General features: G+C 64.3%; 55 protein-coding genes and 1 tRNA gene (1 of these 56 cut by a window edge). 26 read left to right on the top strand and 30 right to left on the bottom strand.

Annotation, left to right across the window (positions count from 1 at the left end):
• Positions 1–692, top strand: partial view of an AAA family ATPase gene (locus Q0C17_RS10630; protein ID WP_291205623.1) — the 3' portion only. It extends 619 nt beyond the left edge of the window; the window shows 692 of its 1,311 coding nt (coding positions 620–1,311); its start codon lies off the left edge, out of view; the stop codon is at positions 690–692.
• Positions 693–739: 47 nt separating this feature from the next.
• Here the strand turns inward: Q0C17_RS10630 and Q0C17_RS10625 are convergent, their stop codons facing one another.
• From Q0C17_RS10625 to glmU, 4 genes are read right to left on the bottom strand one after another with little or no spacing between them, the layout of a single operon-like run.
• Positions 740–1,183, bottom strand: a complete 444-nt coding sequence (locus Q0C17_RS10625; RefSeq protein ID WP_291205620.1) for a DinB family protein — start codon at positions 1,181–1,183, stop codon at positions 740–742.
• A gap of 31 nt (positions 1,184–1,214) precedes the next feature.
• Positions 1,215–2,600, bottom strand: a complete 1,386-nt coding sequence (gene gor, locus Q0C17_RS10620) for a glutathione-disulfide reductase (protein ID WP_291205617.1) — start codon at positions 2,598–2,600, stop codon at positions 1,215–1,217.
• Between the two features lie 56 nt (positions 2,601–2,656).
• The gene (gene rpiA / locus Q0C17_RS10615) at positions 2,657–3,358 is read right to left on the bottom strand and encodes a ribose-5-phosphate isomerase RpiA (RefSeq protein ID WP_291205614.1); all 702 of its coding nucleotides are present in this window, start codon (positions 3,356–3,358) and stop codon (positions 2,657–2,659) included.
• 9 nt (positions 3,359–3,367) lie between these two features.
• A complete protein-coding gene (gene glmU / locus Q0C17_RS10610) occupies positions 3,368–4,753 on the bottom strand; it encodes a bifunctional UDP-N-acetylglucosamine diphosphorylase/glucosamine-1-phosphate N-acetyltransferase GlmU (RefSeq protein ID WP_291205611.1) in 1,386 nt (461 codons plus the stop codon).
• A gap of 75 nt (positions 4,754–4,828) precedes the next feature.
• Between glmU and Q0C17_RS10605 the strand changes: the two genes are divergently transcribed.
• From Q0C17_RS10605 to Q0C17_RS10580, 6 genes are all read left to right on the top strand, one after another.
• On the top strand, positions 4,829–5,548 hold the full coding sequence (locus tag Q0C17_RS10605; RefSeq protein WP_291205608.1) for an HAD hydrolase-like protein: 720 nt from the start codon (positions 4,829–4,831) through the stop codon (positions 5,546–5,548).
• Positions 5,549–6,255: 707 nt separating this feature from the next.
• Positions 6,256–6,330 (top strand) — tRNA-Val (locus tag Q0C17_RS10600).
• A 96-nt stretch (positions 6,331–6,426) separates the two neighbouring features.
• Positions 6,427–7,167, top strand: coding sequence for a lysophospholipid acyltransferase family protein (locus Q0C17_RS10595; RefSeq protein ID WP_291205605.1), 741 nt, complete (start codon positions 6,427–6,429; stop codon positions 7,165–7,167).
• Entirely contained in the window at positions 7,168–8,442 is a 1,275-nt protein-coding gene (locus Q0C17_RS10590; protein ID WP_291205602.1) for a 3-deoxy-D-manno-octulosonic acid transferase, read from the top strand.
• Entirely contained in the window at positions 8,439–9,434 is a 996-nt protein-coding gene (lpxK, locus tag Q0C17_RS10585) for a tetraacyldisaccharide 4'-kinase (RefSeq protein ID WP_291205600.1), read from the top strand. The genes Q0C17_RS10590 and lpxK overlap by 4 nt, the downstream gene beginning before the upstream one ends.
• Positions 9,431–10,393, top strand: coding sequence for a lysophospholipid acyltransferase family protein (locus Q0C17_RS10580; RefSeq protein WP_291205597.1), 963 nt, complete (start codon positions 9,431–9,433; stop codon positions 10,391–10,393). The genes lpxK and Q0C17_RS10580 overlap by 4 nt, the downstream gene beginning before the upstream one ends.
• A 63-nt stretch (positions 10,394–10,456) precedes the next feature.
• On the opposite strand, the gene Q0C17_RS10575 is transcribed toward Q0C17_RS10580, so the two are convergent.
• The 4 genes from Q0C17_RS10575 to Q0C17_RS10560 all read right to left on the bottom strand — a co-directional run bounded on the left by Q0C17_RS10575 (position 10,457) and on the right by Q0C17_RS10560 (position 13,886).
• Complete coding sequence (locus Q0C17_RS10575) at positions 10,457–10,618, bottom strand: hypothetical protein (RefSeq protein WP_291205594.1); 162 nt, start codon at positions 10,616–10,618, stop codon at positions 10,457–10,459.
• A 332-nt stretch (positions 10,619–10,950) separates the two neighbouring features.
• The gene (locus tag Q0C17_RS10570) at positions 10,951–11,841 is read right to left on the bottom strand and encodes a DUF1499 domain-containing protein (RefSeq protein ID WP_291205591.1); all 891 of its coding nucleotides are present in this window, start codon (positions 11,839–11,841) and stop codon (positions 10,951–10,953) included.
• A 63-nt stretch (positions 11,842–11,904) separates the two neighbouring features.
• Complete coding sequence (locus Q0C17_RS10565; protein ID WP_291205589.1) at positions 11,905–12,252, bottom strand: DUF3088 domain-containing protein; 348 nt, start codon at positions 12,250–12,252, stop codon at positions 11,905–11,907.
• Positions 12,253–12,260: 8 nt separating this feature from the next.
• A complete protein-coding gene (locus Q0C17_RS10560; RefSeq protein ID WP_291205586.1) occupies positions 12,261–13,886 on the bottom strand; it encodes a long-chain-fatty-acid--CoA ligase in 1,626 nt (541 codons plus the stop codon).
• Between the two features lie 108 nt (positions 13,887–13,994).
• Here Q0C17_RS10560 and Q0C17_RS10555 point away from each other — a divergent pair, with 108 nt between their 5' ends.
• Complete coding sequence (locus Q0C17_RS10555; RefSeq protein ID WP_291205583.1) at positions 13,995–14,960, top strand: glycerophosphodiester phosphodiesterase family protein; 966 nt, start codon at positions 13,995–13,997, stop codon at positions 14,958–14,960.
• On the opposite strand, the gene Q0C17_RS10550 is transcribed toward Q0C17_RS10555, so the two are convergent.
• Complete coding sequence (locus tag Q0C17_RS10550) at positions 14,957–15,340, bottom strand: DUF4345 domain-containing protein (RefSeq protein ID WP_291205580.1); 384 nt, start codon at positions 15,338–15,340, stop codon at positions 14,957–14,959. The genes Q0C17_RS10555 and Q0C17_RS10550 overlap by 4 nt on opposite strands.
• Positions 15,341–15,426: 86 nt before the next feature.
• Between Q0C17_RS10550 and Q0C17_RS10545 the strand changes: the two genes are divergently transcribed.
• Both Q0C17_RS10545 and Q0C17_RS10540 read left to right on the top strand, forming a co-directional pair.
• Positions 15,427–15,621: a hypothetical protein gene (locus Q0C17_RS10545; RefSeq protein WP_291205577.1), complete on the top strand. Its 195-nt coding sequence runs from the start codon at positions 15,427–15,429 to the stop codon at positions 15,619–15,621.
• Positions 15,618–16,484, top strand: coding sequence for a fatty acid desaturase (locus Q0C17_RS10540; protein WP_291205574.1), 867 nt, complete (start codon positions 15,618–15,620; stop codon positions 16,482–16,484). The genes Q0C17_RS10545 and Q0C17_RS10540 overlap by 4 nt, the downstream gene beginning before the upstream one ends.
• A 5-nt stretch (positions 16,485–16,489) precedes the next feature.
• Here Q0C17_RS10540 and pdxH read toward each other — a convergent pair whose 3' ends face one another.
• Complete coding sequence (pdxH, locus tag Q0C17_RS10535; protein WP_291205570.1) at positions 16,490–17,146, bottom strand: pyridoxamine 5'-phosphate oxidase; 657 nt, start codon at positions 17,144–17,146, stop codon at positions 16,490–16,492.
• Positions 17,147–17,228: 82 nt separating this feature from the next.
• Between pdxH and aroC the strand changes: the two genes are divergently transcribed.
• Positions 17,229–18,320 (top strand): chorismate synthase, encoded by a 1,092-nt coding sequence (gene aroC, locus Q0C17_RS10530; protein WP_291205567.1) that lies wholly within the window; start codon positions 17,229–17,231, stop codon positions 18,318–18,320.
• 62 nt (positions 18,321–18,382) lie between these two features.
• On the opposite strand, the gene Q0C17_RS10525 is transcribed toward aroC, so the two are convergent.
• Both Q0C17_RS10525 and Q0C17_RS10520 read right to left on the bottom strand, forming a co-directional pair.
• A complete protein-coding gene (locus Q0C17_RS10525; protein WP_291205564.1) occupies positions 18,383–18,880 on the bottom strand; it encodes a porin family protein in 498 nt (165 codons plus the stop codon).
• A 163-nt stretch (positions 18,881–19,043) separates the two neighbouring features.
• The gene (locus Q0C17_RS10520; RefSeq protein ID WP_291205561.1) at positions 19,044–20,120 is read right to left on the bottom strand and encodes a class I SAM-dependent methyltransferase; all 1,077 of its coding nucleotides are present in this window, start codon (positions 20,118–20,120) and stop codon (positions 19,044–19,046) included.
• A 119-nt stretch (positions 20,121–20,239) separates the two neighbouring features.
• Between Q0C17_RS10520 and Q0C17_RS10515 the strand changes: the two genes are divergently transcribed.
• Positions 20,240–20,956, top strand: coding sequence for a glycine zipper domain-containing protein (locus Q0C17_RS10515; RefSeq protein WP_291205558.1), 717 nt, complete (start codon positions 20,240–20,242; stop codon positions 20,954–20,956).
• Here the strand turns inward: Q0C17_RS10515 and Q0C17_RS10510 are convergent.
• Positions 20,953–21,702 carry a TlyA family RNA methyltransferase gene (locus Q0C17_RS10510; protein ID WP_291205555.1) on the bottom strand — a complete coding sequence of 250 codons (750 nt, stop codon included), beginning with the start codon at positions 21,700–21,702 and terminating at the stop codon, positions 20,953–20,955. The genes Q0C17_RS10515 and Q0C17_RS10510 overlap by 4 nt on opposite strands.
• Positions 21,703–22,075: 373 nt before the next feature.
• Between Q0C17_RS10510 and Q0C17_RS10505 the strand changes: the two genes are divergently transcribed.
• From Q0C17_RS10505 to Q0C17_RS10495, 3 genes are all read left to right on the top strand, one after another.
• Positions 22,076–23,566 carry an amidase gene (locus Q0C17_RS10505; protein ID WP_291205553.1) on the top strand — a complete coding sequence of 497 codons (1,491 nt, stop codon included), beginning with the start codon at positions 22,076–22,078 and terminating at the stop codon, positions 23,564–23,566.
• Between the two features lie 172 nt (positions 23,567–23,738).
• Positions 23,739–24,815, top strand: coding sequence for an efflux RND transporter periplasmic adaptor subunit (locus tag Q0C17_RS10500; RefSeq protein ID WP_291205549.1), 1,077 nt, complete (start codon positions 23,739–23,741; stop codon positions 24,813–24,815).
• Complete coding sequence (locus tag Q0C17_RS10495) at positions 24,812–28,144, top strand: efflux RND transporter permease subunit (protein WP_291205546.1); 3,333 nt, start codon at positions 24,812–24,814, stop codon at positions 28,142–28,144. The genes Q0C17_RS10500 and Q0C17_RS10495 overlap by 4 nt, the downstream gene beginning before the upstream one ends.
• A 3-nt stretch (positions 28,145–28,147) precedes the next feature.
• Here Q0C17_RS10495 and Q0C17_RS10490 read toward each other — a convergent pair whose 3' ends face one another.
• The 3 genes from Q0C17_RS10490 to Q0C17_RS10480 all read right to left on the bottom strand — a co-directional run bounded on the left by Q0C17_RS10490 (position 28,148) and on the right by Q0C17_RS10480 (position 29,711).
• Positions 28,148–28,819: an SDR family oxidoreductase gene (locus tag Q0C17_RS10490; RefSeq protein WP_291205543.1), complete on the bottom strand. Its 672-nt coding sequence runs from the start codon at positions 28,817–28,819 to the stop codon at positions 28,148–28,150.
• Between the two features lie 30 nt (positions 28,820–28,849).
• Positions 28,850–29,131, bottom strand: coding sequence for a hypothetical protein (locus Q0C17_RS10485; RefSeq protein ID WP_291205540.1), 282 nt, complete (start codon positions 29,129–29,131; stop codon positions 28,850–28,852).
• A 154-nt stretch (positions 29,132–29,285) separates the two neighbouring features.
• Entirely contained in the window at positions 29,286–29,711 is a 426-nt protein-coding gene (locus tag Q0C17_RS10480) for a hypothetical protein (RefSeq protein ID WP_291205537.1), read from the bottom strand.
• A gap of 206 nt (positions 29,712–29,917) precedes the next feature.
• Between Q0C17_RS10480 and Q0C17_RS10475 the strand changes: the two genes are divergently transcribed.
• Entirely contained in the window at positions 29,918–30,895 is a 978-nt protein-coding gene (locus Q0C17_RS10475) for a Gfo/Idh/MocA family oxidoreductase (protein ID WP_291205534.1), read from the top strand.
• 1 nt (position 30,896) lies between these two features.
• On the opposite strand, the gene Q0C17_RS10470 is transcribed toward Q0C17_RS10475, so the two are convergent.
• Positions 30,897–32,576 (bottom strand): DUF4332 domain-containing protein, encoded by a 1,680-nt coding sequence (locus Q0C17_RS10470; protein WP_291205531.1) that lies wholly within the window; start codon positions 32,574–32,576, stop codon positions 30,897–30,899.
• 249 nt (positions 32,577–32,825) lie between these two features.
• Here Q0C17_RS10470 and Q0C17_RS10465 point away from each other — a divergent pair, with 249 nt between their 5' ends.
• Both Q0C17_RS10465 and Q0C17_RS10460 read left to right on the top strand, forming a co-directional pair.
• The gene (locus Q0C17_RS10465) at positions 32,826–34,190 is read left to right on the top strand and encodes a tryptophanase (protein WP_291205528.1); all 1,365 of its coding nucleotides are present in this window, start codon (positions 32,826–32,828) and stop codon (positions 34,188–34,190) included.
• Between the two features lie 83 nt (positions 34,191–34,273).
• Complete coding sequence (locus Q0C17_RS10460) at positions 34,274–35,587, top strand: cytochrome P450 (RefSeq protein WP_291205525.1); 1,314 nt, start codon at positions 34,274–34,276, stop codon at positions 35,585–35,587.
• A gap of 58 nt (positions 35,588–35,645) precedes the next feature.
• On the opposite strand, the gene Q0C17_RS10455 is transcribed toward Q0C17_RS10460, so the two are convergent.
• Positions 35,646–36,986, bottom strand: coding sequence for an acyl-CoA dehydrogenase family protein (locus Q0C17_RS10455; protein ID WP_291205522.1), 1,341 nt, complete (start codon positions 36,984–36,986; stop codon positions 35,646–35,648).
• Between the two features lie 242 nt (positions 36,987–37,228).
• Here Q0C17_RS10455 and Q0C17_RS10450 point away from each other — a divergent pair, with 242 nt between their 5' ends.
• From Q0C17_RS10450 to Q0C17_RS10420, 7 genes are all read left to right on the top strand, one after another.
• Positions 37,229–37,528 (top strand): hypothetical protein, encoded by a 300-nt coding sequence (locus tag Q0C17_RS10450; RefSeq protein ID WP_291205519.1) that lies wholly within the window; start codon positions 37,229–37,231, stop codon positions 37,526–37,528.
• A gap of 99 nt (positions 37,529–37,627) precedes the next feature.
• Positions 37,628–38,050 carry an NUDIX domain-containing protein gene (locus Q0C17_RS10445; RefSeq protein ID WP_291205516.1) on the top strand — a complete coding sequence of 141 codons (423 nt, stop codon included), beginning with the start codon at positions 37,628–37,630 and terminating at the stop codon, positions 38,048–38,050.
• Between the two features lie 182 nt (positions 38,051–38,232).
• Complete coding sequence (locus Q0C17_RS10440; RefSeq protein WP_291205513.1) at positions 38,233–39,825, top strand: phosphoenolpyruvate carboxykinase; 1,593 nt, start codon at positions 38,233–38,235, stop codon at positions 39,823–39,825.
• Between the two features lie 157 nt (positions 39,826–39,982).
• Positions 39,983–41,191 carry an acetyl-CoA C-acyltransferase gene (locus Q0C17_RS10435; RefSeq protein ID WP_291205510.1) on the top strand — a complete coding sequence of 403 codons (1,209 nt, stop codon included), beginning with the start codon at positions 39,983–39,985 and terminating at the stop codon, positions 41,189–41,191.
• 134 nt (positions 41,192–41,325) lie between these two features.
• Positions 41,326–41,997, top strand: coding sequence for a TlpA disulfide reductase family protein (locus Q0C17_RS10430; protein ID WP_291205507.1), 672 nt, complete (start codon positions 41,326–41,328; stop codon positions 41,995–41,997).
• A 4-nt stretch (positions 41,998–42,001) separates the two neighbouring features.
• Positions 42,002–42,511, top strand: coding sequence for a hypothetical protein (locus Q0C17_RS10425; protein WP_291205504.1), 510 nt, complete (start codon positions 42,002–42,004; stop codon positions 42,509–42,511).
• Between the two features lie 126 nt (positions 42,512–42,637).
• Positions 42,638–43,858: a hypothetical protein gene (locus Q0C17_RS10420; RefSeq protein WP_291205500.1), complete on the top strand. Its 1,221-nt coding sequence runs from the start codon at positions 42,638–42,640 to the stop codon at positions 43,856–43,858.
• A 49-nt stretch (positions 43,859–43,907) separates the two neighbouring features.
• Here Q0C17_RS10420 and Q0C17_RS10415 read toward each other — a convergent pair whose 3' ends face one another.
• The 3 genes from Q0C17_RS10415 to Q0C17_RS10405 form a co-directional block, all read right to left on the bottom strand.
• Positions 43,908–44,276, bottom strand: coding sequence for a hypothetical protein (locus tag Q0C17_RS10415; RefSeq protein WP_291205497.1), 369 nt, complete (start codon positions 44,274–44,276; stop codon positions 43,908–43,910).
• Positions 44,277–44,294: 18 nt separating this feature from the next.
• Complete coding sequence (locus tag Q0C17_RS10410) at positions 44,295–45,128, bottom strand: universal stress protein (protein ID WP_291205494.1); 834 nt, start codon at positions 45,126–45,128, stop codon at positions 44,295–44,297.
• A gap of 76 nt (positions 45,129–45,204) precedes the next feature.
• Positions 45,205–46,254 (bottom strand): Glu/Leu/Phe/Val dehydrogenase dimerization domain-containing protein, encoded by a 1,050-nt coding sequence (locus Q0C17_RS10405; protein ID WP_291205491.1) that lies wholly within the window; start codon positions 46,252–46,254, stop codon positions 45,205–45,207.
• A 147-nt stretch (positions 46,255–46,401) separates the two neighbouring features.
• Between Q0C17_RS10405 and Q0C17_RS10400 the strand changes: the two genes are divergently transcribed.
• Positions 46,402–47,856: a TrkH family potassium uptake protein gene (locus Q0C17_RS10400; protein ID WP_291205488.1), complete on the top strand. Its 1,455-nt coding sequence runs from the start codon at positions 46,402–46,404 to the stop codon at positions 47,854–47,856.
• 3 nt (positions 47,857–47,859) lie between these two features.
• On the opposite strand, the gene Q0C17_RS10395 is transcribed toward Q0C17_RS10400, so the two are convergent.
• From Q0C17_RS10395 to Q0C17_RS10355, 9 genes are all read right to left on the bottom strand, one after another.
• Entirely contained in the window at positions 47,860–48,684 is an 825-nt protein-coding gene (locus Q0C17_RS10395; RefSeq protein ID WP_291205485.1) for a sulfite exporter TauE/SafE family protein, read from the bottom strand.
• Positions 48,685–48,743: 59 nt separating this feature from the next.
• A complete protein-coding gene (locus Q0C17_RS10390) occupies positions 48,744–48,977 on the bottom strand; it encodes a hypothetical protein (RefSeq protein ID WP_291205482.1) in 234 nt (77 codons plus the stop codon).
• 82 nt (positions 48,978–49,059) lie between these two features.
• Entirely contained in the window at positions 49,060–50,178 is a 1,119-nt protein-coding gene (locus Q0C17_RS10385; RefSeq protein WP_291205479.1) for a hypothetical protein, read from the bottom strand.
• An 84-nt stretch (positions 50,179–50,262) separates the two neighbouring features.
• Positions 50,263–50,679: a DUF1489 domain-containing protein gene (locus tag Q0C17_RS10380; protein ID WP_291205476.1), complete on the bottom strand. Its 417-nt coding sequence runs from the start codon at positions 50,677–50,679 to the stop codon at positions 50,263–50,265.
• Positions 50,680–50,695: 16 nt separating this feature from the next.
• Positions 50,696–51,427 carry a hypothetical protein gene (locus Q0C17_RS10375; RefSeq protein ID WP_291205473.1) on the bottom strand — a complete coding sequence of 244 codons (732 nt, stop codon included), beginning with the start codon at positions 51,425–51,427 and terminating at the stop codon, positions 50,696–50,698.
• A gap of 216 nt (positions 51,428–51,643) precedes the next feature.
• Complete coding sequence (locus tag Q0C17_RS10370) at positions 51,644–52,405, bottom strand: CPBP family intramembrane glutamic endopeptidase (RefSeq protein ID WP_291205470.1); 762 nt, start codon at positions 52,403–52,405, stop codon at positions 51,644–51,646.
• Between the two features lie 6 nt (positions 52,406–52,411).
• Positions 52,412–53,677, bottom strand: coding sequence for an amidohydrolase family protein (locus tag Q0C17_RS10365; RefSeq protein WP_291205467.1), 1,266 nt, complete (start codon positions 53,675–53,677; stop codon positions 52,412–52,414).
• On the bottom strand, positions 53,674–55,080 hold the full coding sequence (locus Q0C17_RS10360) for an amidohydrolase (protein WP_291205464.1): 1,407 nt from the start codon (positions 55,078–55,080) through the stop codon (positions 53,674–53,676). The genes Q0C17_RS10365 and Q0C17_RS10360 overlap by 4 nt, the downstream gene beginning before the upstream one ends.
• A gap of 103 nt (positions 55,081–55,183) precedes the next feature.
• Positions 55,184–55,528, bottom strand: coding sequence for a hypothetical protein (locus tag Q0C17_RS10355; RefSeq protein ID WP_291205461.1), 345 nt, complete (start codon positions 55,526–55,528; stop codon positions 55,184–55,186).
• Between the last annotated feature and the right edge of the window lie 180 nt (positions 55,529–55,708).

The raw sequence follows: 55,708 nt of genomic DNA, 5'->3' as shown, positions 1-55,708 counted from the left end.
CGCCGGCCGAGAACTGGCTCAGCCTCACCATCGCGCCCTTCACGCCCGCCGCGCGCGACAGTTATGTCCATTCCATTCTGGGCACGGACGGCCCGCCGGGACGCCTCGACCTGATCAGCGGCCAGTTCGAGATTTCGAAATACGCCTTCGCGAATGACCGCGACGACCTCGCGGCGATCAAGCAGCACTTCCTGCGCTCTATCGATCATTATCGCAGCGAATACGATCTCATCGTCTTCGACACAAACCCAAACGCCACCTTCCTCACGCGCTGCGCCCTCGAAGCCGCCGACCGCGTCATCGCGCCGATGCACGCCGACATCTACTCCCTGCGCGGCGTGCGCCTCCTGAACCTCGTCATCAAGGACCAGATAGAGGAATCCAAACGCCCAGCCCTTTCGGTCCTCTTCAACGCAGTCAACCGCAACGAACAGTCCACCTTTGAAGGCGACGCGCGTAACGGCGTCTATGACGCGATAGCAGGCTTTCCGCTCTCGAAATCCCTTATGACTGCAGCGCTCCCGCGCTCCGCCCACTTCGCCGTGAAAGCGCCGGAGGACGACCAACCCGCGTGGCGCCAGCTCCTCGCCCATGCCGGCCGCGGCGGCGGCCTAAAGGCCATCCGCGACAGTCTGAAGCAGGTCGCACTGGAACTGAAGGTGCGTAGCGAAGGCGGAAGCTCAGGACACTGACCAAATCCGTCAGGCTTCCCGCATCCGCGGAAGGTGCAATCCGGCCGTCACAGATCCAGATACGCCTTCGGTAACTTGTGGATATCCGTATCCTCGGTAGCGGCGCCCGCTGCTGTGAGCATGGCGTGAATCTGCCCGCGGTGATGGGTCTGGTGATTGAAAAACTGGATCACGAAAGCGGGATTGAGCGCGCGCTCGGTACCGGCGCCCGCGCTGTCCGCCCATGCCAGGATGCGCCGGTCCAGCGCAGACCGCGCGGCGCAAAAGTCCGCCCAGTCATCGATCAGGTCCAGCGAGTCCCCGATCCCGCCGCCGGGCGCCGGCGTACCAGCGAAATGCGCAAGCCAGGCCTGGTCGGCCCAGAAGAGATGCGAAAACGTCCGCTGGATCGAGCCGAAGAATACGCCCCGGTCCGCCTGCCGCTCCGCCCCGGTCAACGTGCCCGACGCAGCGGTCATAGCGGCGTTTTGCCAGAGATTATACCTGGCCATCAATGGAAGATAGGCTTCGCCCGGCACCTGCCTAAGCGACCTCCGGTACCCATTTCGTCCGTAGCGTGACGAGCTCCTCGGCCGCCGACGGATGTACGGCGCAAGTCCGGTCGAAGTCATCCTTCGTTGCGCCCATCTTCACGGCGATGCCCGCCATCTGGATCATCTCGGCGGCGTCCGTGCCCACGATATGCACGCCCAGCACGCGTTGGTCCGAGGCGCGCACGACCAGTTTCATGAACGTGCGTGTCTGGTCGCCGTTCAGCATGTTCTTCATCGGGCGGAACTTCGTCTTGTAAATGTCGATGGCGCCGTGCGCTTTCCGCGCTTCAGCTTCCGAGATGCCCACGGTGCCCACCTCCGGCTGCGAGAACACAGCGGTGGCAATATCCGCATGGTCGAAGTGCCAGGGCTTGCCGCCGAACTCGGTGTCCGCAAACGCATGCCCTTCGCGGATCGCCACCGGCGTCAGGTTCACCCGGTCGGTCACGTCGCCTACCGCCCAGATATTCTGCGCGCTCGTGCGCGACCATTCATCGACGATCACTTCGCCATTCTTGCCGAGCTTCACGCCTGCCGCCTCGCAGCCTAGCCCGTCCGTATTGGCACGCCGGCCCACGGCCATCATCACCACATCGGTTTCCAGTTCGTGCTCGTTGGTCATTTTCACGTGCAGGCCGCCCGACGTCTTCTCAATCCGCTCAAAGACGGTTTTCGTGATGACGCGCACGCCCGCTTCCTTCAGGCCTTCATGCACGGCGAGGCGTACGTCCTCGTCAAACCCGCGCAGCACGGTCTCGCCGCGATAGACGAGGCACACTTCCACGCCGAGCCCGGCGAAGATGTGCGCAAACTCCACGGCGATATAGCCGCCGCCCACGATCAGCATCCGCTTCGGCAACGTCGCCATCTGGAACATCTCGTTGGAGGTAACCACGTGCTCCACGCCCGGCAGCTCCTCGGCCGAAGGTAGCCAGGGCCGCCCGCCGGCCGCGATCAGAATCTTCTTCGCGGTGACCGTCTTGCCGCTCTTCTTCAGGCGCAGCGTATGCGCGTCCACGAACTCAGCGCGGTCATCGAAAATTTCGGCACCGGCCGATTTGAGGTTGCGGTCATAGATCGCTGACAGCCGGTCCACCTCTGCATGCATGCCCGCCAGGAATTTCGCGTGGTCATAGGACACATCGCCCACAGACCATCCGTACCCGGCAGAATGCTCTATCTCCTGGCCGTAGTGGCTGGCATACACCATGAACTTCTTCGGCACGCAGCCGCGGACGACGCAGGTGCCGCCCATCCGGTACTCTTCGGCTACTCCCACCTTCGCGCCCGTCTGCGCCGCAATCCGCCCTGCGCGTACACCGCCGGAGCCGCCCCCGATCACGAACAGGTCAAAATCGTAGGCGGTATCAGTCATGCGTCTTGTCCTTGAAAGGAAATGCGTCTTGGCGCCCTGATGTGTGGCGCGCCGGCCTAGTATTCAATGATGCGGGCGCCGGATTCCGTCCCGAAAATCACGGTGCGCGCGATGCCGATGAACAGGCCATGCTCCACCACACCCGGCGTGCCAGACAGGAACGCCGCCGCCTTCGGCGGGTCCGGGATAAGTCCGCAATGGCAATCGAGAATGTAGTTGCCGCCATCGGTGACCAGCAGGTCCGTACTGCGCGGCGCCTTGCGCAGCTCCACGCGCGGGCGCTCGACGCCGGCGGCCACCAGCGCGTCGTGCACCTTCTTCGCCGTGATCGTGTAGCCGAACGGCGTCACCTCCACGGGCAGCGGAAACGCGCCGATGGCCTGCACGTCCTTCGTCGGATCTGCGATCACAACCATGTGGTCGGACGCGTTGGCGATGATCTTTTCGCGCAGCAGCGCCGCGCCGCCGCCCTTGATCAGCACGCCGCCCGGCCCCGCCTCGTCCGCACCGTCCACGGTCAGGTGGATTCTGTCTACCTGCTCGAAAGGGATCAGCGGCACGCCGAGACTACGCGCGAGATCCCGCGTCTGGTTGCTCGTCTCGATGCAGCGCACGATCAGCCCGTCGGCAATCTCGTCGGCCAGCAGTTCCACGAAATACTTCGCTGTCGAGCCCGTGCCGAGGCCGATGGTCATGCCGTCTTCGACATACTCCATCGCGGCGGCGGCGGCATTCTGCTTTTCGGTTTCATGTGCCATGTGCCGGCCTCAACCCTTCTGGTTCTTTGGCTTGCCCTTGGCTGCCTTTTCGGCCGCTTTCCGTGTACGGAAGTTTTTCGCCCAGCCTTCGCGCGTCATCTGCGGCGCGCGCGCCACCGCCAACGCATCCGCCGGCACGTCCTTGGTGATGACGCTGCCGGAGCCGACATAGGCCCCGTCGCCGATGCTGACCGGAGCCACCAGCGCCGAGTTCGAGCCGACAAACGCGCCCGCGCCCACATCCGTCTGGTGTTTCAGGAAGCCGTCATAGTTGCAGAAGATGGTGCCCGCGCCGATGTTGGCGCCCGCGCCGATCGTGCCATCACCCAGATAGGCGAGGTGGTTCGCCTTTGCGCCCTCGCCCATCGCGGTGTTCTTTGTCTCCACGAAATTGCCAATCTTCACGCCCGCTGCCAGCACGGTGCCGGGCCGCAGCCGCGCATAAGGGCCGATCTCGCAATCGGCGCCGACCACCGCGCCCTCCAGATGGCTGAACGCCCGGATGCGCGCACCTGCCGCCACCGTCACGCCGGGGGCAAACACCACATGCGGCTCGACGACCACGTCGGCGGCAATCGCTGTGTCATGCGCGAAGAAGACGGTTTCGGGCGCAACCAGGGTGACACCGCTTTCCATAAGCGCTATGCGCCGCCTTGCCTGAAAAATGCCTTCTGCTTCGGCTAGATCATTCTTCGAGTCGCAGCCTATGAGGTCATCCTCAGTGGCGGCGACCAGCGCGCAACGGCCTCCTTCGGCCCGGGCCAGCCCGACCAGGTCGGTGAGGTAATACTCCCCCTTGGCGTTCGCGTTTGTAATTTTTTGCAAGAGCCGGAACATATCCTTGGCGCGTCCGGCCATCACCCCTGAGTTGCATAGCCGGACCCTGAGCTGTTCCGGCGTCGCCTCGCGCGCCTCGACAATTGCCTCCAGATCGCCCGCCGCATTGGTAAGCAGCCGGCCATAGAGGCCGGGGTCCGCCGCCTCGAAGCCGAGCACGCCCAGCGCCGCCCCGCCGGCCACGCCCGCGAACAGGGCCTCGATGACCGAAGCCGGCACCAGCGGGCTGTCGCCGTACAGCACGGCCAGTTCGCCCTCGAATCCCGACAGCGCCTCTTCCGCACACCGCACCGCATGTCCCGTTCCCTGCGGCGGGTCCTGGAAGGCGATTCCCACATCCGGATGGCGCGCCTTCAGGTACGCGATCAGCACGTCCTGCGAGGGATGCACCACCGCCACGATCCGCGCGCAGCCCGCCTCCCGGGCCAGGGCTAATGACCAGTCCATCATCGGGCGGCCGCCCACTTCGTGCATCACTTTCGGCAGGGCAGACTTCATCCGCGTGCCCTTTCCGGCCGCGAGGATGACAGCGGCGCGCTGTTTCGGCGCTTGGGTCAAAGGCAGGCTCCCTCTCGCTTTATTGAGCCCCTTCGCCTAGACGAAACCCCGCAGCTTGGCGAGGGCGAACGCGGGATGGACGAGGGGCAAACAGGTAGCTTCGAAGGCTGGACGATCCTCTTCGATCTCGATGGTACGCTGGTAGATACCGCGCCGGACCTTCTCGGCGCTCTCAACCACGTCCTCACCAGAATGGGCCTTGCACCGGTCAGCCTGTCGGCGGTCGCGGAAATGATCGGCCACGGTGCCCGCGCCATGATCGAGACCGGCCTCAGAACGCAGGGCGCTGTATTGTCTGCTACAGAAATGGACGCGGCGTTCGAACGGTTCATCGCCTATTATGTTGCCAACATCGCGGTCGGCTCACGGCCCTTCGAAGGCGCTGTTGCGGCCCTGGAAACCCTGCGCGCCGAAGGCGCCGCGCTGGCCGTATGCACCAACAAGCGCCAGGATCTGAGTGTCCGGCTCATCGCCGAACTCGGCCTCTCCGGCCATTTCGACGTCATCTTCGGCGCCGACCGCGCATCCAACCGCAAACCCCATGCCGACCACGTCTTCGAAACCCTCATCGAAGCCGGCGGCGATCCGGCCCGCGCGCTGTTTGTGGGCGACAGCCGCACAGACGAAAGGGCAGCCCGGAATGCCGGACTGCCCTTCGTGTTTGTGACCTTCGGTTACGAGGCCGAAACACCTGAAGCCATCGCCGCTGATGTCACCATCAGCCACTATGCCCAGCTTGTTTCAGCTTTGGCAGGCCTGAAGGATCAGGCCGTTGCTTCGCCTCGGGGGCGATAGGTCGGACGGGAGGATCCGCCTTCGCCAAGGGCACGCCGACGGGGCATGCCATTGACCATATTGGACCGCACGTCTGTACGTGCGCTCCGCATTGCGGGCACAAAGCCTGCCTCTACAAGGTTGACATCGACTTCGTAGCCACGCTCTGCCCAGTACGCATTGATTTTCTCGCGAAGGCGCCGAGCGCCATCTTCGTCACACCAGTCTTTCACTCTGCTCTCTCCAGGCTTGTTATCACTATGGCGGCCGGGGCCGCCGTGCCTGTCCTTCTTAGGGTTCATACTGCGGACCTTGCTTGGCCCGTCTTGTATGTCGGGTAGATGACAATGTTTGCAGGTTTTCTCAAGGGTAATTTAGGGTGACACTTTGTTAAGTTTGCAAGATGAACAAACATTCAGCATGAACATCTGTTCATAAACACCTGACTTTGCGGACATCTGCGTAAAAACTGCCGCCCCCACAGGACCAAAGGGCAAAGCCGATATTGCGACGCTCTGTCACAAGTTTGACAGGCCGTGTCGCCCATTCTCGGGACAGCGTCTTCGCCTCATGCGTTCCTGCATGGCTCGTAGCTCAAGCTATAACCCGTTCAGGCGCGTTGAGCGCGTCGCGCTAAGGCACATAACCTCCGAATCTGACGTTTCAAGCGCCGCTTACATACGCGCTTGACCTCTTTCGCCTTGCCGACTACGCCACCGGCTCGCGGCGGGCGATTAGCTCAGTGGTAGAGCACTGCCTTCACACGGCAGGGGTCGCAGGTTCGAACCCTGCATCGCCCACCATCCGCCGCCGCCCGCCATTTGCGCCGCTGTATCCCTCTCCAAACCGTCATCCAAGCCCCTGTAGCGGGAACGGCGAAGCAAAGTATAACCCCGCCGATGAAATCGCTGCTTCGCTCGCCCCTGATTGCAAGTCTCCTCGGCTACATTATCTGGGCCTGGATGGCGCTTGTCGGGCGTACGACGCGCTGGCGCATCGAGGGGGCCGAGGACGCGCGCGCTTTCCTGCGTCAACATCCCGGCGGCCTCGTCATCACTTGCTGGCACGAGACAATACTCCTCATGCCCTCCGGCTGGACGCAGTGCGTGCGCTCCTGGCCGGAACGCCGCGCCCGCGCGGCCATGATGATTTCCCTTTCGCCGGATGGCGCGGCGGTAGCCGAAGCGATCCGCCATCTCGATCTCGATGTCGTGCGCGGCTCGAAGTCCAACAAGAAGAAAGTCAACAAGGACAAGGGCGGCGCGCGCGCCATCGCAGAGGCCAGCACGCGCCTGCGCGAAGGCGGCTTTATCTGCATGACACCTGATGGTCCCCGCGGCCCGCGCCGCCGCGCCAGCCCCGGCGCCGCGACCCTCGCCCAGCGCGCCGGCGCCGCGATCCTGCCCTATGCCATCGCCTCAAAACCTGCCCCGCGGCTCGATACCTGGGACCGGTTCATCATTCCCCTCCCCTTCGCCCGCGGCGCCATCGTTTTCGGGCCGCCGATCCTCTGCGGCCGCGAGGTCAGCCTCGACGCGCTGACCGAAGCGTTGCAAACCGGCATGGATATCGCTACGCGGCGGGCCGAAGATCTGGCCGGATACAAGCCCCTGCCGGACCTCGCTGGAGCTGCGACCTGAATGACGCCCGCGCTGTTCACCTACCAGCTGGCCACCCGCCTCGCCGCGCCGCTGCTCGGTTTTGCGCTGAATGCGCGCGCCAACAACGGCAAGGAAGACATCCTCCGCCTCAACGAACGCTACGCCAAACGCCTTCCCCCGCGCCGGCCGGGCCCGCTCGTCTGGCTGCACGGCGCCAGTGTCGGCGAGAGCCGCGTCCTGCTGGAACTCGGGCGCCGGCTAATCGCCGCGCGCCCGGGAATCATGCTGGTCTTCACCAGCCAGACGCAGACCTCCGCGCGCCTGATGGGCAAGGAACTGCCGGAGAACGCCATCCACGCCATGGCGCCGCTCGATACGCCGATGGCGGCGCGCCGCTTCATCCAGCACTGGAAGCCGGACCTCTGTGTCTTTGCGGAAGGCGAGATCTGGCCAAACCTCATCCTCGAGGCCGGCAAGGCCGGCGCCCGCCGGGCGCTCGTCAATGCAAGGATGACCGATTCCTCCGCCGACGGATGGGGCCGTTTCACAGGCCTCTTCCGTACACTGATCGGTAGCTTCGACGTCATTCTCGCCGCCGACCCGGACACCGGCGCCCGGCTTGAACGCCTTCTTGGCCGCGCCGTGCGCGTGCCCGGCAACCTGAAATCCGCCCAGTCTCCGCCGGAGGCTAACCCCGCCGACCTGACACGCCTGTCCACCACCTTTGTCAATGGCCGCCGCTGCTTCGTCGCCGCCTCCACCCATCCAGGCGAGGAAGAACTCTTTCTCGACGCCATCGAGCGCTTTACCGATACCGCCCTGATCATCGTGCCTCGCCATCCGGAGCGCGGCGACGAGATTGCGGACCTCTTGAAATCCCGCCGGCTGCCTTTCGCCCGCCGCTCAAAAGGCGACGTGCCCTCGCCGCGCGATCGCGTGCTGCTGGCCGACACGATGGGCGAGATGGGCGTCTGGCTGCGCCTCGCTGATGTCGTCTATCTTGGCGGCGGTCATGCAGCCGATGTCGGCGGGCATAATCCGCTGGAGCCCGTACGCCTGCGCAAACCCGTTCTGACCGGCCCCCTGGTGTTCAACTTCGCCGCCATGATGGCCGATCTCGAAGCGCGCGGGCTCGTCCGTACCGTGAACGATTCCGGAGACCTCGCCGCCGGCCTCGCTAGCCCACCTCCCATCTCCGAAGCGGCCGTCGCCGCGCTGGAAGCGGATGCCGATGCGCCGATGATCGCCACGCTCGACGCCCTTCTGCCGCTGATCCCCAAGCCTCTGCTCGACACGGCAGGACCCGGCCGGTGAAAGGTCCGCACTTCTGGTCGGCGGGCCTTGATCCCTCCTCCCGGGAGGCCGCCCCGCTCACCCGCGCCCTGCTGACCCCGCTGACCTGGCTCTACCTCTGGGGCTTCAACCGCAAGCTCGCGAAAGCTGTGCCGGCGCGTGTATCCGCGCGCGTCATCTGCATCGGCAACCTCACGGCCGGCGGCGCGGGCAAAACCCCGGTTGCCGAAGCGATCCTTGAACGGATCACCGCGCGCGGCCTGCGCGCCGCGACCCTCTCGCGCGGCCACGGCGGGCGCGAGCCCGGCCCGCTGAAGGTTGACCCTTCCCGCCACACCTTCCGCGATGTTGGCGACGAGCCCCTGCTCCTGGCCGCTGCCGGCGAGGCCTGGATCGGCCGCGACCGCGCCGCCGCCGCGCAGGCCTTGACCGAAGCCGGCACCGAAATCATTCTGATGGATGACGGCCACCAGAACCCGGCGCTCGCCAAGGATTTCACCTTCATCGTGATTGATGCCGGCGCGCCCTTCGGCAACGGCCATGTCCTGCCGAAAGGTCCGTTGCGCGAGCCGGTCGCTTCCGGCATTGCCCGCGCGGACGCCGTGATCCTGATGGGCGAAGGCCCGGTGCCGGCGAAAGTCACCGCCAGCGGCAAGCCCGTCCTGCGCGCGCATCTGAAAGCCACCGAGGCCGCCCCATCCGGCCCGCTCGTCGCCTTTGCCGGCATCGGGCGGCCACAGAAATTCTTTGACAGCCTCAAGGCCGCGGGCGCCGATGTGCAGGATGAAGTGCCCTTTGCGGACCATCATCCGTACACGTCAGGCGATCTCTCCCTCCTCAAAGACCTCGCCGTCCGTGACGGCGCGCGCCTCATCACCACATCGAAAGATTATATCCGTCTTCCCTCCGAGATGCGCGCCGCGACGCTTGTTTTTCCGGTCAAGGCCGTGTTCGAGGACGAGGCGGCGCTTGACGCGCTGCTCGCACCCCTTTTCAACGGGCGACACAGATGAGCGACCCTGGTCCCGCCGAGTATGTCCGCCCGAAGGACATCGACAACCGCGCCACTTTCTGGCAGCGGGTGCAATGGCGATTGGAGACCATTGCCTGGGACGTCATCTATTGGGCGCCAATGAAGGCCCTTGGTCCGGACAAGGCGTCTGATTTCGGCGGCTGGCTCGTCAAGAAGATCGGCCCGCACCTGTCGCAGCAGAAAACGATGCGCCGCAACCTGCGACTTGCCTTTCCGGACTGGACCGACGCGCAGATCGAGGAAACCGCCCTCGCCGCCTGGGAAAGCGTCGGCCGCACCGCCGGCGAGATGCCGCACCTTCCGGCGATTGATCCGTATACAGGCGGACGCGTCGAGATCGTCGGCCTCGATGTGCTGGACCGTATCCGCGACAGCGGCAAGGGCGCCGTTTTCGTCTCCGGGCATTTTGCCAACTGGGAAATCATGCCGGCGGCGATTACTAAACGCATCCCGAGCGCCGTGATGACCTACCGCGCGCTGAACAATCCGCACATCGACAAGCGCATTGCCGACCTGCGCGCTGCCTATGGCACGCAGGTCAATGCCCCGAAAGGCATCGGCACGCGCGAGCTGATGCGCGCCCTTTCGCGCGGCGCGCCGGTGGCACTGATGAATGACCAGAAGTTCAACGAGGGCATTCCCGTCTCCTTCTTCGGCCATGAGGCGATGACCGCGCCCGGGCCAACGCGGATGGCGCTGAAGTACAAGGTGCCGATCGTGCCGGTCGCGACCGTTCGCACCGGGCCGGCCCGCTTCCGGATCGAGTTCCACGAGCCTTTCATTCCGGAGGATACGGGTCATCCGGAGGCAGACATTCGCCGCTCGGTCGAGCGGATCAGCGCCTTCATCGAGGCGCAGGTGCGCGCCTATCCCGGCCAGTGGTTCTGGCAGCACCGCCGCTGGCCGAAAGAAGCTTGGAAAGCGGCGGGCATTGCCTGAGAAAAAACGGAGGGGCAGCCCCTGGCTGCCCCCTGAAGTGTTCGCGAGAGAGCGAAACGTGGATCAGCGTGCGTCGCGGCGGCGCTGGCGTTCGCGGCGGCGGACGATCAGCGAAGCGCGGGCAGCTTCGGTGTCGTTTGCGGGCACCGGCGCGGCGAAGATGCGCTCGAGCACCGGCGAAGGCGCAGGCTGGACAGCAGGGCGGAGAAGGGATTGCGTGGTCATGTCAGTGTCTTCCGGGTTGCGGCAGCCGGAATGTTCCGGCCTTTGCATCTGAGATGCGCGGCGACGCGCGGATGGATGCAGGGGCGGGTGAAGTTTTTCTCCGGACTGCGCGAGCGGCCGGTCCCGGGGGATTCCCTGGCAGCTCTTTCCGGTGCGCTCTGGATTGCCGCTGACCCCGGCGAAAGCCGGGGTCAAGTGAGGCGGCTTTGCAGCTTGCCTCACGTCTGCCCCCGGACTTCGCCTGCGGCGATTGCGGGATGACGGCACACTGAACCCGTGACTGGGCGCTGGACGCAGGCACAAGCGATTGCTTGTGCCTGCGTTCGCGCGGGTTACGCGCCCTTGCCGAGGCGGGTTTCGATTTCGTCGAGGAGGTTGCGGACGCGTTTGGCGTTGGCGCCGAGGTCGGACAGGCCGACCCGGCTGGTGGAGCGCACGTCGATGCGGGCGCCCATCTCGTCGCTCCGGACCCGGATCATCACGTCATCCTTGAAGCCAAACCAGAAGCTTTCCTCGGTGGCTTCGATGGTGCCTGCCTCGGGATCAGCGAGAACCACGGTCCAGCCGCGCGATTCCACGGCGGCGAGGGCCGCGGTGTAGGCGGCGTCCGGCGCCGCTGCTGTGACCAGCGGGGCGAGCATCGGATAGGGCGTTTCCTTCGGCGACTCGTGGGTCGCGGTGTCGAACTCCGCCTCTTCCTGTACTTCTGAAACGAGGCGGCCGCCCATGCCGGGCCAGCGGCCATTCGCGCCGTCAGCGATAACGGGCGCGTCTTCGATGGGGTTGAGGGCGCCAGTCGCTTCGCGCTCGGTAAAGAGCGCGTCGCTCGGCTGGATGGGGTCGGCCCAGTCGGTCTGGATGTCGTGCAGAGGCGGCAAGCGCGCGGCGCCGGCCCCAAAGGCAGCGACACGGCCAAAGGCAAGGCCGGAGACAAGCAATGCGGCAACGGCAAGCATCAGGGCATGTTTGCGGGGGGCCTTAATGAGGGCGATGATCACTGCAAGGACAGAGATACCGGCGGCGGCCATCAGTAGCATAGGCCCCCAGGTGATGGTCATCACACCCAGGCCGAACTGCCAGTTCCAAAGGCCAAGCTTGGTGCCGACGGCGGCGGCGGCGAACCAGAGGACGGCGAAGATCGAAAGCCCGAGCGCGAAGCCCGCGAATTTTCCGCGCCAGCCGGCCGATTGCGGCGCGCCTGCAGTGTCTGTGTCCGTTGTCATGGTGGTGCCTCCCGTTGCGGGGCAACCTATTCCTTTCTGCGAAACCGGCAATGGGCTGGCGGTTTACGGATGCGGCGGCGGAAAGCCGTGGCGGCGGTGCAACACGTCGAGGATGGCCATCGGCTCGTTGACGTAGCGGCGCCCCTGATGGCTGGCGCCCGGCAGGCCGTCCGGCGTGTCATCGGCGAGGACCAGGACCGGGAGCGACTGGTTGGCCTCTCCGATCAAGGCGATCACCTCCTCGCGCGGGCGGGGAAAGGCAATGCGGTGCACGTCCAGATTCTTGCCGAGCGCCGGAAAGGAAGCGAGGACGCCTTCGATGAGCGCGCAATGCCAGCAGTAGAAATCCTGTCCCGGCAGGGCGGGATCGGCGAAACCCGGCTTCAGCAGGAACAGGATATCTCTGTGCACGGAGGATCTCAGGCGGTCGGCAGCTTGTAATCCTTGAACGTCTCGCGCAGAGCCAGCTTGTTGATCTTGCCGGTGGCGCCGAGGGGGATGTTGTCAACGAACTGGACATCATCCGGCGTCCACCACTTGGCGATCTTACCTTCGAGAGACTTCAGGATTTCGTCCTTGGTCGGATTTTCACCCGGCTTGGGCTGGACGATCAGAAGCGGGCGCTCGTCCCATTTCGGGTGGTAGATGCCGATGGCGGCAGCGTTGGCGACCTTGGGATGGCCGACGGCGATGTTCTCGATGTCAATGGAAGAGATCCACTCGCCGCCGGACTTTATCACGTCCTTGGCGCGGTCGGTGATTGTCATTGTGCCGATCTCGTCGATGGTGGCGACGTCGCCGGTGTCGAAATAACCTTCAGCGTCCAGCACATGACCGCCGGCGCCCTTGAAATAGCCGCCGGCGATGGCAGCGCCGCGTACGAGGAGGCGCCCGGAGGTCTTACCGTCGCGCGGCAGGACATTGCCATCATCATCAACGAGGCGCAGCTCGACGCCGAAGGGCGGGCGACCCTGCTTCAGTTTCTGTTTCATGCGCTCGTCGACCGGGGCATCGATCAGGTGCGGCGGAAGGGCGCCGAGTGTGCCGAGCGGCGAGGTTTCAGTCATGCCCCAAGCGTGGACGACATCGACTTCATAATCCTGCTCAAAAGCGCGCAGGATGCGTTCCGGGATGGCGGAGCCGCCGATGATAACCTTCTTGAGGTGAGGCAGTTTCAGGTTGTTGGCCTGCAGGTGGGTGAGTAGCATCAGCCAGACGGTAGGCACCGCTGCGGTGATCGATACCTTCTCGGTGTCGAGGAGTTCGTAGATCGAGGCGCCGTCCATCTGGGCGCCGGGCATCACCATGTTGGCGCCGGTGGCCGGGCACGACATGGCGAGGCCCCAGGCGTTGGCATGGAACATCGGCACGACCGGGAGGACTGAGTCGGCGGCGCCCATACCCATCGCGTCCTTGCCCATGGTGACCAGCGTGTGAAGCACGTTGGAGCGGTGGGAATAGAGGACCCCCTTCGGGTTGCCGGTGGTGCCGGAGGTATAGCAGAGGCCGCAGGCCGTATCTTCCGGGAAGTCGCCCCAGCGGACATTTGTGGAGCGCCCGTCGATCCAGATGTCGAACGGGATGGCGCCGAGCTTGTTCTCGGGCATCGTATCGGCGCCGGCATAGATGACGAAGGTCTTCACCGTTTCCAGCTGGCCGCGGATCGCCTCGACGATCGGCAGGAAGGTCTTGTCGAAGACGAGGACCTTGTCTTCGGCATGGTTGGCGATCCAGGCAATCTGCTCGGGATGGAGGCGCGGGTTGATCGTATGCAGGACTGCCCCGATGCCCATGGCGCCGTACCAGGTGGCCATGTGGCGCTCAGAGTTCCACCCCAATGTGGCCACCCGGTCGCCGAGGCCGATGCCGGTGTCTTTCAGGGCGGTGGAGACCTGCTTGGCCATGTCATAGAGCTGGGCATAGGTGGTGCGGCTGATTTGGCCTTCGACACGGCGGGTGACAATCTCGCGGTTGCCGTGCTGCAGGCGCGCGTGCTCTAGGATCTTGTCCACGGTCAGTGGCCAGTCCTGCATAATACCCTTCATATGATCATCCTCCAGAAGTGGCGCGGCGCCTTTTCCAGACGCGCTTGTGATTTTGCGATGCCCTGTCTATGCGGGCAAATGCGCTGACGCAAGGAAAGGACAAGGAGCATGAAGCGAGTTCCGGGATTGTGGGTGGCAATAGCGGTTGTCGCGGCATGCGGGGGACCGGAGACTGCGCCGGTGGAAGCTGCGGCGGATGCTGCTGTGCCGCCAGCCGTCGGTTTCGAACGGGCAGAGCCGCTCCCGCCTTTGCCCGAACTGTTCGACTGCCTGCGCGAGACGGGCGGCACGCTGGTGGCCGCGCACCGCGGCGGCGGGGCGGCGGGATTTCCCGAAAACGCGCTGGAAACACTCCAGTTCGGCCTGGCGCAAGGCGTACGCGTGTTCGAGATCGACGTGGCGACCAGCCGGGACGGCGTGCTTTACCTGCACCATGACGACCGGTTTGGCCGGACGGCTGACGCGAGCGGGTATGTCGCTGATACGGACTGGGCGGACACCGCAAAGATCCGGCTGAAGGACATTGACGGCGAGGTGACCGGATTTCATCCGCCAAAGCTGACGGATGTGCTGCTCTGGGCCAAGCAGCACGGCGTGATTGTGGAACTGGACCGCAAGCAGATGACCGGGTTCCGCAATATCGTGGAGGCGGTGCGGGCGGCGGAGGCCGAGCACAATGCGATCATGATTTCCTATACGGATGACGAGGCGGCCGAGATTGCGAAGCTCGCGCCTGAACTGATGATGACCGCGTCGGCGCGCGGGGACCGCGACCTGGCGCGGCTGGAAGGCCTCGGCGTGGACCGCACGCGCGTGATCGGCTGGACCGGCACGCGCGAGCCGGACCCGCCTGCATTTGAACGCCTGCTACAGGAAGGCGTGGAGCCCGCCTTCGGCACGCTGGGGCGCCAGGGCGAGCGGCTTGATGACCAGTACTGGAAGGACGGCGATGGCAGCGAGTACCAGCGGCTGGTGGATGACGGCGTGGTGATAATCGCGACGGATGAGCCCTACCGCGTGGCGGACTTCCTGCTGGCCGACGATGAAGGCTGGGAGGCCTGCGCGCGGCGTTAGGCTTTCTTCTGGCGTGTCACTAGCCAGAGCCAGAGCAGCAGGATGGGCGATCCGAGCTCGATTATCGCGCCGATCTGCTGCTGCTCCGTACCCGGACCAACGGCGCCCTGAGACAGTAGGCGGCCGATGCCGCCGACGACGAGCGCGGCGCAGATGAGCGCCATCAGCGTGAAATGCCGCTCGATGCGCGGGATCGCGTACCAGAGCAGGAACGTGACGAGGATGTAGACGCCGGACATGTAGCGGTACTGGTTGTCGACGGCGGCCGAGACGGTTGCGGCGGGGTCGGCCCCCGCCATGCCGCCGGTGAGGCCCATCACGGCGAAGGCGAGCGGGATGAGCGAGAAGAGACCGAGGACGATCTGCAGGCCGAGTTTCATGGTGGTTTCCCCCTATTGCGATGTTTCCAGAATAGCCCTTGCCAAAAAATGACACATGCGTCATCTTTTTTCTTGGGAGGCCATCCATGCTCAAGCTTGTCGGACTGATCCTGCAGCACATGCCGCTGATTTTTGGGGTCGGATTTCTTGCGCCGCTCATTGCGCAGGTGATTCAGCGGGCGGGTTGGGACCTGCCCTTTGGCGCGGCGCCGCTGGCCGTGGGGCTGCTGATCGGCGGGCTGTGGGGGGCGCACGCGCAGTTCAGGGGGCGCTGGATATGAACGCGCTGGCGGGGACATCCGAGGCGGAGCTGATCCGGCTGGAGCGCGAGATCGCGCGCCAGCATATTGACAAGTTTCCGTATTTTGCCGTGGCCTGGGCGTTTACGAATCTTGCGGTGTGGCTGTCACTGTGGCCGCTGGTGTTTACCGGTGTGTTGCCACTTTGGGCGGGGTTCCTGATTGCGACGTTCAATGTGGCGGCGTGCTATCTGCCCAGTCACGAGGCGCAGCATGACATCATCGCGAAGCCGGGCACGAATCTGCGCTGGCTGAATCAGATGGTGGGTCATCTCTCGACGATTCCGCTGGTGCTGCCCTACCGCGTGGCGCGGCTGACACATCTGGAACATCATACGCATGCGAACGATCCGGCGCTCGACCCGGACCACTCGACGCAGGCCGGCGGACCGCTGCACGCGATCTGGAAGAGCATCCAGAATCGCCAGCCGGGCGCACGGGGCGGCAATAACAGCTATGTCGAAACGCTGAAACGGATCGGGCGGCCGGACGTGCTGCTGGATGCGGCAATCTACAACCTCGTGTTCTACGGCGTCCTTATTGCGCTAGCCTGGAGCGGTTATGCGATCGAGGCGGCGCTGCTCTGGTGGCTGCCCCGGCATATCGGGCTGACCTATATCCAGTACTATCTCAGCTGGGCGCCGCATCATCCGGCTACAGACAAAGGCCGGTACCGCGACACGCGCAGCTTCCGGGCAATCTTAGGCAATCTCGGCTCGATGGGGATGCAGTATCATATCGTGCACCACCTGCATCCGCGCATTCCGCTGTACCGGACGCCGAAGGCTTACTGGCAGATGCGGGATATCCTTGAAGCGCGGGGCTGCCGGATTGACGCGCTTTAGCCGCACTACGGATAAAGCCGGACGCTGACCCAGCCGTCGCCCTTGCGGTAGAGCTTCAGGCGATCGTGCATGCGGAAGGCCTGGTCCTGCCAGAACTCGATCTCCGTCGGCGCGAGTCGGAAGCCGCCCCAGAACTCCGGACGCGGAATATCCGGGCCATCGCCATAGATGGTGGAGACTTCGGCGATGCGCTGCTCGAAGACGGCGCGGTCGGCCATCGGGCGGGACTGGTCGGAGGCAATCGCGCTGATGCGGCTCTGCGCCGCGCGCGAGGCGAAGTAGGAATCGGCCTCGGCATCGGACACTCGGGTAACGTTGCCCCGGATGCGGACCTGGCGGCGCAGGCTTTTCCAGTGAAAGCCGAGGGCGGCCTGCGGCTGGGCTGCAAGCTGGACACCCTTGGCGCTTTCCAGGTTGGTGAAGAAGGTGAAGCCGGCCGCGTCGACGCCTTTTAGGAGCACAATGCGGACATCGGGGGTTCCGTCCGCGTCCACCGTGGCGAGAGACATGGCGTTCGAATCGTTCAGCTCGGCGGCGCGGGCATCGGCCATCCATTGCCGGAACAGTCCGATGGGATCGGCGGTCTCCGGGATCAGTGCCCGGTCGCCGCTGTCGGCATAGTCGGCGGCGCTCGGCGTCGGGGGGATCACGGAGGAAGACATGGGGGCCACCATTTTCGCGGTTTGTCAGGCTGGCGATTTCATATAGGAGGCGGAGCAGAACCGCGAGGGCGCAGGCTGTCACATGTCGCATAACACGTTTGGCCATCTTTTTCGTGTCACAACCTGGGGCGAGAGCCATGGCCCGGCCCTGGGCTGTGTGGTGGACGGGTGCCCGCCGGGACTGACGCTGGACGAAGGCTGGATACAGGGCTTCCTCGACAAGCGCCGGCCCGGCACGTCCCGCTTTGTGACGCAGCGCCAGGAAGCAGATCTCGTGAAGATCCTCTCCGGCGTGTTCGAGGATGAGCGCACGGGTGGGCCGGTAACGACCGGCACACCGATCAGTCTGATGATCGAGAATACCGACCAGCGCAGCAAGGATTACCGTGAGATCCGCGACCGCTATCGCCCCGGCCATGCAGATTATGCCTATGACGCAAAGTATGGCGTGCGAGACTATCGCGGCGGCGGGCGTAGCTCGGCGCGCGAGACGGCAGCGCGCGTGGCGGCCGGCGCGGTGGCGCGGCGGGTGCTCGGCGAGGCGGTCGTGATCCGCGGGGCGGTGGTGCAGATCGGGCCGCACATGATTGATCCGGAAAGCTGGGACTGGAACGAGACGCAGAACAATCCTTTCTGGTGCCCGGACGCCAACATGGCGGCGCAGTGGGAAGCCTTTCTGGATCAGACGCGCAAGGCCGGCTCGTCGGCGGGCGCGATTGTCGAAGTCCATGCGTCCGGCATACCGGCCGGTTGGGGCGCGCCAGTGTATGGCAAACTCGACGCGGAACTCGCCGGCGCGATGATGAGCATCAATGCGGTGAAGGGCATTGAGATCGGCGCGGGCTTTGCAGCCGCCTCGATGAGCGGCGAGGAAAATGCCGACGAGATGCGCGCCGGCAATGACGGCCCGACCTTCCTGAAGAACAACAATGGCGGCGTGGCCGGCGGCATCTCGACCGGGCAGGACGTGGTCGTCCGTATCGCGATCAAGCCGACCTCGTCGATCCTCAACGAAGTGCGCTCGGTCACGCGGGACGGCGCTGAAGTCGACGTACGGACCGTCGGGCGGCATGATCCCTGCGTGGGTATCCGCGCGGTGCCAGTCGCCGAAGCGATGATGGCGTGTGTGCTGGCGGACGCGAAGCTGCGCCACAGGGGCCAGACGGGGCGCTGAAATAAAAGAGCCCCCGTGCATTCTGCACAGGGGCCCTCAGGTTCAAATCCGCGAACGGATTATCAGAAGCGGAACACGCCGCCGATGGAGAGGACGTCGGCTTCTTCGTCGTCACCTTCGAAGCGTGCAACATCCGCACGGATGCCGAAACGTTCGGTCAGGTAGAATTTGCCGCCGACGCCGTATGCAACGCCGTCAACGTCAGTCGAGGCGCCGCCGAGTCCGGGGACATCAGCGCTGATTTCCGAAGTCTGGTAGCCGAGGCGACCGAAGAGCTCCAGACGCTCAGCGACCGGGGCGCGCACGACGCCGAAAGCGCCGAGCGAGTGGTCGAGTTCGACGGTTGCCGGGCCGACCTGTGCATCGTCGATGCCGATCGAGCCTTCACCCTCGACGCCGAGGTAGCGGTTGAAGAAATAGGTGCCGCGACCGGTCAGTGCGCCGACTTCAGCGCCGTCCGTGTCGAACTGCGTGTAGCCACCGCTGAGTTCGACATTGCCCTGGGCAACAGCGATCGGGGCAGCGAGGATGGCGGCGAGGGAAACGAGTGCAAGTTTCATATGCTTTTTTTCTCCGTACTCTGCGCATTGAGCGCGCTGCTCAAGTAGCAATCCCGCTGCCGTCTGCCACATGTACAAGCAGCAATGCACAGTTTTCGTGCGCTGCCTGTGACCATCAGAGCACAGAATATGAAGCAACTTTAATCTTGAAACCGGAGCGCCCTCACCCCAACGGGCGGCGCCAGACTGTGACTTTTGTGAGAAAGGCCAGACGTTCGCCTTCCTTAACAAAGCCTTGTGACTCAAGGGCTTCTGTCAGGTTCCAGCCGAGATAGCCTTTATAGTAAGGCTCGTGGAACCCATGGGGGAAGTATTCGAGGAGGCCGTCCATCGAAGGATAGTCGCCGAACTGCACACTATCGGCGAGTATGAAGGCGCCGCCGGGCTTCAGTACACGGAATATCTCTGCAAGGACCTTGGGGCGCACCTTCGGCGGCAGCTCATGGAACAGGAAGATCGAGACGGCGATATCCTGCGAGGCAGCCTCCAGCGGCATCGCCTCAGCCGCATCATGGATGATCTCGGCATTGCGCCAGGGCGCAAGGCGCGCGCGGGCAGCGTCTGTGTAGGTCGGCGAGAGGTCGAGACCGGTGGCGCGCAGTTTCGGATAGACGCCCAGAACCTTCTCGAGGAAGCGGCCATTTCCGCAGGCGACATCCAGCAGCCGCTGGGTACGCTGATCCTTGCCTTTCAGCTCGCGGCTGATTTCGGCGAGGGCGGCGCGGCGCATCGTATCGGCCGTGCCGGAGAAGAGGGCCTCGACCTGCGTGTCGTAGAGTTCGGCGCTGTCTTCGGTGAACCAGCCGCCGGATTGGTAGTGGAAGTTCTGCAGGTAGTAGGCCGGGTAGCGGTTTGTGCCATCGGGCACCTGCGCGCGCACTTCGGTGCCGTCTCGCGCGAGGCGGCGGCGGTTCACGTCGGCGGAATCGCGTTGGAAAGCCTGCGCGGATTTCAGAGCCTTTGGCAGGGCTGCGACGTTCAGGTCATCCGGCGGGGGGTAGAGGCCGGCTTCGACATTGGCGCGGTCCTGCACAAAGAGGCGCAGGTAAGCCTTGCGCAGTTCGGCAAGGTCCGGGCGGCCGCGGGTGGGGCGAAATTCGGGCTCGCCGGGGCGGTCAAACCCGCCGGAGCGGCTGCGCGCGGCCTGCATTTGCGCGGCATACCAGGCCGAGCGCAGGCCCTGCCCGGCCGCATAGCGGGCGCGGCTTGCGGTGCGGGCGGCGCGGTCGATCAATCCCATGAAAGGAATATGTAGGCCGTATCCGGGCGCGTCCAGTCTTCAGGCTCCGTTCAGGTTGGCAGACGCAGATTGCCGGGCAACAAAGGCGAATCCCGTTTGGCGCCGAAGGAGATGTGGTGATGTTGAAGCTTACGATTGCTGCGGGCAGCCTTGGTCTGATGGCGCTGGCTCTGCCGATGCAGGCGCATGCCCAGTACGGGTATCCCTACAGCGACCCGGGCGTACGCAATGTGCAGTGCGAGCGGCAGAAGTCGGACGATTCAGCAGCGGGCACCGTGGTAGGCGCGCTGGCCGGCGCCCTGATCGGCGGCGCGATCGGCAACAATATCGAGAACGACCGCACCTACACGAAGTACAACCGCCGGGGCTATCCCGTGGGCAGCTACCGCGAGGGGCGCAGCGAATCCGGCAACGTGGCCGTGGGCGCTGTACTAGGCGCTCTGGTTGGCGGCGTGGCCGGCAACTCGATCGGCAAGGACAGCGGGCCGGAATGTCAGGTGGCCTATGCGCCATACAGTTATTCCTCGGCAGGACAGGGCTCGATCCCCCGCACGACGGACGGCCTCTATGGCGGACCGGAAGTTATGGGCCGGGGCGGATACCCGGCGCAGCAATACCCGTCGGGCTATGCCTCGCAGCCGTCCTATCCTTCGTACCCGGACTATCGCGACGAGCCTGTCTACCAGGAACCGGCGCGCGACTGCCGCGTGATCCATCGCGAGACGCGGCTGCCGGATGGCGACATCCAGCGTGATCCCGTGACGGCCTGCTATGATGAGCGCACTCGCGAGTGGCGCGTGCAGGACGGGTATACGGACGAGCCTTACAGCTACTAGACCCGCCTTGCGCAGACCAGCCATTCCCGGTTGCCATCGCCGCCGGGAATGGGGCTCGGCTGGGGCGCCTCGATGCGCCAGTCTTTGGACATGAGATAGTTCAGGAAGCCGCCCAGCGCGACTTCTGTTGCTTCATCACTGGTGACCAGGCCGCCCTTGCCGACGTTTTCCGGGCCGACTTCGAATTGCGGCTTGAAGAGCGCGATGAGCGTCGCCTGAGGCGCGGCGAGCGCGAGCGGCGTGTCCAGAACTTTTGCCAGCGAGACGAAGCTCAGATCACCGACGATCAGCTGGGGCGGCGCGGCGAGATGCGCCTGTGTCAGGGCCTTGGCGTTCAGACGCTCGTGCGAGATCACGCGCGGATCGGCGGCGATTTTCTCGTGCAGCTGGCCATGGCCGACATCGACGCAGGTGACGTGCGCCGCGCCGCGCCGCAACAGCACATCAGTGAAGCCGCCGGTGGAGGCGCCGAGATCGAGGCAGGTCAGGCCTGCCGGATTGACGCTGAACACGTCCAGCGCGCGGGCGAGCTTCAGGCCGCCGCGCGAGACATAAGGGTGAGCGGCTTCGGACCGGATGACCGCATCGCGCGAAAGCGTTTCGGAGGACTTGGCAATGACCTTGCCATCTGACGTGACGAGGCCGGCAGCAATGGCGGCCTGCGCGGCGGCGCGGCTGCCGAAGTGGCCGAGGGCGACGAGCATCTTGTCAGCGCGGTCTGTGGCGGAGGTGTTGTCATCCTGCATGCAGGCTCTCTGCCTTATCCCGGCGCGGGAATCGATGGGGTTATCGCCTTGTGAAAACAGATTTTGCTATCGGCCGCGAGCCGCCCCCCGCGAGCAGCAAGCCTGCCGCAGCGCCGATGGCTGGGCGTAGGAGATTGGGCGTGACCACATCCGGCGCCATGCCATCCAGCCAAAGCAGGAAGGCTGCGCCAACGAGCGTGCCAAGGAAGCCGCCGCCGAGGATTCATTGGATGCATGGGATGTCTCCCCGGTCAGACGGTGCGCCTGCCTTCTCAATACCGTCAAGGCTGACGTTGCCGGCGTGCACGAGGCCTTGCGCCCCTCGATGCGGAGCGCCACGATGCGACGCAACAGAATCCGGGGAGGATCGACCATGCTGAAACTATCCCGCCGCGCCATGCTGGCCGGCAGTGCGGCAACCGTAGCGCTGGCCGCCTGCGCGCCAAGAACGCCGAAGGAAGACGCGGCGCCGGCGCGCACCGTGCCGGCCTATGCGGACGGAGTGGCGATGGCGGCGGGCATTGCCGCCGGCGAGACCACGGCGCTGGAGCAGGTCGAGGCGGCCATCACGCGCGCCAAGGCGGTGGAGCCGCAGATCAACGGCATCGTTTCGGAGACATTCGAGATTGCCCGGTCAGACGCGGCAGGATTGCTCTCCGGCGCGCTTGCGGGTGTACCGAGCTTCATCAAGGACCTGATCGACTGGAAGGGCGCACCGACCCTGGCGGGCAGCCGAGGCCTCGCCGGGCACATGGCGACGACGGACAATCCGTTCGCGAGCAGATGGCGCGGCGCCGGGATTGTCTCGCTTGGCAAGTCGGCAACGCCGGAGGCCGGGCTGATTTCCTCGACCGAGCCCTTGTCCAACGGGCCGACGCACAATCCCTGGGACCTGACACGCATTCCGGGCGGATCGTCCGGCGGAGCGGCGGCACTGGTCGCCGCGCGGGTGGTGCCGTTTGCGCATGCGAGTGACGGCGGCGGCTCGATCCGCATTCCGGCCTCGACGTGCGGCGTGTTTGGGCTGAAGCCCTCACGTGACCGCCTGCCCTATAGCGAGCCGGGCGCGGCGCCGCCAATCCAGATATCGGTAAACCATGCCGTGACACTGAGCGTGCGCGATTCCATTGCACTGTTCCGCGCGGCGGAGGCCAATGACGGCACCTATCCGCTACTGGGAGATATCCAGCCGCTGACGCGCCGCTTGCGGATCGGGTACGCGCCGGAGCCCATCGGCGGAACAGCGCTGGCGGCGGAGACGCGCACGGCAATGGAAGACGTGGCGCAGCTCTGCCGCGACCTCGGACATACGGTGGTCGACTATACGTTCCCGATGGACGGGCCGAAGTTCACGGACGCCTTCATTCTCTATTGGGCGGCGGGCGCAGGCATGTTCGCGCAACAGGTGGCGGCTTTCTCCGGCAAGCCGGTGGGGCCGGAGATCGTCGAGCCCTGGACACTGGGCCTCGCCGGTATGGCGGTGAAACGGATCGGCGAGGTGCCGGACACGATCACCTACCTGCAGGGCTTCGAGGCTCAGTATGCGAGCTTTTTCGACTCGCTGGACGTGATCCTGTCGCCGGTAACCGGGAGCCCGGCTGTGCCAATCGGCGAACAGGCACCAGACGGGGACTTCGACAAGGTGATGGAGAGCGTGCTGCGCTTCGTCGCCTATACCTCTCCGATGAACGTGGCCGGGGCTGCGTCCATGAGCGTGCCGCTGGCCTGGTCGCCCTCGGGCCTGCCCATCGGGGCGATGTTCTCCGGCAAGCGGGGCGATGACGCACTGCTGTTCGAGCTGGCGCTGGAGCTGGAAGCGGCGCGGCCCTGGGCGGACCGTAAACCGCCGGTTTCCGCTGCGTGACGGCGGCTTTTTAGACCTTTCCTGAAGGCGTGACGGGGTTCGATTAACCAAGTTTCGCCGGATCTTTGCTGGGCGGAAAGGGCTGGCGGGATAAATATTGCGGGCGCGAAAGATGACTCTCGCGTCACTAAGCACTATCTTGTCCCCCGTCCTCCCAGGAAAGATCCCGTCCGTGAACCGTTCCGTCCTGATCGCAGCCGTTATCCTGGCTGTCATCGTAAGCTACTTTGGAGTCCGGAGCCTGATGCGCGGAAGCATCGGGTCGGAGGTGGCGCCTGCGGCAGCCGAAGGGCCCGCCCCGGCGCCGGATGCCATCGTCGTCACGGCGCAGAGCCAGCCCCATTCCCTGACGGTGCGTGCCAAGGGGCGCACCGCCCCCGACAAGTCCGTGACGGTTAAGTCCGGCACCGCCGGGACTGTGATCTCCACGCCGGTGCGCGAAGGCAATTTCGTCAAACAGGGCACCCTGCTCTGCGGCGTGGATGTGGAAGCCCGCAGCGCCCGCGTGAAAGAAGCCGAAGCCAATCGCAATGCGGCGAAGGTCGACTTCGAAGCCGCCGCCTCGCTCGCCGCCAAAGGTCTGGCCCCGGCGAACCGTGAAGCCGCAGCCCGCGCCACGCTCGATGCGGCGGAAGCTGCCGTGAACTCCGCAAAGGTCGAACTTGGCCGCACGCAGATCCGTGCGCCGTTCGACGGCATCTTTGAACAGCGCCTCGCGGAAGCCGGCGACTATCTGAGCCCCGGCTCGCCCTGCGGCCTGCTTGTAGACCTGAGCCCGGTCATCGTGTCCGCCGAAGTGACGGAAGCCGAAGCCGGGCTCCTGAAGCCCGGCATGATGGCCAATGCACTGCTCGCCGATGGCCGCACGTTCCCGGCCAAGCTGCGCTATGTCGCCCGCACAGCCAGCCCGCAGACGCGCACATTCCCCATCGAGGCCGAACTCGTCGCCGGCGACGCGCCCGTTGCGGCCGGTGTCTCGGCCACGCTGAACGTGCCCGCGGGCGAATTGCCGGCCACGCTGGTCGCGCGCTCGCTGCTGACATTGTCCGATGCCGGACAACTCGGCGTACGCCTTGTGCAGGCCGACAACACTGTATCATTTGCACCGATCCGCGTAATTGATGAAACGCCGGATGGCGCGTGGGTGACCGGTCTGCCGGAGCAGTCCACGCTCGTCGCCATCGGTCAGGACTATCTGAATGACGGTGTGAAAGTGCGTCCTGTGGCGCAAGGTGGAGCCCGGCCATGAACGGCCTGATTGACGGCGCTATCGGCCGCTCCAGAATGGTGATTGCCATTCTGGTCTGCTCGCTCATTGCGGGCCTGATGACCTATATCAGCATCCCGAAGGAAGCAGATCCGGACATACCGATCCCCTTCGTGGCGATCACGGTGCCGCTGGCCGGCGTGACGCCGGAAGATTCCGAACGGCTGCTGGTGCGCCCGATTGAACAGGAGATTCAGTCGCTCGAAGGCCTGAAGACCTTCAGCTCGTTTGCCGGCGAAGGCGCCGCACAGCTGGTTCTTGAATTCGAGATCGACGTGGATGTCGACCAGGCCGTGCTCGACGTCAAAGACAAGGTGGACATGGCGAAACGCTATTTCCCCGCCGACGCACGCGAGCCGATTGTTTCAGAGTTCAACGCGGCGCAGTTTCCCGTGCTGGTGGTCAACATCTATGGCGATGCGCCCGAGCGCGGCCTCGCCCGGATTGCCGAAGACCTGAAAGAGCGGATCGAAGCCGACCCCGGCGTGCTGGAAGCGCGCGTGCAGGGCAAGCGCGATGACCTGCTCGAGATCATCATCGATCCGGTGAAGCTCGAGGAATACAATATCTCCTACCAGGAGATCTACGCGGTCGTCAGTTCGAACAACCAGCTGATCCCGGCGGGTCTTATTGATACCGGACAGGGCAGTTTTGCCGTCAAGGTTCCGGGCATCATCCGCACCGGCGCCGATGCGCTCAGCCTTCCGATCAAGCGGACCGAAGATGCCGTCGTGACGCTGGGCGATGTCGCCGAAGTGCGCCGCACGTTCAAGGACGCGACCGGCCACGCGACATTCAACGGCGAACAGGCGCTGCTGATCGAAGTGGTGAAGCGCACCGGCGCGAACATCCTCGACACCGCTAACAATGTGAACGCCATCGTCGAAGACGAGAGCCAGAAATGGCCGACGACGGTGCGCGCGAAGATCACGTCCGACATGTCGGAAATGATCGGCGACCAACTGGGTCAGCTGGAAAGCTCGATCATGACGGCGATCCTCCTTGTGATGATCATCGTGGTGGCCTCGCTCGGCTGGCGCTCTGCCATGCTGGTGGGCATCTCGATCCCGGCAACCTTCATGATCGCGTTCCTGATGCTGGGCGCGTTTGGCTACACGATCAACATGATGGTGATGTTCGGCATGGTCATCGCAGTCGGCATCTTGGTGGATGGCGGCATCGTGGTGACCGAATATGCCGACCGGAAGATGGCCGAAGGCATGCACCGCAAAGAGGCCTACGCACTCGCCGGCAAGCGGATGTTCTGGCCTATCGTATCGTCCACGCTGACGACGCTGGCGGCTTTCGTCCCGTTCCTGTTCTGGAACTCGATGCCCGGCAAGTTCATGGCCTACCTGCCGATCACGCTGATCTTCGTTCTGACCGCCTCGCTCGCCGTGGCGCTGATCTTCCTGCCCGTACTGGGCAGCGTGCTCGGCGGCCGCTCGACTGAGGGCACGGACGAAAACCTGGCCGCGCTGGCCGCCAATGGTGACCCGCGCAGGGCGAAGGGCTTCACCGGCGGCTATGTGAAGCTGGTGAGCGCGACCATCAAGCGCCCGCTTCTGACGACGGGCGCCGTGCTGGCGACCGTCTTTGCGATTTTCTGGTGGTTTGGCTCCGAACAGCACAAGACCGAGTTCTTCCTCGATATCGAGCCGGAACAGGCCTTCGTCTTCGTACAGGCGCAGGGCGCGCTGTCGGCGGACGAGAAGGCGACGTATGTCAGCGCAGCGGAAGAAGCGATCTCGGACATTCGCGGCATCACAGCGATTTCAACCCGCACCGGCTTGTCCTCGTCCGGCTTCAGCTTTGACGGCGTTGGCGGCATCCCGCGCGACACGATCGGCCAGATCCTTCTGGACCTCAACACAACATCGGACGGCGACTTCAACGCCCGCGAGACGCTGGAAGAAGTGCGTGCCCGGCTCGCGGCGGTTCCGGCAATGCGTTTCGAAATCCAGTCGCGTGAACAAGGCCCGCCCGGCGGCAAGGACGTTCAGGTCGCGCTGCTTGGCGAAGATTCCGCTGAACTCGACCGCACCGCGACGCTGATCCGCAACTGGCTTGAATCGCGCGACGATGTGATCGAGATCGACGACTCCCGCCCCCTGCCCGGCGTCGAGTACCAACTCACCGTGGACCGCGCGGAAGCCGGCAAGTTCGGTGTAGACGTCGCCCAGATTGGCGCGGCCGTGCAACTCGTTACCAATGGCGTGCTCGTCGGACGTTTCCGCCCGGATGATGCGAACGAGGAAGTCGACATCCGCGTCCGCTTCCCTCAGGACGAACGCTCGGCCTCGGCCATCGACGCACTGAAAATCTCCACGCCGCAAGGCAACGTGCCGCTGTCACTGTTCGTAACGCGCGAGGCCGCGCCCCGGGTGAGCCAGATCGAACGGCGCGAAGCAAAGCGCGTCATCGACGTGCGCGGCAATGCCCGCGAACAGGGCACCGGCGGCGCAATTGTCGCAGAGCTGAAGACCTTCCTGGCCGAAGCGGACGTTCCCGCCGGCGTGGAAGTGCGCTTCGAAGGCGCGGACGAAGACACGGCGGAAGCCGGCGCGTTCTTTGTCGGCGCTTCGCTTGCCGCGCTGTTCATGATGGCCGTAATCCTGCTCTGGCAGTTCAACAACTTCTGGCAGGTCGCGCTGACCCTGTCGGCCGTGATCCTGTCGACAGCCGGTGTTCTAGTCGGCATCAACCTGCTGCTGCCCTATGTCAGTATCCTGATGATCGGCACCGGGATTGTCGCTCTCGCTGGCGTTGTGGTGAACAACAACATCATCCTGATCGACACATTCAACCGGCTGCGCGAAGACGGCCGGACAGCCGAAGACGCGGCCGTTGCCACGGCGGCGCAGCGTATCCGACCGATCCTGCTGACGACGGGCACGACAATGTTCGGCCTGTTCCCGATGATGATCCAGATGAACGTGAACTTTGCCGAGGGTGCATTGAACTTCGGCGGCGCAAGCTCCGAATGGTGGGTGCAGCTGGCAACGGCGGTCGTGTTCGGCCTCGGCTTCTCCACGATGATGATCCTCCTGGTAACGCCGGCATGGCTGCTTGCCCCCAACCGGATTGGCAACTGGGCGCGCCGGTTGTTCATTATTGTGCGCAACACGCCGGCCTGGGCACCGGACCTAGTGGGCAGCTTCAAGCGCCCTGCCGAACTTCCGCTGCAAGCCTATCGGCTGGTCAATGGCAGACTCGAACTGGCCAAGCGGTTTACACCGCCGCCGCAGGACGATCCCTACGATCCGCCGCCGATGCGTGAGCGTGACCGGATGCTGCCCGCTGCCGAATAGGCGCTACCAGGGCAGCGTCTTGCCTTCGAAATCGTAGAAGCGCAGCGCTTTCGACGGCTTGGAACCGGTGATGACCTTGTAGAGACCGGCCGCGCTGTCGGCGGGCTCGACCGGCGCGCCGTCGCCGCCCATGTCGGTCTTCACCCAGCCGGGATGCAACGCGAGTAGCGTGATCCCTTGGTCCGCCAGCGAACACGCAGCCGCGCGCAGGCCCATGTTGAGGCCGGCCTTGGAGACACGGTAGGCGAGGCCGAAGCCCATGTCTGTATTCTCGATTGAGCCGAGCTGGCTGGAGAGCGCCGCGGCGATTTTCGCCTTGCCGGCCGCGAGGTTCGGCGTCAGCGCATCCAGCACGCGGATCGGGGCGATGGTATTGACGCGCAGGATTTCCTCGAACCGGTCATAGTCGAGCCGGGTGATATCCGCCCGGTCACCGAGGCCCGCATTGTTGATGAGGAAGTCTAACGGCCGGCCCATGAGGCCGGCCGCGAGCGCCTTGATGGAGGCGGGGTCGGCGACGTCGAGGGAGTGCAACTCTGCGCCGGTGGCCTTCAGGTCTTTCGCGGACAAAGGATCGCGCGCGGTCGCGATGACGGTATGGCCCTTCGACTGGAATTCGCGGACGAGGGCGAGGCCGATGCCGCGATTGGCACCGGTGATAAGGGTTGTCGGCATAAGGGCTCCGGGGGCTGGTGTGCCGGAAGCTTAGGCCTTCGGCGTGATCCGGTAAACGGCTGTGGCCGTCATCACGATGCCCTTCGCCCCTTCGGCAGCGCCGCCGGTGAAGAGGATGGTGCGGGTCTTGCGGTCGATCCTTGGCTTGTAGGCGAGGCTGGCCGGGTCGGCACCGGAAGCGGCGACGTCGAAAGTAACGGAGACCAGATCCACTGTATCGGGGGCGCAAACCGTTTCGGCATCGGCGCGGATGGCCTGGACGAGGCGCAGCGCGATGGCTTCGTCGGCGCGGATCACGAGTGTGTCGGTCATGGCGGTCTCCTTCACGGGCCAAGCGCCTCTAGCGGGCGGCGAGGCAAAAGAAAAGGGCCGCCCCTGAGGGCGGCCCGGTTACTCGAGGCGACGCGAATGACCACAAAGGGTCGGGATTGAGGCAGCGTCAGCTTCGCTTCGCACGGCCAGTGCGTTATGCGGCGCGCACCCCCTCTCTGCGGGACGGCTCGCCCGCATGGCCAATCAGGTCACCCAAATGGCCAAAGTCATTCATGCCGTATACGGATTGCATCCAGCTGCCGATGGACGGCAGGAGCGTGCCGATGGCCTTGTGGTCAAGACCGGCTTCCTGGAGTGCAGAAATCATGGAGAGGGCGACGCGGCGGCGACCGCCGGGGGTCTGTTCGATCAGGCGCGCGATCTCGCCCGTCGGGGCGCCGATCTCGTCGCCGGTCCGCGCAGCGAGAACGCGCGCGCCGGGAACCTTCTTGAACATGACTTCAGCGAGCGGGCTGCCCTGGCGCTCAGCGCCGTTCAGGACGATGCCAAGCGCACGCTTGGAAACAGTGTCCGCGAGGCCATTGCATGTAGCGATGTGCGCTATCAGATCAATCATCATTGGCAAAGGCACTCCTAGGATCAATGGCCTCGGGACACCCCCAACTTCGCTGCGCGTGGTTTCCGGAATCTTACCGGCGTGAACTTTTTTTCACCCCGGATGAAGAAAGCGATTAAGCCGCGTTAGGCTGGGGTAAACAGACGGCGCAGATTTGTTTACGGTTGCTGTAATGTTGCGCGCAGAAGCGCGCAAAATCAGGAGGTTTGATGATCCGCATCGGCATTCTCGGGGCCGCAAAGATTGCGCCCATCGCACTCATCAAACCTGTGAACAAACGGGACGACTGCGAAGTCGTCTGCGTCGCGGCGCGCGACCGTGCCCGTGCGCGCGCCTATGCGGACACCCACGCCATTCCGGAGATCGCCGACAGCTATGAAGCGCTAATCGCGCGGCCGGACATCGACCTTGTCTACAATGCCCTGCCACCCAACCGGCATGCGGACTTGTCCATCAGGGCGCTTGAGGCCGGCAAGGCTGTGCTGTGCGAGAAGCCGTTCGCGATGAACGCTGGTGAAGCGCGCGCCATGGCGCAGGCATCGGCGCGCACGGGCCTGCCGCTGATCGAGGCCTTTCACTACCGCCATCATCCGATGTTTGAAGAAGTGCTGGCGCAGGTACAGTCTGGGGCCATCGGCCGGCTGTGCGCGATCCGGTCGGAGTTTTCGGTGGCGATCCGGTACCGGCCGGGCGAGCTGCGCCATGATCCGGGGCTGGGCGGCGGCGCGCTCATGGACCTTGGCTGCTACGCGCTGCACTGGGCGCGCACCGTGGCAGGCAGCGAGCCCCGCGTTGTGTCCGCCGTGTCGAAGGCGAGCCCGCAGGGCGTAGACCTCACCACCACGGCCAAACTGGAGTTCGCCAGCGGCGTCACGGCGCTGGTGCGCACTTCCATGGCGGAGGGTCAGCGCTACAAGGCGCTTCTGGCGATCCAGGGATCGGAAGGTACGCTGGTCGCGCGCAATCCCCTTCACCCATCGCTCGGTCATTCGATCACGCTGCGCCGCGGCCTGTCGATCAAACGCTACACCGTTCCGGGCGAGACGACGTTCGACCATCAGCTTGCGCATGTCGTCCGGGTGCTGGAGACAAGTGCGCCGCCCCTGACAGGCGGCGCAGATGCAGTGGCCAACATGGCGCTGATCGATGCAGTGTATGCGGCCGCCGGACTTGCGCGGCCGGAGTAGCTCAGGCGGCGTACTGCGCCATCTCGATCCACTCTTCCACTTCATCCTCGTGCAGAACTTGGTCATCGCGCAGAACGCGCTCGCCTTCCGGTGTCGACAGGAATTCCATCGCGAGTTCGAAGATGGTGTGAGCAGAGGCGCTGGCGAGATCCGCGCGCGTGGTGATACCGGCTCCAACGAGCAGCTGCGCATCGTGTACGCGCAGGCCGGGCACATCCATCATCAGTTCTGTCTGGGCCTGCCAGGTGCGGATGGCATCGGCCGTGATGTGGCGGACATTGATTTCCAGTTCCACCATTTCCGGATCACAGTCGAGCAGGTCGCCGATGGTGGTGATGCCGGCCTTGGCAAGTTGCTTGGCGGTCTTGCGCCCGATGGAAGGCGCCTCGACGACCGGGTCGTCACGCGTGATGGACGCCATGCGGCGGGGCGCCTGGTCGTCCTCGGGCTCGGCCCCGGGCGCAGGCGGCGGCGCCGGAACCTGCTGGTCGAGCAAGAGTTCTTCCGGCTCTTCGGCCATCACTTCAGGCGCGGTTTCCCCTTCTGCTTCAACAGCTTCCTGTTCGGGTTCCGGTACGATGCGCTTGCGCGTGCCAAGAAGGCCGCGAGCGGGCACTTTCACCGGATCGCGGCGGTGGATCTCGGCAAGTTCCGTCGGCGGCACGTCGTCAACCGGCGCTGCAGCCTCCACTGCCGGCTCCGGCGCCGTGGCAAGGCGGTTCTCGTTCAGCGTGCCGAGCGGAGCGATCTCCTCAGCGTTCAGTACCTTCAGCGGGATGCGGCGCACTTCCTTCGCATGCAGCGCGCGGATCGCCTTGTCGTCATCGGGTAGCGTCTTGATGACCTTCCCGGTCTTCTGGAACTCGGCAAACATCCGCTCGACCGTGCGCTTGTCGGCGGCGTCCTCTAGCTTTGCCGTGACCCAGCGCAGCGGAATGTCGAGCGTCTCGATATAGCCCTGCAGCGTCAGGTTCACCTTCGGCGGCGAGACGGCAGCCTCTTCGATGCCGCGTGACAGGATCAAAGCGAAGCCAGCAGTGGCATAGCCGACGAGATCGGCAATTGCGGCGCGCATGGTTTCATCGAGGCCGGCCGGCGGGTCGGCGACACCTGCGTCGAGGTCATAGTGGTCGATGAAGGTCTGGTAGTGGACATGGCTGCGCTCGGCGCCGGCGCGGACCATGTCGGAGACGAAGCCCATGTTGTCCGGCACGTTGATCTCTGGATAGCCGTTGGCCGCGATGCGGGCGTCGATCTCGTCGCGCGACTTCGCGATGCTCCACTCCACCGCGCGGTGGATGACGCCTTCGGCTTCAGTCTGGCCGGTGTGGAAGGGCTGGATCGGATCGGCGTAGTAGTGGCTGAGCACGCCGAACGCATAGGCAGCCTCGCTCCAGCGCTTCTTCGCCAGCAGCTCCACGCCGCGCGCATACCATTCCATTGCCTTTGCGCGCGCGCCGCCCCACTCGCCTTCGCTGATGTGCAGGACATGGTTCTTGAAATCCTTGAACTCGGCATCCGGCGCCTTGGCGCCCTTCAGCAGATGCTCGTGATGAACCAGGAAGAGCGACTTCCAAGCTTCGCCCTCGGCGCCGGAGATCAGGGACAGCGCATCGAACGCGATGTAATGATGCGTCGAGCGGCAGCGGTGATTCCGGATCACGCGTTCAAGCAGGGTCATGGCCGGGTCCTTCGGAGGATCATTCGATTCAATGCCGGGAGACTCCGCCAAGATGGTGAATGCGCTGTTAACCCGGCCTGCCCCGCTTGGCAGCGGGCGCGGGCTCATGGTATGGCCGTGCCATCGCAACAGGCGCTGAGCGCGGCCGTCTTCCGGAACACCGGAGAGGCAACCGCGGCGCAGGAGGTTCCTGTGCGCGGAGCGGCAAAACCGCTTCTCACTCAGGGACGTAACGCCCAGGAGTGACCCATGAAGACCATCATCGAACCGTTCCGCATCAAGTCCGTCGAGCCGATCCGGATGACCACGCGCGCCGAGCGCGAGCGCCTCCTGAAGGCGGCGGGTTACAATCTATTCAAGTTGCATTCCGACGATGTGATCATCGACCTGCTCACTGACAGCGGCACCTCGGCCATGAGCAGCGCCCAGTGGGGCGCCGTGATGATTGGCGACGAGAGCTATGCTGGCGCGCCGAGCTTCTACAGGTTCGAAGCAGCGGTGAAGGACCTGATGGACTTCCGCCACATCATCCCGGCGCATCAGGGTCGCGCGGCGGAGCATCTCCTGTTCACACTTATCGCGAAGACAGGCGACTTGATCCCATCCAACACGCATTTCGACACGACGCGCGGCAACATCGAGGCCATGGGCGCCGAGGCGCTGGACATCCCGATTGCGGAGGGGCGCGTGCCGTCGCTCGACCATCCATTCAAGGGAAACATGGACCTTGCGGCACTGAAAAGCGTGCTCGAGGAACAGGGCCACCGGATTCCGGCGGTGATGATGACCATCACCAACAATGCTGGCGGAGGCCAGCCTGTCAGCCTCGAGAACATCCGCGCCGCAGCAGCGCTCGCGAAAGCACATCGCAAACCGTTCTATATCGATGGCTGCAGATTTGCTGAGAATGCCTGGTTCATCAAGCTGCGCGAGCCAGGACAGCAGGATCGTCCGATCAAGGATATTGTACGCGACTGCTTTGCCATAGCCGACGGCATGACGATGAGCGCCAAGAAGGATGCCTTCGCCAATATTGGCGGCTGGCTGGCGCTGAACGATGATGCGCTCGCCGAACGCGCTCGCACGCTGCTGATCCAGACCGAGGGCTTCCCGACTTATGGCGGCCTAGCCGGCCGCGACCTCGACGCCATCGCGCAGGGCTTGAAGGAGATCATCGACGAGGACTACCTTCGCTACCGAGTACGAAGCAATTCCTACATTGCCGAACGCCTTGACGCGATGGGCATTCCGGTCGTGAAGCCGGCGGGCGGGCATGCGGTTTTCATCGACGCGCGCGCCTTCCTGCCCCACATCCCGCCGTTGCAATACCCTGGCCAGGCGCTGACCTGCGCGATGTACGAAGCTGGCGGCATCCGCGCCTGCGAGATCGGCACGGTGATGTTCGGCCGCAAGCCGGATGGCACTGAGGCGCCTGGTGCAATGGACCTCGTCCGGCTCGCCATGCCGCGGCGCGTCTATACGCAGAGCCATGCGGACTATGTGGTCGAAGTCCTGGAGGAAGTCGCCGCCGCAAAGAACAGCCTGCAAGGAATGCGTATCATCAAGGAACCCCCGATGATGCGCCATTTCACGGCGGAGTTTGCGAAGCTTTGATCGGGCGCCCCATTCTCAGCGCTTGACGCCGCCGCCGTGCGCCTCTTCAGTTGTGCAGAAGAATTCAACGGGAGGAGAGACACATGGCCGAAGATGGTTCGCCGTCGCTGTTTGAAGGCTTCAAGCGCGGGCGGCTGGATGACGAGATCGTCAATCCGGAACTCTATGCCACGGAAGAGATCCACGGCGTCTATACGAAGCTGCGCCATGAAGACCCCCTGCACTGGACCGAGCCGGACGGCTTCCGCCCCTTCTGGTCGGTGACGAAGCTCGCCGACATACTCGAAATCGAACGCCAGCATCCGATTTTCATCAACAGTGCGCGCACTTATCTGAGCCCCAAGGCGGGCGAGGAGTGGATCCTGTCGATGACCGGCGACAGCCATCTCTTCCGTACGCTGGTGGACCTTGACGATCCGCAGCACATCAAGCTGCGCGCGCTGACGCAGGGCTGGTTCATGCCGCCGAACCTGCGCAAGCTGGAGGAACGGATTGCCGGCCTCGCCAAGGAACATGTGGACCATATGGCGAGCCTTGGCGGCGAGTGCGACTTCGTGAAGGAAGTGGCGCTCTGGTATCCGCTGCGCGTGATCAACTCGATCCTTGGCATTCCCCGGTCGGATGAGAAGTTCATCATGAAGATGACGCAGGAAATCTTCGGGCCGGGCGATCCGGATGTGGCGGCCGAGAGCGACAATATTGCCGAAGACGGAAATTCGGTGACGAGCGACCAGGGCGTGAACCTGTTGCAGACGGCACAGGAACTGTTCGCCTATTTCGGCGCGATCACCGAAGCGCGACGTGCGCAGCCTACGGATGATCTTGCGAGCGTGATCGCCAATGGCAGGATCGACGGCGTGCCGATCGGTGAGCGCGAAGCAATGAGCTATTACATCATCGTCGCAACAGCCGGTCACGACACGACGAGTTCAACTGCCTCCGGCGGCCTCTTGGAACTGATCCGTCGGCCGGACCAAATGCAGAAGTTGAAGAATGACCTGTCGCTCCTTCCGAACGCGGTGGAAGAGATGATCCGGTGGGTTACCCCGGTAAAGCATTTCATGCGCACGGCGACGCAGGACTATGAGCTGCGCGGCAAGACGATCCGTAAGGGTGATGGCCTGGCGTTGTTCTACTGGTCGGGCAACCGCGACGAGGACATTTTCGACCAGCCCTTCGAGTTCCGCGTCGACCGGGACGTGAAGAAGCAGGTAGCGTTCGGGCACGGCGTGCACCTTTGCCTTGGCATGCATCTCGCCCGAATGGAAATCCGCGCCCTGTTCGCCGAACTGTTGCCGCGCCTTAAATCCATCGAGCTCGCCGGCGATCCGAAGAATACGCGGGCGAATTTCGTCTCGGGACTGAAAACCCTGCCCGTGCGCTATGTGATCGACTGACAACAAAAAGCCTCCGTGCACCGCACGGAGGCTTTCTGCTCGTTGCGGCGCTGGCGGCCTAACGGACGGCGAAGTCCGTCGGCTCCACGCTCTTGCCATCCTTGCCGGTTTCGCCCTTCGGCTGGCCATGTTTGTTCGGGCCCATGAAGCCGAAAAGATGACCGGCAACTTTCCGGATCTGGATCTCCTCCGAGCCTTCGGTGATCCGGTAGCGGCGGTGATGGCGATAGATGTGCTCGAACGGCTTGTGGCGGGAATAGCCGATACCGCCGTGCACCTGCATTGCGCGGTCTGCGGCTTCGCAGACGAGGCGGTTTGCGTAGTAGTTGCACATTGAGACCTTGTCCGAGAGCCGGATGGCCACTTCCGGTTTCGACATCTGGTCCATTTCCCATGCCGTCTTGAAGATCAGCAGGCGGAGCATCTCGGCCTGAGTGGCGAGTTCCACCAGCGGGAACTGGATCGCCTGGTTGGTCGACAGCGGCTTGCCAAAGGGCTTGCGCTCGTTGGCGTACTTCACACTCTCGTTGATACAGTAGATCGCGGCGCCGCAGGAAGAGGCCGCCTGTCGAATGCGGTTCTCGTGCACGAAGTGCTGAGCCAGGGCGAGGCCACCTTCCGGCGGGCCGAATACGGCGTCTTCCGGCACCCATACATCCTTGATGGTGAGGCGCGGGTGGTCCGTCGGCATGTTGAAAGTCCACATGTATTCTTCGATGATCACGCCGGGGTCACGTGCCGGGATGATCAGGCAGGTGATGCCCTTCGCGTCGCCGTCCTTGCCGCTGGTGCGGCAGAACAGCATGATGTGCGTGGCTACGTGCATGCCGGTGATCCACATCTTCTCGCCGTTGATCAGCCAGCCATCCTTGCCGTCCTTTTTCGTCCTTACGGCGCGGGTTTCCATGTGCGTGGCGTCGGAGCCGTGATGCGGCTCGGTAAGACCGAAGCAGGCGATGAACTTGCCTTCGAGCGCAGCGGCGGCGAGGTGCTTCTGGTCCGGGCGCGCAAAGTCGCGGAGCATCAGTATCTGCGGGAAGTTGCCGACGATCGAGTGCTCGTTCTGGAGGTCGTTGTGCAGACCGAGACCCTGGCGGGCAAAATGCTCGCGGATGATCGCCATGCCGAGGTTGGTGCCATCCTGGCCGCCGAACTCTTTCGGGAGCGCATAGCGAAGGTGGCCGGCCTTGTCGGCGCGCTTCTTGGCTTCGCGCAGCAGCTGTTCCCATTCAGGACGCGGCAGGCCTTCGTTTTCGAAGTCGGTGCGCGCCCATTCGCGGCGGTGATCGAAGAAGCGCTCGTTGTCGTCCTGCGCCTGCAGGGGCTTGATCTCGTCTTCAATGAATTTGTCGAGCACGACCAGATAGTCGGCGATGTCCTTTGGAATATTGAAGTCCATGTCTCTCTCCCTTGCCTTGCAGCGCTGAGGGCACCATACGCCTGCCACGCGAGGCGGCAATTTGTGCCGCCGGGGCAAGGCGCGATGCTGCACCGCAACATATGGAACGAACCGTTCTCCAATAATTCTGAATTGAGCGCTCTGAACGCTTGACCAATTATTCAGCGTTCTTTAGTCATAGCTCTAGGCGCAAGCCTGATCACCGAATGCAGTTTCAACCCCGAACGACAAGGCACCCTCCCATGCTCCGTTCCGTCCTCGCCGCCGCAGCTTTTGCGGTCCTCGCCGCCCCGGCTTTCGCCAGCAACTCCTACACCTTCGAGACCGCCAACCCGGTTTCGACCAAACGCATCGTCGCCGAAAGCGTCGTGTGGTCCTGCGAAGGCACCACCTGCTCCGCAGAACTCGACCGCAAGGCCCCGACCGTTCGCATCTGCAAGAAGATTGCGAAAGAAGTCGGCGAACTGACGGCCCTGCGCAACACGAACTCCGAGCTCACCGCTGAGCAACTGGCTGAGTGCAACACGGCCGCCAAGAAGTAGTTTTAGACTCTCTCCATGCCTCTCCTCAGGCCGCCAGGGTATCGCCCTGGCGGCCTTTTTTGTTATCTGACCGCCTGACCCGCTGCAGAGGCCAAACGCATGGATGATGCCCGCAAACCTGAAGCCGGCTGCGGCGCCGCCATCCTGGACCGCCAGGGCCGGCTGCTGCTGATCCAACGGCTACGCGAGCCCGAAGCCGGCGCCTGGGGCCTGCCTGGCGGCAAGATCGACTTCGGCGAGGCGGCCAGGGATACAGCGCGGCGTGAAATTGCCGAAGAACTCGGGATCGAAATCGAGATCCTCGGCCTCGCCTGCATTGCCGAAACCATCGAGCGCGGTGACGGCCGGCACTGGGTGGCACCGGTTTACAACGCGCGGATCGTGTCCGGTGAGCCTCGGATTGTAGAGCCCGAAAAGCATGGCGGCTGGGGCTGGTTCAAACTCGACGCGCTTCCCGCGCCCCTGACGATGGCCGCGGTGAGCTATATGTCCGTAACCGGGACACAAAGCCGTGAAAAATAGAAGCGCGAATATTTGACAACGTTAGACAAGCTTAAGTGGCGGCTTCTTCTGTGCAAGTAAACTGTGCAGGAAGCACCTCCGGAGCGGCACGGATGTTGCAAAAATCGCCTGTCAGGCGCTAATGAGCGCATAGTGATGAGGCCGGGGGCGGCCTGAAATTATCGCGAGTTATGAGGGTGATTATGAGCGACACAGTAGCAATCCTTGCCGAGTTGGGCATGCGTCCGAAGTCGGTGCGCAAGAACTGGAATGAAGCCCGGCTTTACGAGACCGCTGTCGCCGCCGGCGAAGCGCGCGTTGCCAAGGGCGGTGCACTGGTGGTCGAAACCGGGCAGCACACCGGACGTTCGGCGAAAGACAAGTTCACCGTGCGCGACGCGCTTACCGAGAACACGGTCTGGTGGGACAACAATGCCCCGATGTCGCCCGCGCATTTCGATGCTCTGTGGGCAGACTTCAAGGCGCACCTGGCCAATCAGGATGTCTATGCGCAGGACCTGTTCGGCGGCGCTGATCTTGACTACCGCGTGCCGGTGACTGTGATCACCGAGTTTGCCTGGCACTCTCTTTTCATTCGCCACCTGCTGCGTCTTCCGACGGCGGATGAAGCGAAATCCTTCCGCACCGAATTCACCATTATCAACTGCCCGAGCTTCCGCGCCGACCCGGCCAGGCATGGCACGCGATCCGAGACGGTCATCGCCGTCAACTTCTCGAAGCGCGTCATCCTGATCGGCGGCACATCCTATGCCGGCGAGACCAAGAAGTCGGTCTTTACGATCCTCAATTATCTGCTCCCGGATCAGGGCGTGATGCCGATGCACTGCTCGGTCAATACGTCGGACAAGGACGATGCGGCCATCTTCTTCGGCCTGTCGGGCACCGGCAAGACGACGCTGTCGGCCGATGCTGCGCGCACGCTGATCGGCGATGACGAGCATGGCTGGTCCGAGAACGGCCTCTTCAATTTTGAAGGCGGCTGCTACGCAAAGATGATCAAGCTGTCGGCCGAAGCCGAGCCGGAAATCTACGCGACCACGAAACAGTGGGGCACGGTGCTCGAGAACGTGGTGATGGATCCCACCACCCGCGAACTCGATCTCGACTCTGCTGCGCTCGCCGAGAACTCGCGCGGCGCCTATCCGATCGAAGCCATACCGAACGCGTCGCTCACTGGCCGTTGCGGCCAGCCGAAAAACCTTATCATGCTGACGGCGGACGCCTACGGCATCATGCCGCCAATCGCAAAGCTGACGCCGGCGCAGGCGATGTACCACTTCCTCTCGGGCTACACGGCGCGCGTCGCCGGGACCGAGAAAGGCGTGACGGAGCCTTCGGCCACGTTCTCGACCTGTTTCGGCGGTCCGTTCATGCCGCGTCATCCGTCCGAGTACGGAAATCTCCTGCGCCGTCTCATCGCCAAGTATGATGTCGACTGCTGGCTGGTCTCCACAGGCTGGACGGGCGGCCCGTACGGCCAGGGAAACCGGATGCCGATAAAGGCAACCCGTGCCCTGCTCAACGCGGCGCTCGACGGTTCGCTGAACTCGGTCCAATTCCGCAAGGACGAGACTTTCGGCTTCATGGTTCCGGCTGCTGTGCCGGGCGTCGATTCGAAGATTCTCGACCCGCGTTCGACCTGGGCTGACCCGGCTGCCTACGATGTGCAGGCCGCCAAGCTCGCTGAAATGTTCGTCGAGAACTTCAAGAAGTTCGAAGCCTATGTGGACGACGCCGTAAAGGCCGCCGCACCGAAGGCGAAGATCACCGCCTGACGGGGAAGAAACGCCGATCGAGAGCCCGCCCGGAGAGAATCGGGCGGGCTTTTTTTGTCCCTAAAGCCTCCCTTGACGTTAAGGGAAGTCTGGCGCTCGCCGGAGGCAATCGTTACGGTGCGCCGCAACAACACGCCAACACAAACCGGAGGAAGCCATGCGCGAAGCCGTTATCGTCTCTACTGCCCGTACTGCCCTTACAAAAGCGGGCCGCGGCGCCCTGAATGACACCCATGGCATCACCATGGCCGGTCACGCCATCAAGGGCGCGCTCGAGCGCGCCGGCGTCGAAGCCGCTGCCGTTGAAGACGTGTTCCTCGGCTGCGCCGCGCCGGAAGGCGCTACCGGACACAACGTTGCACGCAACGCAGCCCTTGCCGCCGGTTGCCCCTCCAGCGTTTCGGGCGCCACGATCAACCGCTTCTGCTCTTCGGGCCTGCAGGCCATCGCCAACGCCGCCCACACCGTGATCCACGAAGGCGCTGCCGTCACCGTCGGCGGCGGCGTGGAAAGCATCAGCCTCGTCCAGGGCTCGGGCCAGACCAACCGCTACAAGTATTTCGAACCGGAACTGGCCAAAACCTGGCCGGCCATCTGGATGACAATGATCGAGACCGCCGAGATTGTCGCCGAGCGCTACAATGTCAGCCGCGAATATCAGGACCAGTATTCTGCCGAGAGCCAGCGCCGCACGGCCGAGTTCCAGCAGAAGGGCTATATGGCACAGGAAATCGTGCCGCTGAAAACCCGCATGAAGCTGGTCAACAAGGAAACCAAGGAAGAAACCTTCCAGGACGTCGTCGCCGACAAGGACGACTGCAACCGTCCGGGAACGACCTATGAAAGCCTTGCCGGCCTTCCGCCGGTGTTCGGGGGCGGCATGGTCGTCAAGCAGGGCAAGTACGTCACTGCCGGCAACGCCTCGCAGCTGTCGGACGGCGCCGCCGCCGTGCTGGTCATGGAAGCCAAGGAAGCTGCCAAGCGCGGCCTGAAGCCGCTCGGACGCTTCGCCGGTTTCAACGTTGCCGGTTGCGACCCGGACGAAATGGGTATCGGCCCGGTCTTCGCCGTGCCGCGCCTGCTTGAGCGTCATGGCCTGAAAGTGGACGACATCGACCTGTGGGAACTGAACGAAGCCTTCGCGTCGCAGTGCCTCTACTCGCGTGACCGTCTCGGCATCGACCCGGCGAAGTACAACGTCAACGGCGGCTCGATCTCGATCGGCCACCCGTTCGGCATGACCGGGGCACGCTGCACCGGCTCGATCCTGCTTGAAGGCCAGCGTCGCAAGGCGAAGTGGGGCGTGGTCACCATGTGCATCGGCGGCGGCATGGGCGCAGCCGGCCTGTTCGAGATCTACAACTGATCGAATTTCGCGTTCGCGATTGAGGGAAAGGGCGGCCTGCGAGGCCGCCCTTTTCTTTTGCGCGGCAAGGGCGTGCCTTCAACATGCCGCAGGAACATGTAACACGGTGGTATGATCCCCGGAGCCCCCCTGCGATGAAACACCTGTTTGCCGCCCTGACTGCCCTCGCCCTGACGGCCGCCTGCAGCAACGCCGCCGAAACGCCGGAGGCCGCAACAGCGATCGTCGCGGCGCATGAACCGGCAGCCGCGCCAGTAGCTGCGCCGGAGGGCGAAAGCCGCCCAACGGAGTATGCGCTGACCGGTCAGAAACTCCCCTCTTTCACGGCGCCCAGGGCAGGTGGCGGCACATTCGATTCGGCCGCCCTCAACCAATGGACAGTGATTGCCGTCTGGGGTGCCTGGTGCGGCGACTCACGCACCGATGGTCCCTACACCGCCGCGCTGAACCGTGCAGTCGAGCAGGATCCCGATCTCGATTTCATCTCCATCCACGTCCCCGCGGCGCCCGGCAGCGAGTACCGGGACAAGCCGTTTGGCAATTTCGGCTCGCTCGAGGCCTATTTCGAATCTGCCGGCTACACATTGCCCGTCGTGCTCGACACCGAGGGCAGCGTCCGGGAAACGCTGAAGATCAACTGGACGCCCTCTTACCTGCTCGTGTCGCCGGACGGCATTGTGCGCAGCTTCCAGACCGACCTGTCGGTCGACAAGGACCAGCCCGTGAAGACCTACATCAAGAATGTGGCGGAGACCCGCAAGGCGGTGCGCGACCTGCCCGCCTCGGAGCCTTCCGGCGCGGAGTGACCCTTTGAGAACGCCCCTGATCCTCGCCGCGCTCCTGTTCACCGCCGGCTGCACGCAGCCGGAACCGCCCGCAGCGCAGCCAGGCGCTGAAGCTTCGCTCACCTTCGGGTCTGACGGGATCAGCGGCCTCGACGGGCAGGTGCCGTTTACCCTGCCCGCCGTCGAGCGCGCCTTCGAGGGATTTGAAGTCGTGTCTTCGCCAAACGGGGGCGAGCCAGTTTTCCATGTACGAGCGCCGGGCAGCACCGACACGCTGTTTGTCGTGTCACCAGACTGGACACGGGGTTTCGTCGGCTCGGTCAGCGCGGTCCTTCCGCCTTCTTCCGGAGGACTGGAACTCCGGATCGGCGTGACGTCCTACAGCGCGCTGCTGGAACGTCCGGGCATCAGCTGTGCAGACTTCAGCTGCGAACTTCCCCTTCCCGGCGGAACGCTCAGATTGGACTTTCCCGCCACAGGGGATGACCCCGTGCTGGACCAGATCGCCTATGTACCGCTGTCAGCCGGTCCGTGACCTGCCGTTGGCCAGCAGACGGGCCGCCGGTGCGCAGGAATGCGTTTCAATGGTTTGAATATTGCAGCGGGGCGGGCTAACCTGACGCTGAAGTCATTCTTGGCCCAACAAGGAAAGCACGCCGCGATGCTGCATCCCTCCACCAAGCGCCTCATCGACAAGCTGAGCGAAATGACGCGCAAGCAACGCGTGACCTGGACCGAGGGTGAAAGTGCGTCGGTGGTGCACGATACCGAAGGCTACCGCGTGGTGATTACATCGGAGCCGCATACTGTGCTGTTGACCGACGCACTGGGACGCGAGATCGAAACCTGCCGCCCGGAAGAGTTTGCCGACGAGACGGACACGCACGGCCGCCCTTACGCGAAGTTCGTGGCCGAGCTTTACCGCGAAGCCTCCCGTCATGCGCGCGGCACGGAAAAGGCGATCCGCACCCTGCTTGCAGGGCTCGACTCGGTCGAACCCGATGCGGCAGCTGCTCCCGCCGCCGCCGCGCCGGGAGTGGTGCTGATCGACGCGCCGGACGCGACCACGGACGAGACGACGGCCATCGAGAGTGAGACAGCGATCACCGCTGCTGTCGCCACGCTCGCCGACCAGATCAACGCTGCTCCGCCCGAGGCGGCGGCCGCAGAAGTGGTGCCGGCCGCGCCCGAACCTGCCCCGCAGCCGGATCCGGAGCCTGTGATTGCGGCACTGCCACCCGAGCCGGAGCCCGTTGCAGAACCCGAGCCAGTATTTGAAGCGGCCGCGGAAGCGCCTGCACCATCCGTCGAAGTCCTTCCGCTGACGCAGGAGCCCGGCTCATTCGGCACCTTTGGCGCCTTCACCCAGACGGCGACGGAACCGGAGCCCGTGTCCGCGCCTGAGCCGGTACCGCAAGCCGCCGCGCCAGAACCGGAACCCGTAGCTGCGCCGGAGCCCCAACCCCAGCCGGTGGAAGAAATTCAGGCTGTGGAAGCCGCCCCGGAACCTGCGCCCGAGGCCCAGCCGGAACCGGCGTCCGGGCATGCGCCAACCGTGCCGACGCTCGCCCAGCCGATCTCGCTGTCGTCCATTCCCTTCGGGTTTGGTCTTGGTGCGGCCCAGCGCGCGGGAACACCGTCGCATCCCTCCACCAGCGCGCCCGATCCGGCGCCGCAGGCGGCAGAAGAGGCCCCGAAGCGCATCGTCATCGACGGCACGCTTGACCTGCCGGACATCACGCCGGACGAGATGGACACCCTGTCTGCATCGGAAGCCTATCCGCCGGCGACCCCGAGAACTGATCCGCTGGACCTGCCCACAGACAGCCCGGCGCCAGCGCATGAGCCCGCTAATCCGCGGCGATTCAATCCCTGGAATTAGCTCGCAGCGCTGATCGGCGCTGTCGGTGCAATGTTAATCCGCTTGCGGATTAAACCGGCGCGATGTCCGTGACCTTGTAGGTCTGGGCGTTTCCATCAGCGTGGCGGATGGTGATGTATTCGCCTTCGCGGAACAGGTGCGCACCGAAGCGGAAGGCGGCTTCGTCATCGCCTTCTGACTCTTCATCATAGTGGAAGAACCAGTTCTGCCCCCGGTGGGTCAGCCAGCCATCGGCGGCTTCAGCCGGATCCGGATGGAAGCGGTAGACGCGGCAGGCCTTGCGGTTGGCACGCCAGGCATCAACGTCAAGCTGGCCTTCCTCGCCGATAGGCGCGATGATCAGGTAGCCCTGTTCGGGGTCACCGGCGGGGAGGCCGGGATTCCGGGCAAGCTGTAGGGTTATGCGGCGAAGTGACATGTTCCGTCTCCGGATGATCTAGCGGGAAAGGGCGAGAGCGGGCGCGTCTTCGGCGTGCAACAGCCTGCGGCTGGTGCCGCCGAACAGGCGCTCGCCGATACGGGAGTGGCCATAGGCGCCTGCGACAAGCATTGTGGCGCCGGTGCCGGAGGCGAGCGCGAGCAAAGCGCTTGCCACTTCACCTTCAAGGCTTTCGGTGCGCGCCTTCGTGCCGCGCCGCTTGAGCCAGTCGGCAAGCGATCCTGGCGCCGAGCTGGGCCGGGCGCCATCACGCTCGGCATCCTTGCTGTTCTGCGCGATGATCACTTCGCCGAAGGCCGTGATCAGCGGCAGATGGAACCGTACGGCGCGCGAGGCGCCATTCGATCCGTCCCATCCGATAACGACAGGGCCGGGCGCGAACGGCTTGTTTCCCGCCAGCACGACCGGCAGGCGTGCATCCATCATCACATGATCAAACGCCAGGGATAGCGGTTCCGCATTCCTGGCAGCGCCGCGAGGAAACACGATGGCGTCCGCGAGCGTTGCTGCGCTGGCTGCAGCGGCTTCTGCAGTGCCGACCTGATGCACGAAATTGCAGTCTATGCCGTGCGCGCCCGCGCCCGTCACATCCCGGAACGCGCCTTTTGCGGCCGCAAGCAGGTCTTTCTGCATTTCAATGATGCTCGTCACCGCCGCTGCAGACAGGCCCGCAGACTCGGGCGTGGAGACCACCATCAGCGCCGATTGCGGGTCCGGCAGGGCGCACAGACCGATCAGCGGCACATTCAGGTGGCGCGCCATGGCCAGCGCGGACAGAGTGGTCAGGGTATCAGTTTCGGATGATCCCTGGAGCACGGCGACAATCGACATGGCAGACCTCCTTCAGCCCTTCTTGAGCCGTTGCCTGGTTTCTACCATTGCGCGGCAGAAGCCGGACTAAGGAGATCTACCTAGCCGGACGCGCTGCGGCTATACGGGCGCGGGCAATACGGTCCGCCACATAGTTCGTAGGCTGATTGCTTTGCAACGCTTCATCCAGCACTTCGCCAAGCGTTTCGATCAGGCGGGAGAGCGTCCCCTCCACCCATTCGCGCGAATACGTGCCGGAGATCTCGGCAGCCACGTTGATGATTCCGCCGCCGTTAATCACATAGTCCGGCGCATAGAGAATGCCTTTCCGCCTCAGGAACTCGCCCATTTCGGGCACGACCAGCTGGTTATTGGCGCCGCCTGCAATGCCCTTCACCTTGAGCCGGACGAGCGTTTTCTCGTTGATGATGGCGCCGAGCGCATTCGGGGAGAAAATGTCGGCCTCGACATCATAGATGTCATTAGGTGCCACAATAGTTGCGCCGGTCCGCTTCGAGACGGCCGCGAGCGCTTCGTGGTCAATGTCCGTGATGATGAGCTTCGCGCCCGCCGCCGCGAGATGATCGCAGGTATAGCCGCCAACCGAGCCAACACCCTGCACGGCAATCGTACGGCCGTTGAGGTCGTCCGTGCCGAACTGGCGCCGCGCCACTTCGCGGATACCCAGAAAGACGCCCTTGGCGGTCACCGGCGAGGGATCGCCGCTTGCCGCTGCGCCTTCATCGAGCCCCGCCACGAACCGTGTCTGCTGGCGCACGACCGCCATGTCGGAGACGTCCACGCCGACATCCTCTGCCGTATAGTAGCGTCCCTGCAGGCTTTCGACGGCGCGGCCAAACGCGCGGAACAGATCCGGCGACTTGGCGGATTTCGGGTCGCCCCAGATCACAGCCTTGCCGCCGCCCAGCGGGATCCCGGCCATTGCATTCTTGTAGCTCATGCCCTGCGACAGGCGCAGCACGTCGGTCAGCAGCGCGTCGCCGGTCGTGTAGTTCCACATCCGGCAGCCCCCCGCGGCTGGCCCGAGCGCCGTGGAATGCACCGCAATCACGCATTTCAGGCCGGTGGCGGCATCGTGAAAGGCGTGCACGCCTTCGTGGCCGTCAAACGAGGGGTGGTCAAACATCGGCGCGACTCAGGAAAAAGGGTTGCAAATGAAACGATCTGGCGCCGCTCTACCCCCCGCCCTGCCCATGGGTCAACCGGCGGACACCGCCCCCCGGTTGTGCAGCATTGACACCTTTGCAGGGTTTCCGGCCTAAGCTGCCTGCGAATGCAACTGCGGTCGGTCATCTACGCGCTGGGTATCATGATGCTGCTGGTCACGGCAGCGATGATTCCGTGTGCGCTGATCGACATCGCCGACGGCAACGGGATGGCCTTCGTCTTCCCGGCCTCCGCCACCATCTCCACCCTGGTCGGCAGCCTGTTCTGGGTGATGGCGCGCGGCGGCACGATGCAGATCGGCCAACGCGAGGCTTTCCTGCTGACGGTGAGCATCTGGGTTGTCATCAACCTGGTCGGCGCGCTCCCTTTCCTTGTCTCGGGTTACTCGATCACCGACTCGATCTTCGAAAGCGTCTCCGGCATGACGACGACGGGCGCGACCGTGTTCTCCGGTCTCGAAAACATGCCGCGCGGCCTGTTGCTCTGGCGCTCGATCCTGCACTGGATCGGCGGCGTCGGGATTATCGTGACGGCGGTGGCGATCTTGCCCCAGCTGCGCGTCGGCGGCATGCAGCTGTTCAATCTCGAGAGTTCCGACCGCACCGGGAAATTCCTGCCGAAAGTGTCCGACATCGCGGCGTATATCGGCTTCGCCTATGTCGGCCTCTCAATGATCTGCGCGCTGCTTTACGGCTTGTCGGGCATGAACTGGTTCGATGCGATCAATCATGCCATGTCGACCCTTTCAGCCGGCGGCTTCTCGACCTACGACGCATCCTTCGCGCAATTCAACGGCACACCCGCGATCTATGTGGCCATCGTCTTCATGTCGACTGCCGCAATGCCTTTCAGCCTGTTTGCGCTCCTGTTCCTCAAGGGACAGGTGGGCCCCTTGCTGCGCGACCCGCAACCGCGCCTTTTTATTGCCCTGACCGCGGTCATCGCGCTTTGCGTCATTCTGTACAGGGAGTATCATCTGCCCTCGGCCAGTTGGGCCGTCCGCTGGGAAGAAGCCACACACGCCCTGTTCAGCGTCGTGTCCGTGATCACCGGGACAGGCTTTGCGACCAAGCCCTATGACACCTGGGGCCCGGGGGTTGCGGCGCTGATGCTGTTTGCAACCTTCCTCGGCGGCTGCGCCGGATCAGCCGCGGGCGGCATCAAGATGTTCCGGCTCGAGATCACCGCCAAGGCGCTGATGGCCTGGTCGCAGCGCATGGTCCAGCCGCACCGCAAGGCGCCTATCCGGTACGGCGGCCGCATCGTCGACGAAGACACGCTTCAGTCCGTGATGGTCTTCCTGTTCCTCTTCCTCGTCACCTTCATGATGTCGGCAGCGCTGCTCTCCTTTAGCGGCCTCGATACGCTCTCGGCCATCTCGGCAGCAGCTGCCTGCATTTCGAATGTCGGCCCGGGTCTCGGCCCTGTCGTTGGTCCCTCCACCAACTTCGGATCACTGAACGATTTTGCGACATGGGTCTGTACGGTCACGATGCTGCTCGGCCGGCTCGAGTTTATGGTGGTCTTCGCGGTGCTGGCGCCGCGTTTCTGGCGCGGCTGAGCGTCAGGCGCTGATCGCCTGCCAGATCATCCGTACTGCGACGATGGCCAGCAATACGCCGAACAACTTGCGCAGCCGCTCAGCATTCAAACGGTGCGCGAGTGACGCGCCGATGGGCGCCATGACCATGGTGGCCAACGCGATCAGGACAAAGGCCGGCAGGTTGACGAAACCCGCCGACAGCGGCGGCAGGCCGCCGCGGCCCCAGCCGACAATGATGGCCGCAATCGCCCCAGGCAGTCCCACAGCGATGCCCCAGCCCGATGCCGTGCCGACAGCGCGGTGGATGGTCATGCCGCAGACGGTCATCAGCGTCACGCCGATCGTGCCGCCGCCGATGCCCATGATGGCGGAGATTGCCCCGGCAAACCCGCCAAGTCCTGCGCGCGCGGCGCCCCCCGGCATCTGTTCCGCCAGTTTCCAACTGGGTCGCCCGAAATAGAACTGCGCGGCGAACAGCACGAGGATCGTACCGAACACGGCGAGCATGACCTGTTTGGACATGTAACCCGCCACCAGGATGCCGCAGATCGAGCCCACCATGATCCACGGCGCCCAGGTCCGGATGATCTGCCAGTCCACTGCGCCATGCCGGTTGTGTGCCAGCGCGCTCTGGATGGAGGTAACGACGATCGTGGCCAGCGACGTCGATACGGCGACATGCATCGCAGTCTCCGAATAGCCCATCTGCGACAACAGGAAGAACAGCGTCGGCACGATCACCACGCCGCCGCCGATACCGAACAATCCGGCGACCAGACCCGCGAACAGCCCGGCCAGGGCCAACCACAGGATCAACGCGCCGTACTGGGAAAGGAAATCAGCCATGGGCCCGCCTTAGCGGCCAAGTTGGGCGCTGTCGATTGATCAGCCGGGCCTCGCGGCGTTCAATGGTGATGGTGATGCGGCTCTGTGTTGATCTTTCCGCACTTGCCGCACTTGATGATCACGCCGTGGGCATCGTGGTGATGGACGTTGACCAGCAGCTTGGTCTTGCAGCCGCCGCAGCGATAGGTCTCGTCTCCGCCGCCCTCATGCACGGGCGCACCGGCCCTGTGCTCGACTATGTTGGCGCCTTCGGCCTGCTGCGGCGTGAGGAGGATCATGTCGAACTGGGGCATGCGCGGGACCTTTCAGGAAGCGGCGATGGACGCGGACTGTTTCCACCAGCCCGCGCCCTTTTTCAATGCCCTGCGGGCGCAGTCAGCCGCCGATCAGCAACAGCGTATCGCGCGCCCCGGCTCCGTTCAGGCCGGCCTGGAGGGCATAGAGATGGCCGATCAGGTCGAGGGTCGACTTTGAATGGCGGCAGCTGTCATCCACGTAGAACCAGACACCCCGGTAGGGAATGGCCACCGAGGCACGTTCGGGCTTCTGGCGGGACCAGTTCACGGTGAAGTAGTCGCCGATCACGTCGCTCCAGGGCTGGCCGGCCGAGCAGGCCGTGCGCGGCACGCCCGGCGTTCCTCCGCTGGTCTGCATCACAAGCCCTGCATGTTCCGGCGGCACATCGACCGTGTGCGAGAGGGCTGCCAGCATGCCGAGGATGCTGCGGCCCCTGAGGGGCGCGTCGCCCTTGCGCTCGCTGCGGGTCGCGAGTTCCGCCGAGTACAGATCCGCTTCCTGTATGAACGCGGCCGCCACGTCGTGCGCCTTGAACATCGCCGCCAGCGCCTCGCCATCCTCGCCGCCCGCATGCCATGTCACAACCACCCGGGGCGGCACGCCGTCCTTGTCATTGAACACCTGTACCAGCAGATCGCCGGACAGCTGCAGGCGCCGCATAAGGCGTGCCAGTTCGCGGAAGTTCGTGTTGTCCGGGAGCATTTCCGGCGTCGGGCCAGCGGCGGAGCGGGCATTGTCGAGATCACCGATGCGAGCCACACAGCACAGCAGCAGCCGTTCGACGCTCCAGCCGGACTGGCTGAGCAGGAAGATCGATTCCGGCGAGACCGGCTGCAGCAGCTGCTGCGCATAGGCCGAACCGCGCAGCACATTGTAGATCGCCGTGGGCGTCTCTGACCGGCTCACCGCCGCGTCCCCGCCCAGAACCTCGTTGAACGGGCCGTCATCCAGTCCGATCGCCGAGGCAAGTCCGAGGCCGAGCGACCGATTGTCCTCGGTCGTCATCCGCTCGATTTCCACAAAGCTGACGGGGTCATTGTAGCGCAGCCGCACGATGTTCAACAGCAGCTGTTCCTGCTGCGCCCGGGCAACCTCTGCGGAATAGGCCATGGTGTCACGCGTGATCGGCGCGGTCGCCCGGGGCGTCGCGCAGCTGCACAAGGATGCGGCCAGCAGCCCATAAACCAAGGTTTTCATGTCGATGTCCCCCTCACACTTTGTAAGGCGTAAGAACAGGGAAGATCGGGTCAACCGGACAATCCCGGCACGCGAAACCCGCCGCTACCAGACACCCGCGTCCTTGAGGGCCGCGTCCAGGCTCGGCGGCAGGTCCACCGCAGCCTCGCCGGACTTCAAGTCGCGCGGCGCCTCGCCCGGCTTCAGGTAGCGCCACCCCTGGAACGGGCGTTTTGGTTGGGCGTAGGTGCGCACCAGTTCGGGGTCGAACACCAGTTCGCACATGGCCTTGCCGTCTTCGTCAGGGGCTGAGCGGATGTCGATGATGCGCTGACGCACCCGGATCGCCCGCTTGATCACCCAGTAGATCGAGCCGCCGTCCAGCATTTCCTCGGCCCGCTTCGGCGCCATCCGCGTGTGGTGCAAAGGGTGCGGCAGTGTCTGCATCTGGCGCTTCTGCCAGTCGGCCAAGTCGTCGATATCCTCGGCGCCGACGCAGAGTTTCACCATGTGAATCGTCATGGCGCCGAGTCTAGCGCTACGGCGACCCCGGTCCAGAGGCCATCTGTAGCCCGGCAGCGCGCCGGGCATCATACTGCGCCTCGGCGTCCGTACTGGCAAAGAAGAAGTAGACGTCCGTCACCTTCGCCTCGAAGCGGCGCTCGATCCGCTTGAACGCGGCCTTCGCTTCCAGATCGATGGTGAAGCCCGATACGTAGGAAAAGCCCCAGCGTGGCTCTGTCTTCAGCTCATAGCTCTGCTCATAGCGCGTGAGCTTGCCGCCCGACGGGCCCTTGACGGGCCTGGGCAGCGAATAATCGATCCGCTGGAACCGCTCTCCGACTGGGTCGAGCCAGGCCGTCGCTTTCAGGCGCTCGGCAGCCCAGACGTCGAACTCGGTGTCGTTATAGTTCGGGTGATGCTTGAAGCTGAGGCGCCAGGCGTCGCCATCGGTGTTCACTTCCACCTGTGAGCCAAGACTTTCGCGCAGGTCATCCGGGAAAAGCCGCCCGTCCGGTGCCGATTCTGCGGCCCAGCTGGCCGCCACCTGGTCGAGCTCCGGATCATGGCCCTGGCGCTCGACCGCGACCCAGCGCGCACCGGCCGGCAGGCGCGGATCGAAGAAAAAAGTCTGGCGGGAAGAATTGGAGACGAGTTCCACCGTGAAGGCGGCGCGCAGGGTTTCCGGCGCCTCGGTCGCCTCAAGGGCGGCATGCATCGGGCCGGATCCGGTCGCCATCGCGAGGGAAATCAGGAAGGCAACCAACATCACTCTACCCCTAGGCCGGCGCCGTTACTTTGCTTTCGATTGCGGCAGCTATGCGGCAACATTGCCGGCGGCGAAACCGGCCCTGTGCGGAAGAACAGGCAAACGACCTTCCGCACACGGGGCCAGACTGGGGATCGAAGTATTTACGGGAGTTGAACAAGCTGCAGCGACGGAGCCGGCGGCTGATTGAAATTTTCGTAATCCGCACCGACCGGTTCAGGCGCTGGTCAACGCCGTCCACTCATCGAAGACCACCCAGGCGTTCATTGTCATGTGCGCCATGATCGGGGCCGCGAGCCCGCCCGTGAGCACCCGGAGCGCCCCGAAGAGCAATCCCCCTACAAACACTGACAGCAAGCCAGGGAGGTAATACTGGCCATGGATCGAAGCGAAGGCGGCCGCCGTTACGCCAATGGCGATCCACGGGTTCCAGCCCCGCGCCAGCAGACAGCCGAGAAACAGGCCGCGAAAGGCCATCTCCTCGAAGATCGGAGCCGTAACGATGGTCCACAGCACTTCGCCCGGCATGTGGTCCAGCGAAACCGCATAGGCATAGTCTTCCCGCTCGCCGAGCGCCGCTTCGCCCGGACCCACCGACACCGTGAGGTGCGCGATGAGCTCCCAGGCGAAGAGGTCGATGACCACCGCCGCCGCAACTGCGCCCAGGGCCAGAGCGTTGACCTCGCCGAAACCAAGCGCCGCCCTGTCGACGCGTTTCAGCCGCAGGTGCTGCCACATGATCAGCGATCCAAGGCCAAGCATGACCGCCATGTAGACCCCCGAGAGGGGATGGTTCATGTCCCACCAGGGCAGCCAGAACGCCGTGGCGGCCGGCATGAAGGTCTCGTGGAGGCCCGCCAGTTCACTTCCAAGGAAGATCAGCGCGTTGAACGCAAGCAGGCTCCAGAACAGGGCCGAAAGCACCATCGTCGCGAGACGCGCTTCCTGAGCTTCCGGTTCGGTGCCGGCCGGCCGCATCCCGCGTCAGCGGCGGAAGGCGAGCGGCCGCTGGCTTTCGTCGAGCGTGCGGTAGCGGTCTCTCAGCTTGGTCTGGCGCGATTCCATCGGCTGGGATTCGCCGTCGATATAGACTGCCTGCGGCGCCGAGGTGACTTCCAGCGGATCGCCGTCCCAGGCCACGACATCCGCGCGTCCGCCCGGTGCCAGAGTGCCCAGGCCGCTCATGCCGAAGATCTCGGCCGGTGCGGTGGTCAGCGACCGCATCGCAGCGTCGAAGGACATGCCGTTGGCCACGGCATTTCCGGCAATCTGCGTCGCAAGACGCGCCAGATGGCTATCATTGTCGAGGTTCACGATGGCGACCGTGACGCCCGCTTCCGACAGGCGCTTGGCGTTCTCGGCGGTCGAGGCCAGCTGAGAGAAACTCGCCGGCAGATTCGAGAATGCGTCGACGATGACCGGAATCTCCAGCGCTGCCAGACGGCGCGCCACCCGCCAGCCCTCGTCTGCGCCAACAATGGCAATCCGCAGCGACGGGTTCTGCTCCTTGAAGTCCATGATGGCCTCAAGGTCGCTGGCGCGGCTGGCCTGGAACACGATCAGCTGGTCGCCTTTCACGGCGGCCATCAACGCCTGCGCGTCCATCCGCGTGAGGACGTTGCCTTCACTATGGGTCATGAAGCGCGCGCCAAAGAAGCGCACGTCATCGAACGCGCCGCGCAGCGCCGCCCAGGCGGCCGGACGTGAGCCGCCCGACAGGTTTGCGCCGGATTCGCCGAGCACGATGAAGCTGAAGGCGCGCTCGCGGAAGACGCTGCCGGGCAAGCCGCTTGTCTCTGCCAGAAATCCCTGGCCGCCAAACAGTTTGGAACTGGCCTGCGGCGCAACTGCGATGCGGGTGAAACCCGCCAGCCGGGTCACTGCAATGGGGGTGGCATCGGGGTTGAACCCGTCCGCGGCATCCAGCGCCGCCGAAAACGCCGAGCTGCCGGCACCGGCATCATTGGTATCGTCTACACCGCTGACTTCCGACAGTCCGGTGCGTGAGAACGCCGAGATCAGGCCGGGCGTCACCCATTCGGCGCGCACTTCTGTGGCGCCCGCCGGAACGCGCGTGGACGCGGGGCCGACTGCGACGATGCGGCCGTTGTCGATGACCACGACGCCATCGGTGATCGTGCCCTGCGCGGTGCCCGTCCAGACGTTCTTGCCATAGACGGCCACTGGCTGGGCGGCGGCAACGGAAGCTGCGCTCAGCACAGCGAAGCTGAGAATGAGGCGGCGGATCATTTGCGGTCTCCTTCGCCGGGTTGGCCAAGTTCGAAATCCATGACGGCCTGGAGGGCTGGGTCGTCGCGATCAAACATCTGGGCACCGTCGATGAAGACTTTTTCCGCCTTGGCATAGCTGCTGAACGGGTTGCCGGACCAGATGACCACATCGGCCATCTTGCCCGGCTCGAGGCTGCCGGTCTTGTCATCAATGCCAAGGGACTTGGCCGGGTTCAGCGACAGCCACTGCCAGGCAACCTCGATCGGCACATCGATCCCGATACGCTTACCATCCGCCCAGGCCTTCGCAGCTTCCTGGTTGAGCCGCTGGATGCCGATATCACTGTCCGAATGCACGATGGCGCAGGCACCGGCATTGTGCACGAGCGGGATGTTTTCCGGGATGCCGTCATACGCTTCCATCTTGAAGCCCCACCAGTCCGCCCACATCGACGAACACGCGCCATACTCGGCTAGCTTGTCGGCGATCTTGTAGCTCTCGACCGCATGGTGGAAGGCCGTAACCTTGTAGCCGAACTCGTTAGAGATATCCAGGATCTGGGCCATCTCGTCGGCGCGGTAACAGTGCATATGGACAAGTATGTCGCCGTTCAGGACGCCCGCCAGCGTTTCCAGTTCAAGGTCGCGCTTCGGCGGTTCGCCGCCGCCATTGGCGGCGTTGTCCATCTGTTTCTTGTAGTCGGCCGCCTTGATCCAGGCATCGCGGTATCCGGCAACATTGCCCATGCGCGAGTAAGGCGCGCCGCCCGGCGTCGAGCCGCCGCCATATCCGTAGACGCGCTTCGGATTTTCGCCGCACGCCATCTTCAGCGTGTAGGGCGCATCCGGAAACTTCATCGCCTGCACCGTGCGCGCGGGCACATTCTTAAGCGTGACGCCCCGGCCGCCGAACAGGTTCGCACTTCCCGGAAGGATTTGCAGCGAGGTGATGCCGCCGGCCAGCGCGCGGGCAAAACCCGGATCCTGCGGCCAGATCGAATGCTCAACCCAGACCTCGGCGGTCACCGGCCCCGAAATCTCGTTGCCGTCACCGTGGGAGTCGACCCCCGGCGAAGGGTACGCGCCGAGGTGGCTGTGATTGTCGATAATGCCGGGCGTGACCCACTTGCCCTTGGCGTCGATCGTGACAGCACCTTCCGGCGCCGTCAGGTCCTTGCCGACGGCCTTGATTTTGCCGCCCTCGACCAGCACCCCGCCGTTCTCGATCAGCCCGCCCTTGCCGTCGATGACGGTGGCATTGGCAATCAGCATCGTTTGCGACGGGTACGGCTTGTAGGTCGACGGAAACGGATTGGCCGCCAAGGATTCGGGCGTGTCCTTGTCCTTCCGGCTGGCCGGTGCCTCGCAGGCGGTCAGCGCGAGCCCGGCCACCGCGATCAGGCAGAGTTTTCTGAATTGCATTGCAGCCCCGCATGTCTCTCAAACGGATATGTGTGCGGCGTTCTTCGTGCTTGGCAAGGGAGCAAACGGCGTCAATTCCGATTCAGCGGCACGCCGCGCGCGCTCAGTCCGTGAACGCGCGCTTCTTGCGGCCGAAGACCTGCGTCATCAACCAATCCGGCGCCAGGCGCTCAACGCGCGGATGACGCGCCAGCACGCTCTCCATCCAGCGGCGGGCCCAGACCGCGTTGCGGCCCAGCAGCACGGCGCCGACCACCGCCATCGGCAGGCCAACCGGCAGGAAGGGCGCCGCGATGCTCACCGGTCCCGACAGCACAAGCAGACCCATGCCAGTCACGGCGAGGCCCTGGCGGTAGGCCACATTCACGCCCTTGCGCAGAGACCGGATGGCCATCGGCGGAGGGTAGGTGACGGGCGGCGGGGCCGCAGGATGGGGTTCGGTGGACATGGTCTGGATCTGGGCTGCAGGATTCATGCAACAACGTTTACTGCCCACCTGTGTCGAAAGTCTGGCAACACCGTTGCCCGATTGCTACACCGGATGGGATTTTGGGTTGCGTCGCTGCAGAGGCTGGAATTGACGGAATGAAGCTCCAGTCCATCCAGGCCCTGCGCGGCATCGCGGCAC

Source organism: Hyphomonas sp., from assembly GCF_022844445.1.
GTDB lineage: Bacteria > Pseudomonadota > Alphaproteobacteria > Caulobacterales > Hyphomonadaceae > Hyphomonas.
The sequence above is the reverse complement of the archived record's forward strand: the minus strand, read 5'-3'. Positions and strand labels throughout refer to the sequence as shown.

Coding starts and splice junctions, on each gene's coding strand:
- Q0C17_RS10625 (WP_291205620.1), bottom strand. CDS start 1,183: ATGGCCAGGTATAATCTCTGGCAAAACGCCGCTATGACCGCTGCGTCG.
- gor (WP_291205617.1), bottom strand. CDS start 2,600: ATGACTGATACCGCCTACGATTTTGACCTGTTCGTGATCGGGGGCGGC.
- rpiA (WP_291205614.1), bottom strand. CDS start 3,358: ATGGCACATGAAACCGAAAAGCAGAATGCCGCCGCCGCCGCGATGGAG.
- Q0C17_RS10605 (WP_291205608.1), top strand. CDS start 4,829: ATGGACGAGGGGCAAACAGGTAGCTTCGAAGGCTGGACGATCCTCTTC.
- Q0C17_RS10595 (WP_291205605.1), top strand. CDS start 6,427: ATGAAATCGCTGCTTCGCTCGCCCCTGATTGCAAGTCTCCTCGGCTAC.
- Q0C17_RS10590 (WP_291205602.1), top strand. CDS start 7,168: ATGACGCCCGCGCTGTTCACCTACCAGCTGGCCACCCGCCTCGCCGCG.
- Q0C17_RS10580 (WP_291205597.1), top strand. CDS start 9,431: ATGAGCGACCCTGGTCCCGCCGAGTATGTCCGCCCGAAGGACATCGAC.
- Q0C17_RS10575 (WP_291205594.1), bottom strand. CDS start 10,618: ATGACCACGCAATCCCTTCTCCGCCCTGCTGTCCAGCCTGCGCCTTCG.
- Q0C17_RS10570 (WP_291205591.1), bottom strand. CDS start 11,841: ATGACAACGGACACAGACACTGCAGGCGCGCCGCAATCGGCCGGCTGG.
- Q0C17_RS10560 (WP_291205586.1), bottom strand. CDS start 13,886: ATGAAGGGTATTATGCAGGACTGGCCACTGACCGTGGACAAGATCCTA.
- Q0C17_RS10555 (WP_291205583.1), top strand. CDS start 13,995: ATGAAGCGAGTTCCGGGATTGTGGGTGGCAATAGCGGTTGTCGCGGCA.
- Q0C17_RS10550 (WP_291205580.1), bottom strand. CDS start 15,340: ATGAAACTCGGCCTGCAGATCGTCCTCGGTCTCTTCTCGCTCATCCCG.
- Q0C17_RS10545 (WP_291205577.1), top strand. CDS start 15,427: ATGCTCAAGCTTGTCGGACTGATCCTGCAGCACATGCCGCTGATTTTT.
- Q0C17_RS10540 (WP_291205574.1), top strand. CDS start 15,618: ATGAACGCGCTGGCGGGGACATCCGAGGCGGAGCTGATCCGGCTGGAG.
- pdxH (WP_291205570.1), bottom strand. CDS start 17,146: ATGTCTTCCTCCGTGATCCCCCCGACGCCGAGCGCCGCCGACTATGCC.
- aroC (WP_291205567.1), top strand. CDS start 17,229: ATGTCGCATAACACGTTTGGCCATCTTTTTCGTGTCACAACCTGGGGC.
- Q0C17_RS10525 (WP_291205564.1), bottom strand. CDS start 18,880: ATGAAACTTGCACTCGTTTCCCTCGCCGCCATCCTCGCTGCCCCGATC.
- Q0C17_RS10520 (WP_291205561.1), bottom strand. CDS start 20,120: ATGGGATTGATCGACCGCGCCGCCCGCACCGCAAGCCGCGCCCGCTAT.
- Q0C17_RS10515 (WP_291205558.1), top strand. CDS start 20,240: ATGTTGAAGCTTACGATTGCTGCGGGCAGCCTTGGTCTGATGGCGCTG.
- Q0C17_RS10510 (WP_291205555.1), bottom strand. CDS start 21,702: ATGCAGGATGACAACACCTCCGCCACAGACCGCGCTGACAAGATGCTC.
- Q0C17_RS10505 (WP_291205553.1), top strand. CDS start 22,076: ATGCTGAAACTATCCCGCCGCGCCATGCTGGCCGGCAGTGCGGCAACC.
- Q0C17_RS10495 (WP_291205546.1), top strand. CDS start 24,812: ATGAACGGCCTGATTGACGGCGCTATCGGCCGCTCCAGAATGGTGATT.
- Q0C17_RS10490 (WP_291205543.1), bottom strand. CDS start 28,819: ATGCCGACAACCCTTATCACCGGTGCCAATCGCGGCATCGGCCTCGCC.
- Q0C17_RS10485 (WP_291205540.1), bottom strand. CDS start 29,131: ATGACCGACACACTCGTGATCCGCGCCGACGAAGCCATCGCGCTGCGC.
- Q0C17_RS10480 (WP_291205537.1), bottom strand. CDS start 29,711: ATGATGATTGATCTGATAGCGCACATCGCTACATGCAATGGCCTCGCG.
- Q0C17_RS10475 (WP_291205534.1), top strand. CDS start 29,918: ATGATCCGCATCGGCATTCTCGGGGCCGCAAAGATTGCGCCCATCGCA.
- Q0C17_RS10470 (WP_291205531.1), bottom strand. CDS start 32,576: ATGACCCTGCTTGAACGCGTGATCCGGAATCACCGCTGCCGCTCGACG.
- Q0C17_RS10465 (WP_291205528.1), top strand. CDS start 32,826: ATGAAGACCATCATCGAACCGTTCCGCATCAAGTCCGTCGAGCCGATC.
- Q0C17_RS10460 (WP_291205525.1), top strand. CDS start 34,274: ATGGCCGAAGATGGTTCGCCGTCGCTGTTTGAAGGCTTCAAGCGCGGG.
- Q0C17_RS10455 (WP_291205522.1), bottom strand. CDS start 36,986: ATGGACTTCAATATTCCAAAGGACATCGCCGACTATCTGGTCGTGCTC.
- Q0C17_RS10450 (WP_291205519.1), top strand. CDS start 37,229: ATGCTCCGTTCCGTCCTCGCCGCCGCAGCTTTTGCGGTCCTCGCCGCC.
- Q0C17_RS10445 (WP_291205516.1), top strand. CDS start 37,628: ATGGATGATGCCCGCAAACCTGAAGCCGGCTGCGGCGCCGCCATCCTG.
- Q0C17_RS10440 (WP_291205513.1), top strand. CDS start 38,233: ATGAGCGACACAGTAGCAATCCTTGCCGAGTTGGGCATGCGTCCGAAG.
- Q0C17_RS10435 (WP_291205510.1), top strand. CDS start 39,983: ATGCGCGAAGCCGTTATCGTCTCTACTGCCCGTACTGCCCTTACAAAA.
- Q0C17_RS10430 (WP_291205507.1), top strand. CDS start 41,326: ATGAAACACCTGTTTGCCGCCCTGACTGCCCTCGCCCTGACGGCCGCC.
- Q0C17_RS10420 (WP_291205500.1), top strand. CDS start 42,638: ATGCTGCATCCCTCCACCAAGCGCCTCATCGACAAGCTGAGCGAAATG.
- Q0C17_RS10415 (WP_291205497.1), bottom strand. CDS start 44,276: ATGTCACTTCGCCGCATAACCCTACAGCTTGCCCGGAATCCCGGCCTC.
- Q0C17_RS10410 (WP_291205494.1), bottom strand. CDS start 45,128: ATGTCGATTGTCGCCGTGCTCCAGGGATCATCCGAAACTGATACCCTG.
- Q0C17_RS10405 (WP_291205491.1), bottom strand. CDS start 46,254: ATGTTTGACCACCCCTCGTTTGACGGCCACGAAGGCGTGCACGCCTTT.
- Q0C17_RS10400 (WP_291205488.1), top strand. CDS start 46,402: ATGCAACTGCGGTCGGTCATCTACGCGCTGGGTATCATGATGCTGCTG.
- Q0C17_RS10395 (WP_291205485.1), bottom strand. CDS start 48,684: ATGGCTGATTTCCTTTCCCAGTACGGCGCGTTGATCCTGTGGTTGGCC.
- Q0C17_RS10390 (WP_291205482.1), bottom strand. CDS start 48,977: ATGCCCCAGTTCGACATGATCCTCCTCACGCCGCAGCAGGCCGAAGGC.
- Q0C17_RS10385 (WP_291205479.1), bottom strand. CDS start 50,178: ATGAAAACCTTGGTTTATGGGCTGCTGGCCGCATCCTTGTGCAGCTGC.
- Q0C17_RS10380 (WP_291205476.1), bottom strand. CDS start 50,679: ATGACGATTCACATGGTGAAACTCTGCGTCGGCGCCGAGGATATCGAC.
- Q0C17_RS10375 (WP_291205473.1), bottom strand. CDS start 51,427: ATGTTGGTTGCCTTCCTGATTTCCCTCGCGATGGCGACCGGATCCGGC.
- Q0C17_RS10370 (WP_291205470.1), bottom strand. CDS start 52,405: ATGCGGCCGGCCGGCACCGAACCGGAAGCTCAGGAAGCGCGTCTCGCG.
- Q0C17_RS10365 (WP_291205467.1), bottom strand. CDS start 53,677: ATGATCCGCCGCCTCATTCTCAGCTTCGCTGTGCTGAGCGCAGCTTCC.
- Q0C17_RS10360 (WP_291205464.1), bottom strand. CDS start 55,080: ATGCAATTCAGAAAACTCTGCCTGATCGCGGTGGCCGGGCTCGCGCTG.
- Q0C17_RS10355 (WP_291205461.1), bottom strand. CDS start 55,528: ATGTCCACCGAACCCCATCCTGCGGCCCCGCCGCCCGTCACCTACCCT.